Here is a 57,671-nt window from a genome sequence, read left to right as displayed (position 1 = left end):
CACATAATCTAGTATCTCTTCATCTCTTCCGGTCAAAAACGCTTCATAGCTTTCTCCTAGATCACAATTAATATCCATTCGTATCACATTTCCTCCAGTGCAAAATGTATTGTGCTAAACATACGCATTTGGGCTACTTTATGTAAATCATCTTCATGTACAGTGGCCATAATAGGATAGCCTCCTACTGTTTGAGCATCGGCCATTAAGATGATGGGATTCCCATTTTGAGGCACTTGAATTGAGCCAAACTGTGTCGCTTCAGATAGAATTTCCTTCATTTCTTTTAACTGTAAAACAGGGCCTTTTAAATAATAGCCCATTCGATTACCACCGCTAAACTGGAAAGGATTTTGCAAAAATTGTTGCTGACTCTCTCCTGTAAATAAATGAAAATGAGGACCCTTAAAAATTCTAACAGTAATCGTATTGTCAAAAGTCGGACGATACGGAGCATAAAGACCTCTATTATATTTTAATGGCGAGGCTATTTGTCCATATAAAATACTTCCTTTTGCATGGACCATACCTAGATTCCCCTGAGAGAGGTATGAGGTACTGCCAAGCTGCAATTTTGAAGTAAACCCTCCCAGCGGTGTCAAGTAAATGATAGAGCCTTGACTCACACTCTTAATCGTTAACCTATCACCCTTTGTTAAATGGAATGTTTTCCACATTTCAATGGCTGCATCATTGATCATGCATACCCCATGACCGCCTGTTAAAACATAGACCCCATCAGCCATTGCCTCAAATTCAAAACCACCCACGAACATTTCGAAAGAAGTTTGGTTATGATGATTTTGTAAAATTAGCTGGGCCGCTTGAAATGAAACATAATCCATTGGTCCAGATAACGGAATACCAAATGCCCGATAGCCAAACCTTCCTTTATCTTGTAAGCTACCATAAACCCCTTGTTTTGTTATGAGCAGAAGTGGCTTCAATCGCTACACTCCTTTGCTTTTCATTTCCCAATATTGTTGCTTAGTTATTTCATAAAACTGAACTTCATCACCAAGTTCAAATAGGAATGGCTCTTTACCATTGACATTAAAAAGCTCTAATGGCGTCCTTCCAATAATATTCCAGCCACCAGGTGAATCGACAGGATAGATCCCTGTTTGTCCACCTCCAACCCCAACAGAACTTGCAGACACCGACGCTCTCGGCTTCTCTAAACGAGGCACAAATAATTTAGAATCAAGTTCTCCAAGATACGGAAAGCCTGGCAAAAAGCCAATTAAATAAACGTAATAGCTTTTGGACATGTGTAACATTTTCATGTCCTCAAATGTTAGACCCGTATAGTCCATCACTCGTTGCCTATCTAAGGCAAATTCTTCATCATAGCAAACTGGGATTTTTAATAGTCTATTCGTTCTGTCATCAATGACTGTGGATGCTTGACTGTCCAGCCATTGCCTTCTTAAAAGGTCTACATCTATTCGTTGTTTCACATATGCTGTAACTGTATGATAGCTTGCAACACACTCGACAAGATTGTGTCGTAGTTGTTTTTTCAGAAATCGATTAAATGCTTGTACTGCAGAAAAGTTTGGGTGGGATATTTCTTCCTTAAAGGAAAAGCGAATCGTATTCTTGCTAATCCACATTGAATAAGGAAATTCAATGATTACCTGCACGTATTGTCTCCTCAATGCAAAGCTTCACAGCAGCGATTAAATCACGAATATGCCAGCCTGGAATTTTGCCATGTTGGATGGCCAATTCAAAGGAAGCAGGTATATGTATAAAGCCAGCACGTACCCCTTCATGTTGCTGCGCATACACAAGCCCCTCATACATAATGTTATTGCATAAGTAAGTACCTGCTGTATTAGAGATTTCAGCCGGATAGCCCTCTGCTTGTAAGCGATTAACCATCTGGCGAATTGGTAAATTCGTCAGATAGGCATCTGCCCCCTCCTCTTGAATGCTCTCATCAACAGGTGTGTAGCCGTTATTATCGGGCTCCCCATCTTTCACATTAATAGCAATTCGCTCAGGCGTTAGTTTATAACGACCCCCTGCGAGCCCTAAAGAAATAATGATTTGCGGTTGTATTTCCTCTATATATCGCTTTAGCTGCTCGGCAGATTGTTGAAAATCTACAGATAAAATTCTTCCTATAATATGATAGTCTTCTATCTTTTCGCCATCTAAGTTTTCTACAATTTGCATAGTTGGATTGAGCTTATAATCTAAAAATGGCTCAAATCCCGTTAATAATATGTTTGTCATGTGTTAGTCACCTAATTTCTATCGGACGTTTTTTTATGTAGCGTCCAGATTGTTTTTGTTTATTTACAGGAGTAGCTAGTGCAGCTTCTAAAATTGCCTGATTAAATAATTGATGGGCTGCCATACACGATAGTAATTCCTCACCATAAACGATTTCATCTGCAACTTCCGAAATGATATCTAAAGCGACCCACTGTGGATAACGTAAAATACTAACTGATGAATACGTAGGTGTTACTTCCATACTACGATAAAAGTTAATATTCCCCATTTCCTCAATCGGGTATTTATCTGGATCCCACGTTGTTCCATATTTATAGTATCGATCTCGCCAATACGCATTTTCTTGAGCAAACGTAGATCCATCAAACATCCTATTAACTCTTTCCGCTACTAGGTCCAGATTTTTGGCCTGAATTTCCTTCGTATCATCATCTGCATAACGACCAATCCCATAAATTTTGGCACTTGGAACCGTATAAGAAACTGGGAAAATAGGTGGGCAGGCGTAACCTGCGAACGGTTGAACCCACTCACGAGCTGGTATTCCATGGTCATCAATAACAATATCTGGAGCCCATTTTTTTAAGATAAGTGGTAATACATTTGCCTCACCGAACACACTTTTTCGGAATTTCACATGGGCAAATTCTAATCCCACCGCATTAAATCTTGCAGCATGATGCTTCCACTTCGGATGCTCCTTTGTCAAACATTCCATGATTTCATAGCCATCAGGGTTCGCTAAAGGGATAATAATGACATTCATTTTTTTTAATATTTCTGGTTGCTGACAAATAATATCTTCCATTAGCGCCAAAATCGCAGGAGTGCTAGATACTTCATTTGGATGATGGCCAGCTTCAAAAACAATCGTATGTTTTTCATCTGATTTTTTTAGCCCTGAATAATATTCACTCGTAATAGGTTCCGTCACCTCTAAAAATGGAATGACAGTACCTTTATAAGATATATCTCCATAATTCAATTTGACCTCTGAGTATTGTTTACAACGCTCTACTAATGGAATTATATTTTTCATGTTGTGTTTTAAAAAGGTTTTTGCCTTAGTGACCTTCAGTTCATTACCGATAGACATTTCTACAGTGTCAAACTGTCCTTCTTGATTAAACAAGATTCGTTTTGTAACGGGTTCCGTCATCGGTTTGTCATTCCACTGGTAAACCTTTATGGCACTTTTAATAGGCTTATACAAATCTTGTTCTATATGAATATAAGGAATAACACCACCTGGAGCTTTGTAAGGCTGATTAACTAACTGGCGACCAAGCTCATGAAAATAGTCTAAAGTATTAAAGTATAAATCCTCGTATAACGCCTCAAACGATGAGTTTGCTTCTTGCTGGACGCCTATTTCTTCTTCGATTCCAGAAGAAGTAAAGTCGATTTCAATTCGATCGAATAATGGAAATAGCTGAGCTTGATCAACGTTATGGGTATCTATTTTTAACTTTTTCACCATTCGTGGCAATAATTCCTTCATATAGTATTTATAGAAACGTTCACGATCAGAAAATATGATGTTCTCCTGCACTCGCTCTGTCTTGTTGAATAATCTATACCCAGCGGTAGTTGGATAAGCTTTTTTCTGACCATCAACATAATCCACTTCACTAATAGGTGGAGTGAGCTCAGCTATTAACTGATCATCTACAAATACTCTATACACATGTTGTTGCGTGCTGGAAAGCTCAAATTGCACATGCTCCTTAGGTATGCCATATTGCATTTCAATCATTTCATCCACAGGGTATAGCTCCATAATCCAGCGATTATGTTGCTCTAAGCCGTTTACACTTACCCCATCCTTACATACTATTTTTACATGTTCAAAGCGCCCCTCGACAGATGGAAGTACTTCCTCTAATATCCAGTATAACCCTGTTTTAAAGGCAGCGCGAACTTTAATGGTTGTCAAATTTGAAAATTTTTCATATAAATCTAGCTTAAATTGATCACGATTTTTTTTAGTGGCCGTCATATAAATTTCAGCCTCTAACGCTTTATCTTGTTCTTCTTCTAATGCTTTTATCATGTACGAAGCTTCAGATTCATCGCTCCATTTTTCGTCCATTAAAATCGCCGCTTCATTCATTTGTTTTTCGTTTAACTCCCAAACTCCAAGCAGTCCACCCTCAGACACATGCTTTGCTGTTGCAATGGAATGGATAACGGTCGGTAGGCTTTCTTTCGTACCACAGATTTGAATGGCATTTTTGGCGGTCAATTCCATATAACTTTCGTTTTCGTGCTTGAATGAAATAGTTACATGTCGCTCTTCTGATGTTATAGCTGGTAATGAAATAGATGTGGCATATAGGCCTAAACGCAATGCTAGATAGCAAGTCTCTTTTAATAGAGCATTTGTCTTTAATTCTTCTTGTATATTCATTTTCACACTTACATGTTGCTGGGGATGTGCCTCATCCTTTTCACCCGTGCCATAGGCTGACCAAAGATGACTTAAATTTTCATAATCCGTTAAAGGGCTGTCCGTTTGGGTGTCGACCATTCCTTCACTGGCTATTGCACTTAACCATGTAGAAAGTGCTAATTCACTCTCATAATAAATGATCCATGTTGAGTCATCTTGTGAAATAAATGTGCTAGTATGCTGTAAAAACTTCATTGTATAGGACTGATTGGCTGGCTGAAATAAATCAAAGTCTACTTCATTTGCTTCAAAGCCTAAACGTAAGCAAAAATCAATTAATCCTAATGGAGCTAAATCTTTAGGTAAATCTATAAATAAAGAAGGCTTTTTTTTCGTTTCATTCTTTTGAAATAAACTAGAAAAAATTATAGAGTTCATCATATCACCTAAACTTTCATATTTGGATCTAAGCGATCTCGCAACCAATCTCCCAATAAATTAAAGCCTAAAACAGTTAACATAATGGCCACCCCTGGGAAAACAGATATCCACCAAGCTGAGGTCATATAATTTCGACTATCTGCTAACATTCCTCCCCATGAAGGTACTGTAGGCTCCACACCTAACCCTAAAAATGTTAAAGAGGCCTCCAATAAAATAAACTCTGCAATACACATCGTTGCTAACACTAAAATGGAGGAGGCAACATTAGGAAGTATATGCTTAATGATTATTTTGAAATGTGTCCCACCAATTGCCTTTGCTGCTTGGATATACTCTTGTTCCTTTAAAGCCAAAATCTCTCCTCGAATTAATCTCGCAAAACTAACCCAATATGTAAGTCCTAGGATAATAATAATTTTTTCAATACCTGTTCCAAAAACACTCATGATGACGATGGCTAGTAAAATAAACGGTAGCCCCATTTGAACTTCAGCTAGCCGCATAATTAAATCATCCATCCATTTCCCAAAGTAACCTGAAACAATTCCTAGAAATGTACCAAGCACTAATGAAATGATTACGCCACAAATGCCGACTAATAGAGATATACGTGCTCCGTAAATAATTCTACTTAGCAAATCACGCCCAACCTGATCTCCTCCGAGTAAGTATTCGGATTTACCAGTATCATCTAGCCATTTGGGTAGGTCAAGCCGATGCCCTAAGCTAGCCGTCCCCGGATCATAGGGAGCAATATATGGCGCAAATATAGCACATAGTATCGTAGTGACAACCAATAATAAGCCTATGATGCCTGTTGGATTGTTCTTCATGAATTTCAGAACTGTTACTATTTTATTGGCTTTTTTTATTTCGATTGCTTCTGTTCCCATTATTTGAGTCATTATTGCTCACCTCTTCCAGTTCTAATTTTCGGGTTAATCAATGAGTAGCATAAATCAACGATTAGATTTACTAAAATCATAATCAATGCTAAAAGTATGATTCCTCCCTGGACCACAGGATAGTCTCGTTGATTAATAGAATCAACAATCAACCTTCCAATTCCTGGCCAAGAAAAGACTTGCTCGACAATAACCGCACCTCCTAAAAGCCCCCCAAACTGTAAACCAACAAATGTTACAGTTGGCAATAAGGCATTGCGGAAAGCATGTTTAATGATAACTAGCCATTCTCTTATACCTTTCGCCCGTGCAGTTGTGACGTATTGCATTTTAAGTACTTCCAGCATAGACGTACGAATTAATCGAACTAAAATACCAGATAAGATAAGCCCTAAGGCAACGGACGGCAAAACTAATGAGCTAAATCCATCAAATCCGGATACTGGTAGCCATTTTAGTTGAACAGCAAAAATTAAAATTAGCATGAACGCCAACCAAAAATTAGGGAAGGAAATACCTAACAAAGAAAAAATACGACTAAACACATCAATGGATTTTCCTTTATAAATGGCTGATAAAATACCTAGCGGAACAGCTATTAACAATGCCACTGCCATTCCACCTAAAGCAAGCGCAATTGTCGGCCACGCTCGTTCGAGTAACATCTCTAAAACAGGGCTATTGGAACGATAGGACGTACCAAAATCAAGTGTTACTAAATCCTTCATAAATATGATGTATTGCTCCCAAACAGGCTTATCTAAACCGAGTTTGGCTGTCAGTTCTTCTACTGCCTGCTGTGAAGGTTCACCAGCCCCAAACATTATACTTACGGGGTCACCTGTTAAACGAATGGAGAAAAATATAATTAATGAAACCGCAATGATCACCAGCACGGTATGCGACAAACGTCGTAGAATATAGGAAAGCATAATTCCATCCTCCTAATGTGAAGTGAAAGAGATAGTATGCTAACATACTATCTCTTAATTTTTTACTTACTCGACAGTGACACCTGCAAAATTAAAGCGGCCATCATGTGGTGGTTGGAAGCCTTTTATTCGTTTATTCACTGCGTATATTTCAACTTCAGAATATAAGTTGACTTCAGTTGCATCTTCATATAATACTTCTGTAAGCTCTTTAAAGACCTTTTGTCTTTCGTCATTATCAATAGTGGCACGCTCTGCTGCTAATAATTGTTCTACTTTGTCATTTTTATAGGATGGGTTCCAGAATTCTCCCTCGTGATACATTAAATAAGCGGTATTATCAAAGTCCAGCGTCCAGCCACCCCAACCATTTTTATACATATGGCCAGCTTTTCCTTGAGGAATTAACTCTGATTGGAATGTCGTATTTTCCACACTATTAATCGATACTTTAATTCCAACTTCCTCTAAGTAAAACGCTACTGCTTGTGCAATCTCTTTAAATGTTCCATCTGTACCTGGAATAAAGAAATCTAATGTAGTACCTTCAGGAACTTTCGCTTCAGCCAGCAATTCTTTTGCCTTTTCAGGATCATATGGATATGGCTCTAAATCGTTATTATAGCCAAATGATAAATCACTTTGGAATGAGCTTATCAGATTCCCATAGCCACCTAAAATTTCTTTTACAATCGTTTCTTTATCGATAGCATAGTTAATAGCTTGACGAACACGTACATCATCAACTGGCTTTTGCGCCGTATCAAAACGAATTGAATAAGCTGTAGGTGTAGACACTTCCATTAATTCAATAAAGTCAGTTCCTTCTGCTGTTGCAGCTTGAGAAACTTCCAAACGTGTCATAATATCAATATTGCCTGTTTGTAATTCTGCAAGTGCTGTTGCTGTTTCTGGAATTACTTTAAATGTAACTTTATCTAGTTTAATAGCATCTTTATTCCAATAATCTTCATTACGTTCAATTATCTTGTTTATCTCGTTGATAATCTGTCATTTTAAACGGACCTGTACCAACAGGTTTCATATCAAAATTCTCTGCTCCCTGTTCTTGAATATATTTAGGTGGTACGATTACGGCACCATAACCTGATAGTTTTGTAAGTAATACTGGATCTATAGAATTTAAGTGCATCGTTACTTCATATTCACCCGTTACTTCAACATGATCAATGGAAGTGTAATTTGAATATTGAGGACCTTTTTGACCTTCATCACCTAGCAGACGATCAAAAGTAAATTTAACGGCCTCCGCATTAAATGGTTCACCATTATGGAAGGTAACGCCTTGGCGTAATTGGAAGACAATTGTTTTTTCATCTTTATATTCCCAAGATTCCGCTAATCCAGGTTGAATTTCTAAATCTAAAGAACGACTAACTAATCCTTCAAATACTGATGTTGCTACGGTACTCCAAGACAGTAAAAATGTATCAATCGGGTCCCAGTTTTGAGGATCTCCTGCCACACGGACAACTAATTCATTACCCCTTGTGAGCGCAGCGTTTTCTCCAGAAGATTTGCTACTATTTTTACTATCCTCTTTTGTTGATGTACCGCCACTACATGCTGACAAAATAATCATCATGCAAACTAGTAATAGCGCTAGCCATTTTTGTTTCTTCATTATTGTTCATCCCCTTTTATGTTTGTGCTATTTATACGCCATAAGGATATGGCATCGAATAACCTAGTTCAGCCGAAATTAACGCAGCAGTTTCCCACAGTCCCTCTAAAAACATATTAATTTTTTCTTGTGGTAGTAGTGATTCTATACCAGCAATACTAATGGAGTACTCTACTTTTCGATCACTATTAAAAATTGGCACCGCTATTGATACAGTTCCTTCTTCTAGTTCTGACACGCTGTAGGCATAGCCATTTGTCTTACCAAATTCAATTAGTTCATGAATTTCTTTATCCGTATGAGGGGTTCCACTCGCATATTTTTTTCGAGGTTTATGAAGAACCTCGTTAATTTTCTCTTCACATTGAAAAGATAAAAGAATACGTGAGCAAGCGCCTGCGTAAAGAGGTGCTCTTCTTCCGACTCTTGTATATAATAGAACCGGCTTTAGACTTTCTATTTTTTCTATATAAAGGCCGTCCGTTTCATCCAATACTACTAATTGAACAGCCAAATCAAATTTCTGTTGTAACATTTTCATATATGGAATGGCTAACGAACGAATCTCTATGGAATTAGCAGCTATTGCCCCCAATTCAATTAGTTTATTCCCTAGTAAATAATGATCACTTAAAACTACCTGTCCACCACTTTGAACATATGGCCGTTTTAATACGCCTAAATCCGTAAATGTTTTTAGAAATCTATGTAAGGTCGGTTTAGGAATATCGGTTTCTATAGCTAGTTCGTCTAACCGCCAAGAAGGTTTTTCTTCCGTAAATAACGTTAAAATATTGATCCCTTTTTCCAATGTTTTGCTCATGTTAATCGCTCCATTTGTTCTTCATAAAGTAAACAAGAAACTTCATGTTGATCACTAATTTTTTTCAATTTCGGTGGTGTCACTTTACAAATCTCCATACAGCTTGGACACCGCGTATGGAAAGTGCATCCTGATGGCGGATTCGCTGGATTTGGCACATCTCCACTAAGGACAATTCGTTCTTTAACCGTTGAAGGATGAGACTTCGGTAATGCAGAAAGTAATGCTTTCGTGTAGGGATGCTTCGGATTATTAAACAATTCATGTTTGTCAGCTAATTCCACTATCTTCCCTAAGTACATCACCCCTATACGATCACAAAAATGATGCACGACACTTAAATCATGGGATATAAAAATATAGGTAAGATTCATATCCCTTTTTAAATCTTTCATTATATTTAGCACTTGAGACTGAATGGATACATCTAGTGCCGATACCGGTTCATCTGCAACAATCAATTTAGGATTTGATACAAGTGCCCTGGCAATTCCAATGCGCTGTCTTTGACCGCCTGAAAATTCATGTGGAAAACGTTCTAGTTGCTTTTCTGTAAGCCCAACTTGTTTGGCAACCTCAAAAACACGTTGTTTCCGTTCTTCCTTTGTACCGATTCCAAAATTCACTAAAGGTTCTTCAATTATTTTGAAAACCTTCATACGAGGATTAAGGGAAGAAAAAGGGTCCTGGAAAATGATTTGCATATCACGACGTTTTTGACGTACCTCTTTGGCGCTAAGTGTGGCTATATTTTCTCCATTCAGCAAAATTTCGCCCTCTGTAGGTGTTAGAAGCTGAATGAGTGTTTTGCCCATTGTGGATTTTCCACAACCTGATTCCCCTACTATTCCTAAAACCTCACCTTCGTTGACAAAAAATGAAACATCATCTACTGCTTTTAAATTTCCCGAACGTGATCCCTTCACTGGAAAATATTTTTTCAAGTGTTTAACCTCTAACAATGGACTGCTCATTTACAATTCCTCCTCCCACATCATCCTTTTCATATAACCAGCATCTAACCGTGCTACCAATGGACGTAGTAAATAACTCTGGTTTCTGTTTACATTTTTCAGTTGCAAATTCACATCGATCGAAAAATCTACAACCTGCTGGCATATCGGCTGGTGATGGCACCACACCCTCAATAGACGGAAGATACTCTTGCTCTGTCTCAATATCCGGCAATGAGTTTAGTAACCCTTTCGTATAGGGATGGAGCGGATGATCAAATAAGTCCAACACATTTGCTTCTTCAACTATTTCACCCGCATACATGACAATCACTTTCTCACAGATTTCAGCCACAACGCCAAGATCATGGGTAATTAAAATAATGGACATGTCCAGTTTTTCTTGTATGTCTTTCATTAGCTCTAGAATTTGTGCCTGAATAGTTACATCTAATGCAGTAGTAGGCTCGTCTGCGATTAATATTTCTGGTCCACAAGCCAATGCCATGGCAATCATCACCCGTTGTCTCATACCACCAGATAATTGGTGTGGATATTCATTCACCACTTTATCGGGACGAGGAATACCAACAAGGCGAAGCATATCAACCGCTCGCTCATGTGCCTCTTTTTTTGAAATTTTTTCATGACTATGAATCATTTCAATGATTTGGGAGCCTACCTTATACACTGGATTAAGGGAGCTCATCGGTTCCTGAAATATCATTGAAATTTTTTTCCCACGAATCTTTCGCCATTCCTTCTTCAATTTTTTAGGAATTTGTTTTTGATCTATGTAAATCTCTCCATTTTGCCATTCAACTCCAGAAGGCAATAACCCCATAAGAGATAAGGATGTCATACTTTTTCCACAACCAGATTCCCCTACAATCCCCAATGTTTTACCTTTTTCAAGTTGAAATGACACCCCATTCACAATGGAAATATCCTTTTTATTTTGCTGAATACCTATTTTCAAATCCTTTACTTCTAAAATATTCAATCCCATTTTTCCCCCTCCGTTCCATATTATGAAACGCGATTCCATTTTTTAAAATTTTATCAGAGGTTAACAGGTTATTTCAATAGTTTTCAGAAAAAAATAAAAATTCTATTTATTATAATTATTTCAGAAAAACAATTAATACTGTTTGTAAACCGCTAAGATATCTTTTTACCTTTCGAAAAATACAAAAAAGCATGGTCCCGAGTGCTCGGACCATGCTTCATGTTTTTTTCTTATATAATTTCTTATTTCAAATGTGCAGTCGCCTGTTTCATGACGTATTTCCCTACTCCAATATAGATGGCTACAGCTGTTCCAATCAATACGAATGTCATTGCTGACCGCTCCTTTTCATTTAATGTAGTGTTTTTCTCGTGTCTTTCAGACCAATTCATTGAATTTGAAAATCATTCTCACTAATATATTATAAATTTCCTGTTAATTCGTCAAGACATACTTTCATCTTACCCTTTTTACATGGTAAGATGTAGAAAAGTCGGAAAAAGGATGCGGTAATGATGAGTAATTCGAAGTACTTTCAAACTATTTTAAACGGGACTATTCACGCTTTAAAATCAATTCTACCTATGGATATAGAAGTAAAGTCGCCTAGTATTATTTCTGAACCCTTTCAACAGCAGCAAATGGGTGTATTAATTGGTTTAGTCGGAGATTTAAAGGGTCGTGTCATCATTGACTCCTCTCCTGAAGTGTTCAGTGGAATCGGTAGTACGATGTTCGGTATGCCGCTTGAAGGAGAAATGCTAGAATCCTTTACAGGGGAATTTGGTAACATGATTGCAGGAAATTTATGTACAGCTGTTGGGCAAGAAAGCTTAGAAATTGACATCACTCCGCCAACTGTGATGGTGGGCAATACAAAATTATATGGCTTTGAGAAGGCCTTTGCTCTCCCAGTTTCGGTCCCAAGCGTCGGTGCCCTAACAGTTCTATTAACAATTGAGGAAGAAGCGGAGTAGAAAGCTAGGTTTAAAGTCTATGCCAAATAAGACATTATATGCAAGAGCATACAGCATATATGTTTTAAATTTGCCATTCGCCTATATACATTGATCATACTTCCTTAACATCTATTGTTTTTATTAAAAAAAAGCTAAATATAACAATGAAACAAGCTATCTCGATGACTTTTGAGATAGCTTGTTTTTTTCTCCCCTACATTCTTCACACTTTCTTCACACAATTTGTCTAGAAGTGTGATTTTTTTCACATCAAATTGCATTGAATTTATATATGATGACTGTAAGAAACACCAACTATAAAAAGCGTAGGAGGAGCAAAAATGGCAAATAAAAAGAAGTCAGATGAGAATTTAAAAGGTTCACTCTATGCAGTTTTTGGAGTAGGTATCATCATTATTTTACTTTGGGTGTACTGCTTTGATTTGTTCATTGGACGGTTTTAATCTACGAGGAAGGGAAAGAAACATATGCACATACATAAGTATGAGAAGTATTGGCTTGTGTTCGGAGTTGCTACTTTAGTCGCATTCCTAATCATTCTCGGTATCGGAGCATTTCATCAAGGCTCCCATCCGAACAATGGTAAAAAAACACTAGATTACGAGAAAGTGAAAGAGACAGCACCTTTTGATAATCCAGGAGTCCATAAGGTAGAGGGCAAAGATTGGGATTATGAGGTAGTCGTAATAGCCTCTGCATTCAATTATAATCCTCCACAAATTGAGGTACCACTTGGTGCAAAGGTAAAATTCATCGCAACAAGCGAAGATGTCATGCACGGTTTTGAAGTTGCAGGTACGAATATCAACATGATGCTTGAGCCTGGTTATATTTCAGAATATGTAACAGTAGTAAACAAAGTAGGCGAGTTTTTAATCGTATGTAATGAATATTGTGGTACAGGACATACGATGATGCACTCTATGCTAAAGGTGGTGGATTCAAATGAGTCACACTAATTCAATGACAAAAGTAGATCGTCGCGATGCAAAGCTAGCAATGGCGCATATATATGTGGCATTTATCGCATTGCTATTAGGTGGTCTTGCAGGTTTATTACAAGTATTTGTACGTTCTGGTCAATTTACTTTACCAGCGGGCATTGGCTACTACCAAGTGTTAACCGTACACGGAGTATTACTCGGTCTTATTTTAACTACATTCTTTATTTACGGTTTCCAAATTGCCAGTGTCAGTCGTACTTCTGGTACATTTACTAACAGTCAACGCAGACTTGGTTGGATTGGCTTTTGGTTAATGACAATCGGTACAGCCGCTGCGGCAACAATGGTTTTATTGAATAAAGCAACTGTTCTTTATACGTTTTATGCACCGCTAAAGGCACACTGGATTTTCTATTTAGGCCTTACACTAGTCGTTGTTGGTTCTTGGGTGGGCGGCGCAGGTCAAATTTTACGCTATGCTCAATGGCGCAAAGAAAATAAAGGTAGCGGTCAGCCTAGCCCATTATTATCATTTATGGTAGTTGTAAATAATTTAATGTGGTTCGTTGCAACACTTGGTGTGGCAGCTTCAGTATTAATCCAACTGTTACCATGGTCATTAGGTTTAATTGAACGTGTCGATGTTGCCTTATCTCGTACCCTTTTCTGGTATTTCGGTCATGCACTTGTTTACTTCTGGCTATTACCTGCTTATATGGTTTGGTACGTGATTATTCCAAAGGTCATTGGCGGAAAAATTTTCTCCGATTCTTTAGCAAGACTTTCGTTTATGCTGTTCTTACTCTTCTCTATTCCTGTTGGGATTCACCATCAGTTAACAGAGCCTGGTATAGATAGTACATGGAAGTTCATTCAAGTTGTCTTAACATTTGCTGTAATCGTTCCATCTTTAATGACAGCCTTCTCGATGTTTGCCATGTTCGAATTACGTGGTCGAGAATTAGGTGGAAAAGGACTGTTCGGATGGTTCAAAAAATTACCTTGGAAAGATTCTCGTTTCTTCGTTCCATTTATCGGTATGGTGGCATTCATTCCTGGTGGTGCTGGCGGTATTGTCAATGCCTCCTATCAAATGAACCAATTAATCCATAACACTATTTGGGTGACTGGGCATTTCCATTTAACAATTGCAACCGCTGTTGTTCTAACATACTTTGGTGCGGCCTTCTGGTTAATTCCACATTTAACAGGACGTACTTTAACAAAGGCTTTAAACAATCTTAGTAATTTCGCTGGTATCTTATGGGCAGTCGGTATGACTATTATGTCTTCTGCTATGCATATTGCTGGTCTTATCGGTGCACCCCGTCGGTCAGATTACTCAGAATATGGTGGTGCTTCACAGGCATACGATTGGATTCCTTATCAAATTGCACAGGCTGTGGGAGGAACGATTCTTTTTATCGCCATCCTAATCATTATTTATATCGTCGTGAAATTAGCTTGGTTTGCTCCTAAGGGGGAAGAAGAGTTCCCTATTGGGGATGTACATGAGCTTAGTGGTCCGACACCGGCTATTTTAGAAAACTTTAAAGTGTGGCTTGTCATTTTAGTAGCCTTAATTTTATTCGCTTACACCGTGCCAATTTTCGATATTATTTCGAATTCACCGGCCGGCTCCAAAGGCTATCAATTGTGGTAAGTATTTAGAAAAAAAGCGATTTCTCATTATAGAGAAATCGCTTGTTTTTTTATGACTGATATAGCTTTGTATATTTTTCTTGTAAGTAGTTTGCAAGATACTTGGCATTTAAGCCTTCCCCTGTCGCCTCCTGTAGCAATTCAAATGGCTTTTTCAATGCTCCATATTGATGAACTTTATCTGTTAGCCACTCACGAATAGGTAGAAGCTCGCCCTTTTCTAATAACTCATCAAAATGAGGAATATCCTTATCCATCGCATGCTTCCATTGTGCTGCATAAATCATTCCTAACGCATAGGATGGGAAGTAACCGAACATGCCACCTGACCAATGCATGTCTTGTAGTACTCCCATTGCATCTGTCTCAGGGCGAATACCTAAATATTCCTCATATTTATCATTCCATACTTGTGGGAGATCCTTCGCTTGTAATTCCCCATTGAACAGATCACGTTCAATTTCATAGCGAATCATGATATGTAGTGGATACGTTAATTCATCCGCTTCAATACGAATAAAAGATGGTTCGACCATATTAATGGCACGTAAAAAATCGGCTAATGCAACATCACCAAATTGAGCTGGTGAGAAGTGTTGAATGCGCTCATAGTTATGCTCCCAGAACTTTTCATTTCTGCCAACAAAATTTTCATAAAATAATGATTGAGATTCATGAATCCCCATTGATGTACCTGTGGCTAATGGCAGACCTGCAAGTTTTTCATCAATGTTTTGCTCATACATCGCGTGACCGCATTCATGAATTGTACCAAAAATAGCTGAACGGAAGTCATTTTCATCATACTTAGTCGTAATACGAGCATCACCATAGTTTAAGCCAATCATAAATGGATGCACACTTTCATCTAAACGGCCAGCATCAAAGTCGTAACCAAGTTGAGCTAGCATCTCTAGTGATAGTTCACGCTGAGCTTCACGTGGAAAATGCTTAAATAACATGCTTGTGTCCGGTTTATTCGATGAATCAGCAATTTTTTGTACAAGTGTTATAATGGATTCTCGTAAATCACCAAATACATGGTCTAATACATCTGTCGTCATGTCTGGTTCATATAAATCGAGCAATGTATTATAGGGAGATCCATTTTTAATGCCCCAATATTGAATGAATTTTTTTTGCCATTGAATGATTTCCTCTAAAAATGGTAGGAATAGTTCAAAATTATTGCTTTCCTTTGCTTCTTCCCATGCCGTTTCCGCCTTTGATTGTAGAATTACAAATTGTTTATACTCTTCAGCAGGAATTTTTTTATTTTGATCGTAATTCTTTCTTACTTCTTCCACTAAACGAAGTGTCACATAATCAAGATCTGATTTTTGTGCCTCTAAGGCTAATAGTAGCTCACCTAATTCTTCACTCGTTTGCATATCAAATAAGGAGGCTGATAATGTACCTATTACCTCTGAACGTTGTGCTAACCCTTTTTTAGGTGCTCCCGTTCTCATATCCCAATAAATTACATTGAGTGCTTCCTCATAATGCTGCATCTTCTTAACATAGTCAGTAAATTGTTGAACAGTCATGCTTTCATCCTCCTTGTGCTATAAGTTTATCATATTTTCGAAAATTTTGTATATTGTGGGCCGTTTAGTAGTTTTACTCAGATTTTTCATTTTTCACTTTATCTATTATTTTTAAATACTGAGTATCTCCGAGCCCATATTGAGGAAAGAGGCGAAATAATTGTGTTAACAATTCCTGTGATGACTGATCAACATGTTTCATAATATAAGTAGAAATATCATTTTCTTCTTTTAAATAGTCAAAATATAATTGAATGCCCTGATACATTACTGGTAAAAGCGTTGCCTCTGGGATACGATGGCGGATCAAAACGTCTTGATAAATCTTTAAATAGTCTCCAAGCACGATCTCAATTTCATCCACATCATAGGTCGCTTCCTGTACCATATGGAAATAAACTTTGCCTTCGTATTTTTGCTGCTCCAGAAAAGCAAGTACAGTTAGCAAGTTCATTTGACAAAACATATCATCCCCAAACCATAAAACGATACATTGATAGTTTTTGGTCCACAATGACTTTAAAGGATTCACTGTTATACGCTCATAGTCCTGAACCGCTACTTGGTGTCCAGCGGCACGAATTTTGTTAAATTCTTCACCCAAAATAGGGCTTGCTGTTTGATTGGTACACATGGCTTCATTAAAAGGTACATAATCACTGTTCCCCATTAATTGCTGTTTCGAAAACTCCTCGTACATCATTTGACCATTTAAAACATTCAATATCGCTTGATCATATTGCGCATGTATTTTCTCTTGCAATGCTTCAATTTTTAGTTTTGAAGAAATATCCATTGTAAACCATCCTCTTTCATCCTTTAAATTCTTTTTTACAAATGTTTGCAAAGGTTGTGGGGACTTTCGGAATTCATGAGGGCTTAAACCAAAGACCTTTTTAAAGGCTCTAGAAAAGGATTCCTGTGTTGAAAAGCCATAATGTAAGGCAATATCGATCATTTTTTCTTCCGACTTTTTTAATGCTTCAGAGGCCAAATATACCTTGCGTAATGAAACATATTTTTTAATTGTGATCCCCGTTATTTGATGGAATTTAAACGAACAATAATACGAGGAATAGCCCATATCCTTCCCTAAATGTTCTAATGAAAAGCCTTCTAAGAGATGATCTTCAATCCAATCAATCATCTCCTGTATGATGTTATTCATCCTCATCCCTCCTCCTTTGATTATAGTAGAGGTGATAAGGTTTGTTATGATATAGGTTGTGATATTATTGCATTAATGCTGGAACAATATGTTCCTTGATAAACGACCATCTATCTGGAGCATTGACCATAAAGAGTGAAGAGATAGCAACTACTGTGTTCAGTGAAGGAATACAACAGATTATATTGCCGCCATCGCCAACTGCAGCATAAGAAAAGAAATCTTCCTCCTCTCGTAGCCACCATAAATAGCCATAATGATGTGAATTTCCCGCGATAGATTCTTGAATCCATGCTTTTGACAGGATTCTTTGGTGATTCCATAAACCCTTATTCATATATAAAGAGCCTATTCGGGCCATATCTCTTGTCGTCATTGTTAATCCCCAGCCGCCTGTAGAAAGCCCATTCGGATCATGCACCCATCCTTTCACGTTTTTTCCGAATAAATCGTCAAAACCATACCCAGTCATTGGATAATTCGGGATTTCTTTTATTCCTATCGGTTGAAATAAATATTCATTGGCAAATTCAAGGGCCGTCTTTCCTGTGCTCTGCGTCAGAATGGCAGAAAGTAAATGAGCTCCTGCTGAGGAATACTTAAAATGGCCGACTGCTCCTCCCTCCCCCATACTATTGAGGATATATTCCACCCAATCATCTTGCTGACATAAAATATCGAGTGGCTCATGCCAATCCTGAAACGGATAGGGAACTGTCATTGTTAAAAGATGTCGTATATTCATTTTTTGTTTAACGTCATCATCTGTTCGATACTCAGGAAAGAAGTCCAATACCCGTTGTTCGACACTCTTAATAAAACCTTTATCGATGGCAATGCCGATAAGTGCGGATAGTACACTCTTAGTGACCGATGCCACATGCTGTGCTTGCTCTGAGTCGTTCTTCTGAAAATAATTTTCATATGCTAGCTTGCCATTTCTGATAATTACAATACCTGTTATATTACGATACGCTTCCTTTATAAAGGATTCATTCAAGCTCAATCTATCTGATGCAGGTATATTCCAATTAACTCCCATCATTTCAACCTCCTTATTATTTTTTCTTGATTGGAAAATAAACTTCTGTTAGCCAGTCTTCCGTATGCTGCTCTTGATTGGGATCTGTTATATAAATTTCATAAGGAGAATCCACTAGCTCATAGCCCTCTTTTTTCACCCACTCTAGTAAATTGGCATAAATTGCAGATAACTCATTATAAGCGCCTTTTAACACGGATTTTGCACAAAGTCCTCCTGGAAAATCTCTTGTTCCGTTCACTGATTCTTTAATAGGAATAGCAAATTCAGTATCATTACCAAGAGGATCATATTCAGCACTATGATAAATCGTCATCGGCTTCCCAAGTAGGGTGTATTGCTCCTTAGCGATTTTCTCATAGAGTGTTTGGAAAAAATGGTGATATCCCTCTTTATAATCTTCACCAGTCAGCAACTGCCGTCTAGTCAGTATTGTCTGCTGCTTCGTCTCAACGAGTTTGATAGGTATATCATCCAGATAAGACATAATTGATACACCCTTCTTTATATGGAGTAAATCATGATTGATTTGCTTCACTGTAAAATCATAAGCCTTCATACGCTCCTGCAATTCCCTTTTCTTTTGTCTGAGGACACCATATAGTTTTTCTTCTTGCTCGTGTTCTTCCATCATTACGAGCGTTTTGATTTCCTCAAGCGATAATTGATAGGATTTTAAACGATTAATAAAGAGCATTTTTTTCAATTGTTTAATGGAATAATAGCGATAGCCGTTTTCTTCATTTATCTCCTCAGGATGAATTAAACCAATTTCACTGTAATAGCGGAGCGTTTTCGTTGATACACCACAAATTTTCGAAAATTCACCAATTGATATCACACCATCACTTCTCCCTTTCATTTATGTCTTATATCCGTTATACACTTTCCCCTTAGGGCAAAGTCAACTTCCTTTAACTTATTTGCATAAAAGCACTTTTTACAAAATAAAAAAACTGTAGCAAACGATGCGCTTGCTACAGCTCGTCCTCTCTTAATCAAAGAGAGGTATATATTTAGGAGAATTTTCACTAGCTTTCGAGTAATGTTCGGTTTCCAATCAAACATTTTTAGGAGCTGCCATTCATTTTCAATCGAAAGAAAGATGGGGATTCTTTCTATTCATCAAAGTAGAGTCTGTTTACTCTATGTTTTGGCAAATGGCAATTACTTGTTTAACAGCCTCCGCAGAATGCTGAAGCGCTGCTTGTTCTTCATTTGTTAGGTGCAATTCGATTACAGATTCGATACCATTGCCGCCTAAAATTGTTGGTACCCCTAGATACAGGTTTTGGTACCCATATTCACCTTCTAATAGGGCAATAGAAGGGACAATTTTTCGTTGATCTTTCATAATGATTTCGACCATTTGCGCGCATGCAGCAGCTGGTGCATAATACGCACTACCATTGCCTAATAAACCGACAATTTCACCGCCACCTTTACGTGTACGTTCGACGATTTGCTGGAGTCTATCCTGGGGGATGAGTTTTTCTAGCGGAATACCTCCTGCATAGGAATAACGGATTAATGGTACCATTTCATCACCATGTCCACCTAGCACAAAGCCAGAGACATCTTCAGGTGCAATTTGTAGCTCCTGTGCAACAAACGTGTTGAAGCGAGCTGTATCTAACACACCAGACTGACCAATGATACGATTTTTAGCAAAGCCTGTTTCCTTGTGACATACATACGTCATGGCATCAACCGGATTACTTAACACGAGGACAATACTATTTGGAGCATAGTGTTTTATTTGTCTTGAAACCTGTTGAATAATTTTAGCATTCGTTGTCACTAAATCATCACGGCTCATGCCTGGTTTTCGAGGGATTCCTGCTGTAATAACTACGATATCTGCACCAGCAATATCCTCATAATTACTCGTCCCTTTAATAGATACATTAAACTTTTCTATTGGGCCTGTCTGTAATAAATCCAATGCCTTCCCTTTAGTTGGGTTCTCAGCTTCGGGTATATCAACGAGCACGACATCGCCTAGTTCCTTTTGTGCTAAAAATAAACTCAATGTAGAACCAGTATGACCGGCACCAATCACAGCGATTTTATTTTTACGAAATGCCATTATGCTTCACCTCGATTATCTGTCGCTGGTGTTGCTTCGGTTGTTTTTTTAGCACGTGTTGATGTAGATGTAGAAGCCGGCTTTTTCTTCGGTGCCTCTGGTCCACTAATCATTTGGAATACCTCGTCATCAGGTCTTGGAATTACGTGAGCGCCTAATAATTCTCCAACACGCATAGCAGCCGCTTTTCCAGCTTCTACTGCTGCTTGTACAGAACCTACGTCACCTTTCACGACCACAGTCACAATGCCACCATCAACGAATTCCTGCTTGACGATTGTCACGTCAGAAGATTTAATCATCGCATCAGCCGCTTCATAAGAACCTACCAATCCTTTTGTTTCAATCATGCCAATTGCGCTACTCATTGTCCTCACCTCTCATCACTTCAGTAGAATCAATAATACCTATAACAACTGCATCGATTGGTAACGGATTTTCTTTCATAATATAGCGTGATGAACCGCCACTTGTTATTAGGACATCATCACCAATCCCTGCACCGATACGATCAGCTGCTACAATTTCAGTGCGAATCGGCTGTTGATTGGAGTCAATTGGTTGAATGATTAGTAGTTTTAAACCATTCAGCCCTTCCTCCTTACGTGTTGCCCATACACTGCCTATCACTCTTCCCATTTGCATGAACTTCACCCTCTTTATGTTACACAGATTAATTTGCTACTCAGAACGGATTGTTAACGTTTTATTTAACTCTCGCAGCTTATCATAGGCTAACGCCGTTACAATGGTTTTCTTTGGCACGACAATTTCTTGCGCATCTATTTCTAGCACTTCCAGTTGTGAAAGTAGCTTTTTGTCATAATGATAAATAGCTGGTTTTTCTACCTTTGCTACGACTGGAGACTGCTCTTTCACTGGAATCGGTTGCTCATTCACTTGATGCTGAACAATTTCTGCTACTGTTCCTTGCTGAATTAAACCTGCATTGGCTTCATCTGTATCAATATGCATCTCTAATCGATAACGCTCTGATACACGGATAACCACATTCGATAAAATAATTGGGCGAATACCTTCTACCTTGATTTGTACAGACTGTCCATCCATTACATTGAATTTCGCACTGTCTTCTGGGGACATATGAATGTGGGCTTGTGCAATAATGAGTCCTTCATTTAGCACGACACTCCCCTTTGGACCAATCAATGTAACTGGGCTAGAGCCTTGTATATCACCTGAAATTCTTAATGGTGGTTTTATCCCTAGTTTCATGGCATCTGTCCAGCTAACTTCCACTTGAGACAATGAACGAGCTGGACCCAGTATACGTACACGCTCAATCGATCCTTTTGGACCAGCAATGACTACGGTTTCCTCCGCAGCAAATTGCCCAGGTTGGGAAAGCTCAAACTTTGGTGTAAGCTGATAATTCTCACCAAAGAGCTGTTCCACTTCCGCTTGTGCAAGGTGGACATGGCGGGCGGATACACCAATTGGAATTTTACCGTCATGTGGAGGGGAAGATTGATTTTTTAAAACTTGCTGCAGAACTTCTTCAACAATTTTTTGCACTAATTTTTCTTGCATCTTGCCTCCTCCTTACGTTGTTACTTTTACTAAAGTTCCTTGTGCCTGTTGTTCAATAAAACCAGCGTTTGCTTCATCCGTATCAATGTGCATTTCCAAACTAAAATCATTGGAAACGCGTACAACTACACCACGGAATGTAACTGGGCGGTCACTGATTACTTCTACAGAAACCAATTCATTATTTTGGACTTCCAATGCTTTCGCGTCTTCCTCAGTCATATGAATATGTGCCTGTGCAATAATGACTCCTTGCTCAATGGTCAATTCATGATGTTGGCTACTAATTTTGATGCCTGCTGAATGGTCAATATCTCCTGACTGTCTCAGCGGAGGGGTTACCCCTAGTTTCATCGCATCTGTTCGGCTGACTTCCACTTGCGTAGCTGCTCTTACTGGACCAAGTACTCGGACATTATGGATAACGCCTTTCGGTCCCTCAATGGAGACACGCTCCTTTGCCGCAAATTGTCCAGGCTGTGATAAGTCAAAATCCTTTGTTAACGTTGCTTGTGGACCAAAAAGTGCTTGTAAGTCCGCTTCACTTAGATGAATATGACGAGCCGAAATGGCCACTGGAAATGTTTTTGTTGCTGTTGTCACGTTAGCCACCTCTATATTAAATGGATTGTTGTTACTTGATGACAGAAGGAGAGCTATCCTTTAGTTGGATCAGCTCTCATTGCTGATATATTAAGCTTCTGCTTTTGGTAAAATCATTTCTAATTCATGGTGTGGACGTGGGATTACATGAACTGATAAAAGTTCCCCTACACGTTGTGCTGCTGCTGCACCTGCATCTGTTGCTGCTTTTACAGCACCTACATCTCCACGAACAAGAACCGTTACGATACCGCCACCAACATGTACTTTACCTACTAAATTAACGCTTGCTGCTTTTACCATTGCGTCTCCTGCTTCGATTGCTCCTACTAAACCTTTTGTTTCTACCATTCCTAATGCTGTACTCATTTGTCATTCCTCCAAATTATTTATTTTGTAATGTGATTTGTTTTAATACTTGATCAACGATTTGTTGAACCATTGTTGTGTCTAAAGAAGGCTCCTGTGAGACAACCGACTCAACAACGGACTGTACTTCAAACTCTGGTTTTGGCACTTCTACATCCTTAATGCCATAAGCCATACGTTTAATGTTTAAAAGATGTCTTGCTGTAATGTTATCTGACGTAATATTGCCGCCAAATGTACCACAGCCTAATGTAAAGGATGGTGCTAATCCAGTTGTGCCACCTACTGCACCAATAGATGATAGTGTATTCACTACAATACGAGATACTGGTAATTCAACGGAGAATTGCTCTGCTAAAGCTGCATTTTCAGTATGAATCGAGCATGTATGTCCGCGTCCACCAATATTTAAAAGGTCAATCATCACTTGCTTAGCTTCTGTACTGTTTTCTACCGTATAGAGGGCAAAGATAGGTGATAATTTTTCAAGAGAAAACGGGATGTTTTTACCAATCATCGTTTCTAAGCCAACAAGTACTTTAGTATCCTCTGGTACAGTGATGCCTACAGAATCCGCTAAGCAGGTTGCTGATTTGCCGACGATTTGTGGATTCACCTTTCCAGGAACTGGTGAAATTAATTTTTCCATTTTAGCCTTTTCTTCAGCATTTAAAAGATAGGCACCGTTTTTCTTTAATTCTGTTTGTACCTGCTCTGCAATTGCTTTATCTACAATAATAGCTTGCTCTGTAGCGCAAATTGTGCCATTATCAAACGATTTACTGTGCACCAATTGACGTACAGACTTTTGAATATTTGCTGATTTTTCGATGTAAGCTGGGACATTCCCGGGTCCTACCCCATAAGCAGGTTTTCCTGAGCTATACGCCGCCTTCACTAATGCGCCGCCACCTGTCGCTAAAATCAAATGAATATCAGGATGCTTCATTAGCTGCTGTGTTGCCTCCATAGAAGACATTGTTAAACATTGTAGTAAACCTTCTGGTGCACCTGCTTGTTCAGCAGCTACTCGGCAAACGTCTAACGCCTCTTTTGTACATTTCACAGCATATGGGTGAGGACTTAGCACTAAGGCATTTCTCGTTTTTAAAGAAATTAATGTTTTAAAAATAGCTGTAGATGTTGGATTCGTCGTTGGCACAATTCCTGCAATAACCCCAAAAGGACTTGCAATCTCTGCCACTTTTTTCATACGATCATAGCCTACGATACCAACCGTTTTTAATTCTTTAATATCTTCATAGACATCTCGTGAAGCAACTTCGTTTTTCATTTTTTTATGATTAGGGATACCCATCCCTGTTTCTTGCACAGCCATTTTGGCTAAGCGATCCGCTTCCTTAAAGGCAGCATCCGCAACAGCTTTAACGATGCTGTCTACTTGTTGCTGTGAAAATTGCATATAGGCAGCTTGTGCTGTATTAGCATGTTTAACAGCATCTCTCATTTCTTGAATAGCTAATAAGTCTTTGTCTAATGTGGCCATAAAGCCGCCTCCTTTCTAAATCACTGGGTTTCTTGCTAAATTTTCAATGGCTTCCCTAAAAGCGTGTGCCGCAGCCTCACAGGAAGATTGGCTGCCACTTAATAAACCGCCACCAAAATTTGTTTCCGATGGAGGGCCAAAGAAAACCTTTAGCTCTACTTCTGCCGCCTTTAATGCTGCATCTAAACCAACAACTGCCTCCAATGGCGGTGCGATTAAATACGCAAGAGGTGTGCCAATCTTTACATCTGCTAGCTCGGCAAGATACGTCCCACAGCTTGCCACCGTATGGGCAAACAAAGCATGGTTGACATTGTTATTAATAGCTTCAAAGTACGTGTCAAACTCTATTTTCTGTTGAATGGCATCTAGACCACTACGGATTTCATCAGGTGAGCTTCCAGCAATAATGCCAATAACCTCCCCCGACAAGGGGCCAGATGAATGTGCCGCTCCTGCATAGAAACTTTTCGCATAGACAACATCAATATCTGCCTTCTTCGTTGCTTCATCTAATGCTACATATCCTACATCATCAATTGTGAGCGTCACGAGCCCAATACTATGATGGTGCGGCTTCAAATCTAGCTGCTCTGCTAATTCACTGTTAACTCTTGGAATAGTTTGCATCGCCAAAATTTGGGCCATTATTTTTTGAGGATTCATATTTCAGCCTCCTAACCTTCTTTTGCGACAAGCTCTACCCCACTTGCCTCGTAATGCAAGATTTTTTGTACGATTGTTCCAAGGTACGCGCCCGCCTCTAATGGTGGGATGCCTCCTTTATGGATATTAGATATGACCATACGCTCTGCTTCTACTGTGCCGATTCTAGGTTTATAGCATAAATAAGCACTCATCGATTCAGCTGATACTAGTCCAGGACGCTCACCAATTAAATAAACAATTACCTCCGCCTGTAACAACTCACCAATTTCATCCATGAGCGCCACTCGGCCTTTATCGATATAGAAGGTTGTGCCTATATCAATATTTAAATTGCTAAGACTTTGCTGAAGCGCTAAATAAACATCTTGTACATTTTCCTCAATCGCACTCGCACTTAAGCCATTCGAAATAATAATCTGTACTTTCGGCTGTTGCTTGCACTTTTGTTGAATTAATGACTTGGCTTCATCTGATAAACGACGACCTAAGTCAGGTCTTGTAATGTATTCCTCTTTATCTGTTACTTTCGTTGTCACTTGAAAGACATCAATTTTTTGTAAAAGATCTTCTGTCACTTCACCATACACAGCGTCCACTGCAGCGGCATGATCGAGACGGAACTTTAACCATGTTTTTGTTTTTGGTCTTGTGCCCGCTCTACCTACTCCAATCCGAGCTGGTGTATGTTTTTTAGCCGCCTGTATACTGTCCGTTAATGTGTCTGCCTCAAACTGAAAAGGCTTAATGGGTACAGCTACATTTAACGGTTGTTCAAAAGTTGCAGGAGCTATATGTGCCTGCTGAGGAGTTCCTTGCTGATACAGCTGAATTAATGGTTCACTTGTTGTAGACATAGGTTTTGCTAATTCTGTAGCACCTTTAGTTGCTGCTGTATCATAGAACTTAATAAGCGGCTCCTCTGTTCGTGTTGTGATTACCTCTGGAGCTTGCCCCTCAGTAGTTTTCTCCATCTTTTCCATGACAAGTTGTGTAATCATAGAGACTAATTGATCATTCACTCGACTCACCTACCTTTCAAAAATGGATAAATCGCCAGCCCTAGCTGAAAGTCGACCATTTTCATAAATGCCCATTTTCTCAAGCCACGCTAAATATTCTGGTGCTGGTTTTTTTCCAAATGTTTGTAGTAATGTAGCTACATCATGGAAGCTCATTGATTGATAGTTGAGCATGACATCATCACCCATTGGCGCCGCAATAATAAAGTTAACGCCAGCCGCTGTCAGTAACACACTTAAATCTTCCACATCATTTTGATCTGCCTTAATATGGTTTGTATAACAAATATCTACACCCATAGGGATACCATGCATTTTGCCCATGAAGTGATCCTCAAGACCCGCTCGTATTACTTGTTTATTGTTGTATAAATACTCTGGGCCGATAAAACCAACTACTGTATTAACGATATAAGGGTTGAAGTGTCGAGCAAATCCATAATTGCGAGATTCAAGTGTTACTTGGTCGATGCCCATATGAGCTTCTGCTGATAGTTCTGAACCTTGGCCTGTTTCAAAGTAGAATAGGTTCGGACCAGTACCCGTCCCCTGCTTTTTAATGAGCTCTTCTGCTTCTCGTATTAAATCTGCTGAAATCCCGAATGAACGGTTGGCAATTTCAGTGCCAGCAATACTTTGGAAAATCATATCAGCTGGTGCACCCTGTTTTATGGCCTTCATCTGTGTCGTAATATGGGCTAATACACAATTCTGCGTAGGAATTGACCAATCATTGATAAATTCTTTTGTAGCAGTTAATACCTTTTTGACACTTTCAACTGAATCATCCACAGGATTAATACCAATGACAGCGTCACCAATACCATAGGACAGACCTTCCTTTAGGGAAGCAATAATACCGTCGATATTGTCGGTTGGATGGTTTGGCTGTAAACGTGATGACAGCGTACCTTTTTGACCGATAGTAATATTACATGTCGATAAAATCTCTACTTTATTGGCTGCATGAACGAGATCTAGATTTGACATTAGCTTCGTGACAGCTGCAATAATTTCAGAGTTCATCCCTTTGCTTAAACGCTTTAACTCACGATCACCCGTATCATTCGATAAGATGTATTCGCGTAGCTGCTCAATGCTCCAGTTTTTTATTTCTCCATATATTTGCTCATTAATATCGCCCTCAATAATGCGTGAAACTTCATCATTTTCTTGCGGCACTAATGGATTTTCACGGATATCTTTCACTAGAAGCTCACTTAGTACTGCCTTCGCAGCTATACGTTGCTGAACGGTTTCAGCTGCAATTCCCGCTAGCTGATCACCTGATTTTTCTTCATTGGCCTTGGCCATGACATCTTTTAATGATTTAAAATTATATTTCTCTCCACCAAATATCACCGATAAATTCACATTCATCCTCCTTACTTTGAGTGGAAGGCAAGAGTTTTCACAACAACTGGAACAACGCCTGAAGGCAGAACCTCTCCAATGTCGATATAATCTCCCGTCTCCACTTTGATTTGATCGATGCAAATAATTGGGACTGTCGGATTAATTGCTTGTATGGTTTGTCCGATAATCTTTGCATAATCTGATTGAATGACTATGATAATTGGTATGTCCTTGGAGCATCTTGTTGCCAAATGTTGCAATAAGGCCTCACACAATGCATGTACATCCTGAAAGCTTAAATACGGCAATTCACTAAAATAGAGTGCAAATGGTGCACGATTATCCTGTATCGCAAATAAATCATCTGCTCGTTCCACCGCTGTTTTCACCGTGCTGTTATAGTCTATTGCTGTTTCATCCAGATGGCAGTTAAACACAGGAACATTTTTGAGTGGTAACACCTCGGCATCCACCTGGATGGTTGCCCCACTAATTTCCGTAGTTTGTGTACCTGCACCAGTGACGGTCGCACGAGCGGTTTCTTTAGGTTGGAACCATAAAAATGATTGCAGTTGCTCATGCTGAACGAGCATTTTCGCTAATCGTTCACCAATATCATCATATTGACGCTGAGTACATTCATTTTCATAAATACAAGAAGCTACTCCTCCAGAAAAGACGATGGCATCTACTGGTTTATGCCAGTTTGGCAAATGCCCAAGTAATAATGGATGCTTGTCATCCGTACACTGTCCCTTCAAAATTAAAGCAAGTGTACCGACCATTTCCTCTATACATTGCGTCACTCGAGCATCTTCTGCCGCATCACCGACGGATAACGGATTAGACCACTTTTCCATCAGTTCCATGAGTGGCGGAGAAATTGATTGAATCCTACCATTGTTAAATTCAATCAATCTACCACCAACATGTAAGGTACATGTCCCGATGACTTCTCCAAATTGCATAACAGCAATATTGGCAGTTCCACCACCAATATCAATATTGGCGATCACTTTTGAAGAGTTTTTTGATTGCTGTAAAGTACCTGACCCTTTGGCCGCAATAATGCCTTCTAAATCAGGACCAGCAGTAGCAACTAAAAAATGACCTGCGCCATCTGCAATGGTATGGACAACCTCTCTTGCGTTTTCCTTCGTGGCAGATTCGCCAGTTATAATAATTGCGCCCGTTGATATATCAGTTGGTACGATTTGAGCTAATTGGTACTGCTGAAAAATGAATTCTTCAATTTTTTTCATATCGATGATGTCTTTATTGATAAATGGTGTCTTGATGATGGGACTTTGATGTAACACCGTCTTTTCAATAATTTCAATCCTTGGCACATGGGTTACGCCAGCCACATTCTTTAACAAAAAACGACTAACTACCATTTTGGTCGTGCTTGTCCCAATATCAATGCCAGCACTATAAATTTTTTCAGTTTTCACCCTACACCACCCTCTCGCTACTGTGAGCAATACATGAGATATGGACTATCGCAATCCTTCACGAATTGTTGAATTTCTTCGTGTGTATGAAGCTGAATAAGTGGCGCAATCCATTCCACGCCAAGCTTTTTCCACGAAGAAGTTTTCACGATAGGGCCCTGTGTCATCACATTTTTTAATAAACCTGTCGCTCTTTCAACATCTGCATCAGGTGCATCAATTTTTGTAATGACACCGATTTGTATTTTCGGAATCCCTAAGCTAAATTGCGGAGGAAACACACTTCTTGAAGATGTGGCATCCTGCAAATAAATGACATGTGTTACTTCCAACGAAGTGGCCATAATGTTTCTGTAATACATGGGATTTTCAATATATTCACCGGGTGTATCGACAATCCAGTCTTCATAAACGAGTGCTTGTGTTTTATTGGCACTGCTTTCTTTGCCCAACAAAGTATTCATCAATGTTGACTTTCCTGCTTGCACACCGCCTATTATCATTACTCGATTTTTCATACGACACATCCTATGATTTTGTTATTCTTGATGGTGTATAGCCTAATACCTCGGATAAAAAACGATTAATTTCTAACATCGCCATTTCCACCTCTGATACACTACCGACAATAACGAGACTGCCTGTAAAACGGTCTAAAAATCCTAATCTAACATTGGCAGCTTTCGTCGCTAAATCCCCAGCGATGATAACCGTTTCACTTGGAGTACACGTCATAATACCTAGCGCACCCGATTCTTGAATACCCAGCTTTTGAAACATCTCGGGGTCAGGGTTCGCAATAAGGTGACTCAATGTTAGCTGTTTACCCGGCACAAACTCCTGAATAAATCGTTTCTTTTCTTCACTCACACATCATCACCTCACTTTTAATGGATTAAGATTTTTGATCTAAATATTCGCCTTCTTTTATAATGCCTGCTTTGCGATCTTCCATTTCTAACCTTAAGGCAGTCGGTACAGAAAGCTTATACGCTAAAATAATCGCAATCACACCCGCTAAAAACTTACCGGCAATAACAGGTAAAATAATCGTCGGCTGGAAATTAGCTGTAAATGATAAGTGATCGCCTAATAAAAATGCTGAACATACACCAAACGCAATATTAATAACTTTATCTTTTGGTGGCATATGACGAACAAGCGTGAACATCGCCAAGATATTAGCAATAGTTGCTAAAATTCCTGCACTCCCTACAGATGAAAGGCCCAATTTCTTACCAGCCGCTTCAAGTGGTTTCGATGCATATTTTCGAATTAAATAAACCATTGGGAATGCACCGGCTAGCATAATACCTATATAACCAGCTGTTTCTAATGCTCTGAATTGATCGATCTCATCAGCCATAATTGGATCGAAGCCCCATGCACCAAATATTTTTGTAAAAATACCTGTGAAAATTTCAACAATCGAGAACACTAATACCAATTTGATTCCGGCATCCATCACACGGCCGAATAACATGAAGCCTGCAATCATACCGTTTGGAATAAGCTTTAAGCCTAACGCGATTAATACAACAAAGATGAACAAAGGCAGTAAATTAATTAAAATTTGTAGAACAGAAATGGCAAATACATATGTAGGCGCCTCTGTTGTACTAATAACTTCACGCACTTCTGTGTTAAATAGCACAATCATAATCGATGAAATAAATGCACCAATCGGAATTGTTAATACGCCGGCCATAATACCAAGCGCCATATATTTATGATCACGCTTATCTAACATCGCAAGACCCATTGGAATCGAGAAGACAATAGTAGCACCTGACATAAATCCAACGACTAGAGCCATTACCCATCCCTCATATGACTCTTTTAAAGCATTGGCTAATTGGTAACCACCCATGTCCGAAGCTAAAATAGTCGTCGCTGCAATCGCAGGATCTGCACCAATTAACTCAAAAATCGGACTAATAAAATGACTAATAAACCATGTTAAGTAAGGTATAGCTGCCATGATCCCTGCTGCTGGGACGAAAATATGACCAACTGTATGGATACCATTCATAAACTCTTTACCAATTCCATACTCAGCATCTCGGATTGCTCCGATTGCCCCTAAAACAGCACAAATCATAATAATATAAACGATAATCGTTCCTATCATTGCCATCTTACTCATCACCCCTTTATGATTAATAAATTTATATAAAAAAAGGCACTTTAAAGAAGAAATCTCTTTAAAGCGCCTTTGCTTCAACTATTAACTTGTAAGTTTAAAATAATTTGCTCCGCAATATGCACCATTTCTTGCTGTGTTTGCATACTTTCATTGCGAATTTTGCGGTAAGCCTCGTCCTCGCTTATATTTTCAGCCTGCATAAGCAAGCCCTTCGCTCGTTCAATGACTTTTCTCTTATCTAATTGTGTTTGCTTATGTAAAATCTCCCCATTGAGACGGTTGAACTTATCAATTTGATGAAAAGCAACCTCTAACACAGGCAACACATTTTTTTCGGAAAACGGTTTCATAACATATCCTAATATATTATCCTGCTTCATGTATAGTAGCAATTCTTTTTCACTATATGCCGAGATGAAGAGAACAGGTATGCCAAGCTGTTGTTCAATAATTTTACTTGCCTTTAAACCATCTAGTTTAGGCATTTTTATATCCATTAAGATTAATTGTGGTTTATGCAAAAAGGCTAGCTCAATGGCGGTTTCACCATTATTAGCTTGTGCCACTACTTCGTAACCATTATCCTCTAGCATAAACTTCAAATCAATGGCAATCAATGATTCATCTTCGACAATCATAACTTTCCTAGTCATTTACGATAAATACCTCCTCACTTACAGGGAACTGAATTTGAGTATGTGTACCTTCTTCACTAGGGATAATTGAAAATGAGCCAGCTAAATCATATTCCACAAGCCTTGTGATAATTTCCATGCCAAATGATGCCTTCACTTCTTGCATTCCAACGCCGTTGTCGGAAATATGAAGTGAAATAGTTGAAGCTTCCTGCATGAAATGAATATCAATGGCTCCTTCATCACGACCAACAAAAGCATACTTTAATGCATTTTGTAGTAGCTCACAAATAATGAGTGCAAGGGATACTGCCTTTTTGGAATGGCAAAATACTTGCAAATGTTCGTGATGAAATGCTAGTTGAATAGTTGCTGTATTGGACGTGCCAATCATTTTATGTCCAATTTTTTTAGCCAATGCAATAACGTCTACTCTTTCTTCAGCGTTATCCTCATTTTCTAAAATAAGCTCATATACAGATGAGATGCTATATATTCGATTTAATGCCTCCTGAAAAGCACTTGCATTGACAGCCGACAATTCATTGCGCATTTGCAAGCGTAATAGGCTTGTCACTGTCTGAAGATTATTTTTCACACGATGGTGAATTTCTCGTATGGCAAATGTTTTCATCATCAGTTCATTTTCTTTCAGCTTTAGCTCTGTTAGATCATGAATAATGAGGAGTGTAACCTTGTCATTTTGACTACGAATTGGGATTTTCTTCACGATAAAGGATTTACGATCAATCGTAATCTCTAGGAAAAAGACATCGTCGCCTTTATCATAGACCTCCTGTAAAAACGGTAAGATTTTATCCAATGCAACATTGTCAAAGTTTTCCAATCCAGAAAGTTCTGAAATAAAATGATAGCCAGCAGGGTTACTATAGATAACTTTGTTTTCGTGATTCGTAAGAATAATTGACTCTACAAGTAAATCAGAAACAACTGGTATCGGTTGAGAATTAGGTTCTACAATATGTTCAATTAATGCAAAAGGCATATTTTGAAAATCATCTTTTGGTGTCGTTTGCATCTTCACCGTCTTTTCCTGAATCAATACAGCAATTACTTGCTGTTGTTCATTAAAGATCGGAATCACATTTTGTTCGACTGTAATGCCTTCTTGTGTAACGGCTCTGGAAATCGATGATTTTTCTTTTTGTTTAAACGCAGTAAATACGGCTGGTTCAAAACTTTCAAAAACGAATTTTCCAATAACCGATTTTTCGTATAAACCTTTTTCCTTGTTAGGGAATGCTTCTGCCACGACAATTGCATGTGATAAATTATCCATCATACAATCTATGAACATATAACAATCAGTGAGCTCAGCATAATACTTAAGCGTAGCTTCTATTTCTATTAACTTGTCAATATCCGTTGCCGAAAGATTGGTATAGTTTCTACACAATGATTGAATGTTCGACAGGTTAAAGCCCCCCATCACGGAATAATCAACAATCAGTTTGATTATTCTTAAAAATTCTTGTCATTATTATAAACCTTTTGTGAAATTATTTTCAATACAAAAAATATTATCTTTCATCAAAATTCATTGCATTACAAAGAACTATATAGCCTAAAAGAGAAATATTCAACATATTTTTGTTATTACATTATTTAACAAGGGGAAAATAGCTATTTCAATATAACAAAAAGAGAGCTTGCCGATTAAGCAAACTCTCTTAATTCTACTTTATTTCAGGTGCAACAGCTAATATATTTTCAAAGGCTGCGCGTTGTTTTTGTTCTTCTTCATTTAACAAAATATGAATATCACCATGATCGTTTGACGTCCTAATTAAGCGGCCCATTCCTTGCTGCAAGCGCAATTGCATAAATGGTAACTCCACTTCTTCAAATGGGTTTTCAGCAAACGTACGCTTCGCATCAAATAACGGATCCTGTGGAGGAAACGGTAAATCATAAATAATAACGCGTGTTAATGCTTCTTCAGGTAAATCTAAGCCTTCCCATAAATGATATGAGCATAATGTTTTAACGATTCCCTGCTGGAAATCACGAACAATGGCGGAGAGCTCTCGATCACCTTCAAAGGCAACATGCATGCGCTCCATTAATGGCAAATCGGCTTTAAATTTCAACATGGCTTGCTTGGATTTAAATAAAATTAATGTTTGCTCGCCATCACGTAGTAATTGCTGTACACGTGCGGTTTTAGCATGTTGATCAAGCTCATGTAAATAGATTTTCATTACTTCTTCATAATCAAATGGCGAAGGGACTGAAAATGATTGGGACTCTTTAATACCTAGACTATAGGCGATATACGAAAAGTCTTTATTAACGGATAAAGTAGCAGATGAAAAGACGATCGGAAGCTTTTTAGAGAATAGTTTTTCTGCTAAAACTTCTGTAATTAAACGAGGCATAATCACCAACGTTTCTTCTCCATCTGTTTCCTCCAGCCAATCCACTGCATCTCCTTGAGCTATGAAAATACGTAAGGAAGCCTCATATTGTTCTAAATATTCCTCTGCCATGTTTAACTCATATTCAGGAATCATATACATTTCAGATTCAAAAACAAATTCTTCCATCAATACTTCCACATCATGTATCAATTGTTTTCCATAAGCAAGCAATGTTTTGGATTTATTGATACGTTTACGATCCTCATCTGAAGCAACGATATCATCACGAAGCTGATCAAAAAATAACTCATGATCATCTTGCAATTTTTCCATAGCATACAAAGTTCGTTCTCGCACACCATCCACCATTAATCGCTCTAAAAGCTGAACAATCGTTGTTGCCTGTACTTTATAAGTCATTGCTTTTTGTGCAGCGTATTCCAACAGATGTCCTTCATCTAATACCATCATAGACACTTCTGGCAGTAAGGCAAGCTGTCCCTCACGTTCACGAGATTCCTTTGTAGCTAAATGCTCCATTAAGAAATCTTGCGAACAAATAACTAAATCCGTTGATTTACGGTAATGAGAACGATGCAATGTTTGCCCACAGCGATTACGTAGATCACATACAGAGCATTGCATAATCGAGTTGTAATTAACTTTTTGCCAATCCTCATCACTGACAGTTGGATAATTACTACGTTCTCCATATGGATGAATAGCAATCATTGAACCTTGGGCATACACACCATCCGGAATGGAGAAGGAAATATCATCAATCCATTCATCCGATTCAACTTTTTCTGCTTCCTCAAAGCGTTTTAAGCATAAATATTGATCCCGGGATTTGGCTAAACGAACATCAATTTCCAGACCAAGCGTTTTTTGTAGCTTATAGATGTCTCCGCCCTCTTTAACGAGCTGATCGATTAATGTTTCATCAGCACATGCAATAAGTGCCGGTTTCCCTGTATAGCGTGCATAAGAAATAGCTGGGAGTAAATAGGCGATTGTTTTCCCAGTTCCAACACCCGCTTCTGCAAAGAGTACGTTTTTTTCTTTTAGCGCTTGTTCTATTTGATAAGCCATAAAGATTTGCTCATCACGACATTCAAAGCCTTTTTCAGGCAATTCATCATAAAGGACGTCACCCATCCAGTCACCTAGTGAATCAAAAAATGATCGGTCCTTTGATAATGCAAATGGTAAAGATTTACGCAATTGATGTTCCCCCTCTTACTATCTGGTGCTATTATACGCGACGAAACGGAAGATAAGAAAAAATCTTATCTTCCGTTACTATTCGTTAATCTCTTTTAGACTTTTGTCCCCAGAACTGATAATAATTTGTTTCAATAAAACCATTAAATAATTTCCGTTTTTTCGTCGCTTGGCGTCCATATAATTCTTCAAAATTTTTCATGGAGGATAGCATATATACTGACCAAGTTGGATAGTTTTTCATAACTTGCCCTAAATCACGGATAACCTGTTCTACAACTTCAACATCACCAATACGTTCGCCGTATGGAGGGTTACCGATCATTACACCATCTGTTAACTGAGTCGTGAAATCACGTGCTTGCATTTGCTTAAACGTAATTAGCTCACCAAATCCTGCTTCTGTAGCATTTTCTTGTGCAATGCTTACCATGCGATGATCAATATCAGAACCTACAATTTCTAACGGCTGATCATAATTGGCCAAGCTTTCTGCTTCGTCTCGGACAGTGTCCCAGATTTGCGCTTTCATCCATGGCCAGTCTTCAGAAATAAACTCACGATTATAGCCTGGTGCTATATTTTGTCCAAACATGGCTGCCTCTAAAGCAATGGTTCCTGAACCACAGAATGGATCTACAAACGGACGATTTGGATTCCATTTTGAAACTTGTATAAGCGCCGCCGCTAAGGTTTCTTTTAACGGTGCCTCACCTTGTACTTGACGATAGCCACGTTTATGAAGACCTGCGCCTGATGTATCAATCGTTAGTGTCGCCACATCTTTTAAAATCGAAACCTCAATTTTGTAAGTAGCACCTGATTCATCTAAAAAGCCAAGTCGCTTATAATGCTGTTTCATTCGTTCAACAATTGCTTTTTTTGTGATAGCTTGGCAATCAGGTACACTAAATAATTTAGATTTAACCGACTTCCCTGAAACAGGAAAGGCAGCATCCACGGGTAAATATTTTTCCCACGGTAAAGCTTTTACACTTTCAAATAATTGTTCAAATGATTTTGCTGGGAATTGTCCAACGACAATTTTTACACGATCAGCTACTCTTAGCCACAAATTGGCACGTGCAATCGCTGTTTCATCACCCTGAAAATATACTTTACCATTGTCAACAGTTGTTTCATAACCAAGTGCTTTTACTTCTTGGGCTACAATTGCCTCTAAACCCATTGCTGACGTTGCTACTAATTGATAATTTGCCATAGATTATTTCCTTCCTTGATGCTCAATTTCCCAATATTCCATAAACTCCATTAGGTCGTTTAATGGTAATGGTTTGCTGTAATAATAGCCCTGAATAATATCACAGTTCATTTTACGTAGTATATCCACTTGTTGTGCCTGTTCTACACCTTCTGCCACAACTTTCATTTTTAGGCGATGGGACATTTGAATAATAGCATCTACAACTGCCTGTTTTTCATCGAGCGACCCAATATGTTGAATAAAGCTTCGATCGATTTTTAAACAATCTAGCGGAAAGCGAACTAAATAGCTCAGGGACGAATAGCCTGTCCCAAAATCATCTATGGAGATTTTAAAGCCTAATTGTTTCAAACGAACTAATTTGCTTACAGTTTCGTTAGCACTGTTCATGACTGTTCGTTCCGTCACTTCTATTTCAAAATTGTTTGCTGGCATATTATAGCGTTCTAATATTGCTTGGATCGATTCTAAAAAATTTTGCTGTTTAAAGTGAATACTTGATATATTAATGGCAACCGGTATTTTCCACCCGTATTGTTGCATTTGAATAACTGCCTCGCACGCCTTTTCCAGAATGACCTCACTTAGAGGAATGATTAATCCTGTTTCCTCAGCATAAGGGATAAACTCTCCAGGAGAGACAAAGCCTAGCCTTTCATTATTCCAACGGACCAATGCCTCTAATCCTTGAATTTGCTCATTGTCCATGTATATTTTCGGCTGGAAATGCAGCTCAAATTCACGATTGTCAATGGCTCTTCTTAACTCTGAATCTAGCAATAAGACACGCTGTGCATCTGTTTGCAGTTCATCAAAATAAAAAGAATAGCCATTCAAACCATTCTTTTTTGAATAGGTCATTGCTCTGTCAGCACAATTAATGAGTTCTTCCGTATTTTTCCCATCTACTGGATAGACACTTACGCCTATGCTTGTAGAAATAAACACTTCCTGGCCGTTTATCATCATTGGCTTTTCAATACTACTTATTATTTGTTCAGCAAATTGTGCAGCTTCTTTTACGTTTTTTACATTCGTTAATGTAATGACGAATTCATCTCCGCCATATCTTGCGATAATATCTTTGTTTTTCAGTAAATGTTTTAGTCGTTTGGCGACTTCTATTAAAATGGAATCTCCGACAGCATGACCTAAAGTATCATTAATTTGCTTAAATCTATCTAAATCTAAAAAATAGACCGCATGCTGCACTGAATGAGAAATAGCAGAAGTTGATTCTAAAAGATTATCCATTCTTTCGATATAAGCAAAACGATTGGATACTTCCGTTAGTGAATCAGTCAGTAAACGTTTTTCTAGTTCGTTTTCTACTATTTTTCTTTCAGACAAATCTGTGAAAATACCACAATAATTTGTAACCTCACCCTCATCGTTGGTTACACAAACAATTGTTAACCATTCAGGATATACGTCTCCAGTTTTACGACGATTCCATATTTCTCCTTGCCAAATTCCTTCTTGTCGTATCTGTTCCCACATTTCTAAATAGAACGGTAATTCATGTACACCTGATTGTAAAACGGCAGGTGTTTTTCCCACTACATCATCACGTTTATAACCTGTGACAAATTCAAAGGCAGGATTAACCATTACTATTTTTTTGTATTCATCAGTAATCATGATACCTTCAGATACATTTTCGAAGATTTTAAGTATTAAGGTAGTAGGATATTGAGAAATCAACTTCAATTTATCCATACTTTCCCAATTATTTACTCCGTTCATGTTCCGCCCCATCCTATCTCTCTATACTCCCCTTTAAAGGGCACTTACGTCAGGCCAACTCGTATGTAAATCAATGACACCCCATTTAGATGGTGTACAGTTTTTTTTGAGTAACTCGTAAGCTCGTCTTAAAAATCTGTGACATCCTTAGAGGTTTATACTTGATTCAGCAGTCGTCCTGTCGCCACCTGAATGGAAAGAAAATGTGCAAACTCTCACTACCTATAGAGGAGAGTCATGTGTATCTAACATTTTGCTAGGTATCCAAACTTTTGCTGAATCAAGATAATACACATTGATGCGATCACCGTTTTCAGATGTTGTGACTTAGAAGCGGTAGCGATAGAGGCTTGGCTAGCAAATAGCCGTTCTCAAACGTATCGCGCATACCAAGACTTGATTAACTAGGTTACTTTTTCCTCATAAACTCAAAAGAAAAGCTCTCCACCGAGTTGGAGAGCGCTTGTTATTTCGTAAATAAGCATCAAAAAAATTCCATAAGCCATGTTTTGTTCCTGAGTACTCAAACAGCTTGCGCCTCGTACGACCAGGTAGTAATCATCTATCTACAGAGCAAGCTCCGTCCCTCTATCCGTTCAATTCCTTCAAGAGAGTGCCCCTACCATAATTTGGGTTTCTCACTCGTGGGGTTTACCTCGTTCCACCTTGCATGTTTCCAAGCAAGCTTCGTCACTGTGGCACTTTCAGGAAGTGTCAACCATATCCAAGGACTTAGGTTTTCCTTCCGCCGTCAGCCTGAACAGCTGCCTTACCTTATTTTTTCAGTAAGCACGAACACTACGGACATCTCAGTACCGTGTGAGCATGGACTTTCCTCTACGACGTCTAGCGCCGCAGCGATTACCAGAATTTCATGATGATACGAAAGATTATACTAGAGTTTTATGTTAAATACAATATAATTGACTAAAATTATTCGTATAGCTTGCTACCAAATACATGTTTTTCTAAATTAGAAAGACGTTTTAAAATGTCAAAATTAGTTGTACCTGCTGCTGCCGCTGAAGCAACGGGTTGTCTCTTCGGTGTATTTTCAATTTCTTCTTTTAATTGTCTATTTTCTTCACGTAGTTGGGCCATCACTTTTTCAAACGTTTCATAGTCTTGAATAATTTCATCAAGGAATGAATCTACTTCTTCCACATTATAGCCTTTAAAGTTCTTTTTAAATTCCTTTTCAAGGATCATTTTTGACGTTAATTTAATGTCCATTCACATCGCCCTTCCTCACACTACATACACGAATACATTATAGCATACTTCAACACATTATATCGTCTGAAAACTCCAATTGTAAGGCTAAACTTGTCGTTTTATGCGATTACCTGGGAAATTATTTCTTATTTCCTAATCTGAGCAACCTCTTTTCCCAAGAAATTACCCATTTTTGTTTTTGTTCTGCTCTCCATTGCTCATTCTTTTGAATGAGATGTATGCCTTGTTGCGTATAATAAAGGGCCTGCTTATAATCTTTTATTTGGTGCTCATAAAGTATGGCTAGTTGCTCAAGGACATGCAACTTTGTTCTTGCTTCGACAAAATGGAGAGAGGCCACAAATGCATCGATGGCTTCACTATAGCGTTTACTCTTTTTATGCTGTAGTGCTAAATAATATTGAGCATTACCCGCTTCCAGTGCATCAAATTGTGTTGTCACCCTTTCTAACACCTTAACACTTTGTGTGCTTTCTTTTAAATCACCATACCATTTCCCAATATTGGTAAAGGTTTTTGCAGATTCTTCATATCCCTCTTCAAACAAGAGCTGAGTAGAATGACTATACAGTGTGATAAGAGACAGCAAATCCCACTCATTATGCAGCAAAACCTTCATAAGAGCATCTGGTACGCCACTTTTTACAGCATCTAAATAAATAATAGGGGCAAGATGACCAGGAATATCTCCCTTTCGAGAAAAACCAAGCTTCTCTTCCTCCACAGATTTTAATTTTAAGCGCTCCATATCATTTTTCCATAAACGCTTGGAACTATGCAATAAATCGATTTGTCGTTGTGATCTTAATTTGGGTAATGTTTTTTGATGCAGTGTCCAGCGCGTTTCAAGCTGCGGCCAATCAAAGCTTTTACCATTATAGGTGATGACTGTTGCTAATTTTTTCCACAGTTTTGATTCAAACAGAAACGCCGCCTCATGTGCAGGGTCTGCAAGAATATATTGAGTTAAACTAAAACATTCTTCGTCTACCTCTAAAAACCCAAGCAAAAAAATATGCGTGCCCACACCTTTTAAGCCTGTCGTTTCTGTATCAAAAAATAATACAGGTTCATGAAAATCCAGTGCATATGGATGATCAAACGAAGCATCCTGCCATTTTTTCAACGCATCAAAAAATGACTGTAGCTGATAATGACCATGCTGAAAAGAAAATGGATACTGTACATGGCGCTTAAACACAATACCAAAGTCATTTTCTACAACCGTAAGCCCAGCCTCTTCCCATCGCTCGGTATAGCTAGGCCTAGTTGGCTTTTGATAAGCTGGTTCCTCTACCCTTTGTGGAGTCGCCGCTGGTTTTTTACTAAGCATTTTTTTCATTTGTAGTATTTTATTTTCGTAAGACATGTATTTCACTCATTTTCTGCTTATAATATAAGACTCTCTTGCAAGATTACCATGATTGCTCGACTCATTCAAAATTTTCATCGCAGGAAATTCTTGTTTATAGAAACTCTATTTCTTGGATTGATGACCTTAAAAGTGTAAAGGACATGTGAGTATGTCTTTGCGGTTGCAATGGAAAAAGCACGCCCTGCCTGAGGAAGCGTAAAACAATTTGCAAAAAGAGCTGCAAAAAATAAAGCCCCGATTCAAACGTCTCTGGATTATTTTCGAGAAATTTCAATATTTTATTTAAAGAAACTACCCCGATATGCTTTTAGCTTAAAACTATTCATTAAACAATCCATTCTCAATAAAGATACGGCATTTCTTGATGTATGTCCCTTTTATGTCCTGGATACATAGAAAGCTCAAGCTATTGTCTATTGCCAGTGTACTATTGTAAGTATTTCCTATAAAATGAAATTACAAATAGAATGTGATAAAATTATGTTTTTTGGAGGAAATGCTTTGTTTAAAAATTTACGTGAAGAAATAAAAGAAGAATGGAAAAACACAACCGAGGATTTAGAAAAAGAAGTATTTAAAGTATGGCAATTAGACTATAAAGGCCATATTATTCGAATTGTAAATGCCGTGACTGAAGAAGTTCTTTCTATTAATAATGAAGTAGTAGATAAAAAAAGTAGAGATAGTATGTTCAAACAAATCTACCCTTATGTTACATTGACAGGTGAAATTACAGAAGCAAATGGCACAATCTCTACCGTAAAAGTAAAAATCGGTGGATTACTCAGTCTAAATATCGTCGTTAAAGTAAATGGTACTACATTACTGAACGAAAAACACAAAATATCTATTAAATAACTTTAGTTTAATAGAATACTACTGGACGTGAGTTAGAAAAACATACTATCATTAAACGTTAGATGAGCTACACACTATTAAATATGGAGGGCCTGAGGAAATAATTTAGTTATTCCTCAAGTCCTCTTTTTTCATGTTAATTAATTTGATTTAATCTTTGAAGAAGTATTATGACTCTCTTCTTGCCTTCCTGTAAACTGTCTTGGGCACCAATACATGATGGGCATCCAGATTCACAAGGACAATTTGAAACATGCTCCAACGTTTTCATTAATAGCTCCTCCCATAAGTCATAGACCTTTTCACTTAAACCAATCCCACCAGGGTATTTATCGTAAACAAAAAATGTGGGCAGCTCATTATGGGATGCTTTGACTTGTGGGACAACAGCTACATCACTGCTGTCACATTGAATAAATAAAGGGATAAAGGCATTCATGGCATAGGCTACTCCAATCATTGCCTCTGTCAATTCCGCCTCTGACCACTGTTCTGTTAGATGAAGTGCTAGCCATGATGCGCTTGTATGCATTTCATCTGGAGGTAAATGAATAGGCCCCGATCCTATATTATCATGCGTGCCAAAGCGAATTTTCTTGAAAATAGTTGCCTGTGCAACTAATCCTACATCCCCAAAGCTAATCGAACCGCCGTTATAAGTTCGGCTTCGATCTTCCTCTAATACCTTCATTTCAACGGCAAGATTAGCATCTGTATAATAATCGATGTCGACTTCACGGACATAAGCTTTCTTTTCTTCCCAGTCGAGCTTCTCTACTTGGAATTGAATCCCTTGATGTAAATAAATCGCTTCTTCATGTAATAGTGTCATGGCACTATGACGATCCATTTCTCCAATTACCTTTGTTTGGGCAGGAATAGACAGATCAATTATAACCACATTTTCCTGGGAAGCCGACCGTAAGCTAATATCATGTGCTGGGAAACGATCGCTCATCCAATGCCACTTATCGCTCGTCTTAAAGACAACGCCCTCTTCTGCTAAATAATCTAGCAATTCTTGTATATCATATTCACCATACGTATCTTCTATAGAAAAAGGTAATTCAAAAGCGGCACATTTTAAATGATCCATTAAAATTAACATATTTTCTGGATAAATACGTGCTTCCTCTGGTGCACTACCAAGTAAAAATAAAGGATGATTCACCACATACTGATCCAGTGCCGTCGATTGTGCAACATAAATAATTAAAGCCTCATCCTGTCGCCTTCCTGCACGTCCTGCTTGTTGCCAGGCACTTGCAATATTTCCTGGATAACCTGTCATAATACATGCTTGTAACTGGCCGATATCGACCCCTAATTCTAACGCATTGGTACTGACAACGGTTTGAATGGTTCCATCACGCAAGCCTTTTTCGATTACCCGACGTTCAGATGGTAAATACCCACCTCGGTAGCCACGCACGGATTCATCCAGCAGCTTATTGCGAGTGAGCTCCTTTAAATAAGTGACAATCATTTCAACCCGTACTCTGCTTTTAGCGAAAATGATTGATTGAATACCAGCTATATATAGCCGCTTTGCTAAATCACTTACCTCTAACACGGCACTTCTACGCACCCCAAAAGTTTTATGAATAATGGGCGGATTATAGAACAGAAATGTTTTCTTACCGATAGGTGCTCCAGAGTCCGCGATGAGCGCATGTGATTCATTTGTTAATAGCTCGGCCAGCTCCTTAGGATTTTTTATCGTTGCCGATGTGCAAATAAACACAGGTTTACTACCATAAAATTCACATATGCGTTTTAATCTACGAATAACATGGGCAACATGGGAACCAAATACCCCTTTATATGTATGCAATTCATCAATCACGATATACTGTAAATTTTCAAATAGCGATACCCATTTCGTATGATGTGGCAAAATTCCTGAATGAAGCATATCAGGATTTGTCATAACGATATGTCCTGCTTTGCGAACCTTCTGACGAATGCCTGGAGCCGTATCACCATCATAGGTATAACTTAAAATTTCCTCACCACTTTGTTCAATCAGTTCATTCAAGTCATTTTTTTGATCCTGCGCTAAAGCCTTTGTTGGGAATAAATAGATCGCACGTGCGTTTTTATCCTCTACTATTTTTTGCAACACCGGCAAATGATAGCAATATGATTTACCTGATGCGGTTGGTGTAACAGCCGTAAAAGATGTACCACTCTGTGCCAAATCAAAGGCCTCTCGCTGATGCGTATAAAGTTGCTCGATTCCCCTTGCCTGCAAAGCCTTCACTAAAGAAGGATGTAAATTTTCTGGGAAAGGAGCATAGCTAGCAGGTCGTCCTTCAAGTGTTTGCCAATGTAGAATACGTTCTTTTAATTCTTCATCATATCTCCACTCATGCAAAAGCTCACTAATCGTTCGTTTCTTCGATAGCATTTACTGCCTCCTCCTTTACCAGTCGTTCAAAGTTTTTCATTGTAAAGGAGGTAGAATGAATCGCATCTAAGAAGCGTTTTTTACTTGTTTCTTTATAAAAAGATTGCACAACAAATTGCTCCATCGATTCTACCGTTGAAGCAATTTGTTGTGTATGCATATATTTCGGTCGATTCTCTTGAATCCATTTATTGGCCTCTTGCTGCCATTCCTTCAACAGTTGATGAATTTTATCAGCGTGTGGTTTCACCTCTAGAAAAAAGTCAGGTGTACGGTCCTCCTCACGCATTTGCCAAAAACGTGAAACACATCGATCACATTCATCTATTAATTGGGATGTTAACTGAATAACTAACAATTTTTGCACCTCATCTCTCATCAATTACTCGTAAGCAAATATTTTTCGTAGCAAGTACATATATATGATGAGTATGTCTTGTCCATCATTTCAACTACGAAAATATGGCACCTCTTGATACCTTTACCTTCCCCTACTTGTTTTGTGGTAAATACTGTATCAATTTTAATGCTATAGAGTTAGTTCAATTGCTTATGAGATAAGTGTACCAAAGTCTATCATTTTTCACTACTAATAGGCGAACAAGCATTCTTTACTTGCCAGTTCTTTTCTGCTAAGCTTACTTTCTGGCTAACTGCTTTGAGCTGCAAAAAAAAGTGCATATTCTGAGCATTGTTCTCCAGCGACACTCTCGTGAAAAGTAATTGATTGACCAGATCTAACTGCGCAACTAATTGTTCTAACTTGTTCAAAATAACGCCCCCTTTGCTTTACTTAAAGTATTCCTCGCATGTATAGAATTACCTTCATGCGTGACAAAATAAGCGTAAGTTAGCTGAAAGAAGAAGATTTTCGATAAATTTTTATAAATGAACCTTCCAACTAAAAAAGCGTCCTGAATGAAAGGTGTAGATAATTCACCATTCTTCAACCGTTTCTATGTTTAAATTTATCAGTTATTTTGACGATTCAAGGAAGACAATTATTAGCTTTTTTTCGACGCAATTTGTTTATTCTTTGCATCCACTGTCTACTACTCTTGTAACAAAGACAACACGGATGGAGGTAGAGAAGAGCCATCAAATCATGGTAAACTAATATATAGGAAAGCAGTTTGATAAAGGGTGAGCTAAATGACAATTCGCTATCCAAATGGGAAATTGTATACCCCCCATACTTCTGTACAGAAAACAGAAAAAAAAAGTAAAAGTAAAGATTTGTCTTTTAGTAATCGTGGAAAGACACTAGAAGATGAAATTAATGAAGCAAACGACTATTATATTAAAAGGCGACTTGCTATCATTCATAAGAAACCTGTTCCTGTACAAATCGTCAAAGTAGAGTACCCTTCACGAAGCGCTGCTGTCATTCGTGAAGCATATTTTCGAACACCCTCTACAACCGACTACAATGGTGTTTGGAATGGGCATTATATTGATTTTGATGCAAAGGAAACTGCTTCCAAAACAAGTTTCCCTTTAAAAAATATTCATGAGCATCAAATGACCCATATGCAGCAAGTGACTGAACAAAATGGTGTGGCTTTTATTATCGTTCGCTTTTCAGCTTTTGAACGATATTTTATTGTGCCATATGAAGTTTTACAAAAGGCCTGGCAAGCAATGGAAAATGGCAATCGTAAATCCATACCCTTTTCAACGATTGAAGAAGAGGCGTATGAAATTCCCACTAGCTATTATCCACGGATCGATTATTTACCCATCATCCAACAACTGATCGTTGAAAAATGCTGCGGGTTTGAAAGTGAGGAGAAATAGTATGACTGAACGTCGTCGAACACGTGGAGAGCATCAAAAGGCTCTCGCTGAAAAAAATAAAAAAGGTAAGAAAACAACAACAAAGTCGTCTACACCCGCTAAAATGTGGATAAAACGTATTTTCTTAACGCTATTAGTCATCGGTGTGGTAGGCTTCATTGGAGGAGCAGGATTATTTGCTTACTATGCAAGCACAGCTCCTAAGCTTGATGAGGAATTATTGAAAGACCCTGTGTCTTCAGAATTCTACGATAAAAACGGTGAAATATTCGCAACAATCGGTGCTGAAAACCGTAAATATATAAAATATGAAGATATTCCCGAAGATATGGTGAACGCTATTCTTGCAACGGAAGATGTACGCTTTTTTAAACATCACGGCATGGACTTCTACCGTCTAGGTGGTGCTATACTTGCTAACTTCCGTGATGGCTTTGGTGCACAAGGTGCCTCTACCCTAACACAGCAAGTAGTGAAAAACTCATTCTTACAAAATGAAAAGAAATTAAAACGTAAAGCACAGGAAGCTTGGCTAGCGTTTCAATTAGAACGTAAATATTCAAAAGAAGAAATTTTTGAAATGTACTTCAATAAAATGCTAATGTCAGGCCGTATTTATGGCTTTGGTACAGCAGCCCAATATTTCTACGGAAAAGAATTAAAAGATTTAACATTAGATGAAGAAGCATTATTAGCAGGGCTCGTACAAAGACCAAATGCTTATAATCCATTGAAAAACCCTGACCTTGCCAAGCAACGTCGTAATACAGTTTTAGGATTAATGTATCAACACGGAAAAATTTCGAAAACAGAAATGGAAGAAGCTAAAAACGTTGATGTCCAAGCAGGTCTTGCTGACGATGCAACTCGTCAATCATTTGCTGGCTCTAAATACGATGCCTTCCTAGATGTCGTTATTAATGAATTAGAAAATAATGGCGATGGTTCTGCCATGGCAGAAGGGATTAAAGTTTATACAACACTTGATCCAAATGCCCAAAAAGTTGTTGAAAATGTGATGAACGATGACAGCAATTTCCCAACAGAAGATATTCAGTCAGGTGTAGCGGTCATTGATACGAAAACAGGAGCTATCCAAGCTGTTGGTGGCGGTCGACATTATGGTGCCGAACGTGGCTGGAACTATGCAGATGATTTAACAAAAAATCAACCTGGTTCTACAATGAAACCATTAGTGGACTACGGTCCAGCCATTGAATATTTAAAATGGTCTACTGGCCATACACTTGTAGATGAACCTATGAACTATTCCAATTCAAAGCAAACTATTACAAACTGGGATGGCAGATATATGGGTGCCATGACTGCTCGTAAGGCATTATATGCTTCACGAAACGTACCAGCTGTCAAAGCATTACAAGAAGTAGGTACTGAAAATGCGAAGGAATTTGTTGGACGTTTAGGGATTGAAACAGAAAACCTTTATGAATCAGACGCAATTGGTGGTGGAGCGATTACTATCTCACCTATTCAAATGGCGGCTTCCTATGCAGCATTCGGAAATAACGGCGTTTACACAGACCCACATGCTATTACAAAAATTGTTTACCGTGATGGGAAAACATCTAAAAATTATACACCTGAGCCTAATGTAGCGATGAGTGAAGCTACAGCTTATATGGTAACAGATATGCTACGTGATGTAGTTGGCAACAAACCTGACGCATCAGGTACAGCGGCTAATGTCCCTGGACTAGACATCGCAGGTAAAACAGGTACAACCAACTATTCAGCTGAAGATTTCAATAAATATAATTTACCGAACACAAGTGTGCCAGATTCATGGTTTGCTGGTTATACGACAAACTATTCCATCGCTATATGGAGTGGCTATGAAAAACACTTTGATCCAATTACAACGTGGGAAGAACGTCGTTTACCACAAAATCTATTCAAATCGATTATGCAAGACATTTCAGCAAACGTTGAAACAGAAAGCTTTAAAAAGCCAAGTACAGTTGTAGAAGCAACGATTGAAGTGGGCTCTAAGCCATTGAAATTGGCAAGTGACTTTACACCAAGCGAATTACGTCAAACAGAGCTATTCGTTCGTGGTACTGAGCCAACAGAAGTGTCGAATGTTTATGAAGCACCAGAATTGGCTACGCCATATAACGTATCTGCAAGCTTAGATTTAGGGGCACAGTCTATCAATATTTCTTGGGAACATGATGCCAGCTTGAATCCAGAAACAGATGAACCATTACCAACTTCATTTGAAGTAACTGCAACCCGTGATGACGGTAAAAAGTTTGACCTTGGTAAAACAGAGAGCAAAGGTTTATCAGTTGCCAATACGTTGGAAGATGGCAATTACACGATTTCAGTCGTAGCCATTGTGGATGGTACACGAAGCGAGCCTGGTACCACAACTTTCCAAATTACAAGTACAACTGAAGAAGAGGATGTAGAAACGGAAGAGCCGGAAGAGCCGAACATTGATTTACCAACAGATCCTGGTGAAGAAGACCAAGATAACGGTCATAATAATGGCAATGGTAACGGTAATGGCAACAACGCTGGTAATAACAATAATAATGGAAATGGGCATGGGAATAACGGCAACAACGGTGGAAACAATGGCGGTTCAGATGGAAGCCAGCAACCAACTCCTCCTACAGATCCTGTAGACCCAAATAATGAAGAACAAAGCTCAGAATAAACAAAAAGCCGAGAAGCATATAATGCTTCTCGGTTTTTTCTGTCGGCACAAGTATTTTATTCTGCCACTCTATTTTTTACTAGCTTGAATTCGTAAACGTGCTGTACGCTTTTTCGTTTCCTTAAATAATTCATCCAACTGACGGTAACAAGCATATTGCCCTGGCTTCGCTTTGATAAAGGAAAGTCTTTCAACCCCATTAATCGGCAGCACCTCATCTCCTGCCGCTTGTACAAGCTGTTCAAACAATTGGATTGCTTCTTCCATTAAGTCTTTTGCTGTACCATTTCTAGCATCATGGGCTTCGTGGATAGTTGCTTGAAGGGTTGTCCATTGGGCAAACCAAGCATCTACCTGATCTTTTGTGATCGCCTCTCTATTCATGCTTCCTTCACCAAGCCTTTCTTCAAACGCTTTTGACCTTCACGACAATCACTTAGTAAAGGACAGGTATGGCAGCCAGGATTTTGGGCCTTACAATGATAACGACCAAAGAAAATTAACTGATGATGCGTTTTTGACCACTTATCCATGGGCGTTTTTTTCATGATTGTTTCTTCCACTTCAAGTACGGAATCCTTCCATCTACATAGACCTAGACGTTTGGAAACACGCTCTACATGGGTATCAACTGCTAGCGCAGGAATATCAAAGGCTACTGATAGCACCACATTGGCTGTTTTGCGACCTACACCTGGCAATGTTACAAGTGCTTCTCGGGTTGCTGGTATTTCGCCATTATATTCATCTAGCAAACGTTGACATAAAGCCTGAATGTTCTTTGCTTTATTACGATATAAGCCAATAGAGCGAATATCCTGTTGTAATTCTTCCAACGGGACAGCCAAATAATCTTCAGGCGTTTTATATTTCTGAAATAATGTTTTGGTTACCTTATTAACAAGTACATCCGTACATTGTGCAGATAATAATGTCGCAATTGTGAGCTCAAAGGCATTGTCATGCACAAGCTCACAATGTGCATTAGGAAACATTCGATCCATTTCTTCTAGGCAATGCTCCCACTGTTTTTTTGTTAACAAACTGGATGCCCCCTATTCTCTCTCTTCTAACCAATTATAAAAAGGTACTTTGTTAGTCGGTTGCGTGTCTTGCTGAACTGTCCGTGCTGGAGTCCTGCTAAATGTTTGCTTCTCTCTGAACTGCTCACTTTGCTTTTGTGCCGCTTGAGGTGTCGTAATATTTTTCTTCTTCCACTCTAACAAAATACGATCAATATAGCGAATGCTCAGTTTCCCAGCAAAAACAGCTTCTTTCAATGCCTCTTTAATGAGTGTTGGACTATGCTTGTCCTCATCAAGCCAACACCCTATTTTTTCAAGCTCTAAAGGAGATAAAAGACGTCCCATTTCTTCTTCAAAGAGTCGGAAAATCTCTCCTTCTTCTTGTTGAAGTGTTGTAGCAGATTTTTGTTGCTCTTTCATCTCGATCATCTGCACAATTCGCTCCCAGAGTGGATAAACCGAATATTTTTCATAGAGCTTGCCACCTGTATCCACATCACGAGTAATTTCAAGGAAGCCCTTTTGCATTAATCGTTGTAAACGGGATGTTAGTTCATTTTCTGGCATTGTGAGACGATTCTTTAAATCATTTGGTGTAGGGAAGTCATAGCCTTCCATATGAAAGGCTAACAGGTGCATAACAATTAGCGCCTCTTCATCCTCTATATTTAACTCCTTATAAAACTGAAAAAAAAGCTGGGGAATGGGAATCATTCTCTGCTCAGTCCATGTACGGAGTCGATGATTATTTGCATTCATATTCCTCTAGACTCCTTCTTTAAGTAAGTAGAAAAGCCGCGTAGATATTTCACTACGCGACTTTTAAATTGATTTGCTTATGGATATAAGCGGTTCAGTAAACGTGGGAATGGAATTGTTTCACGAATATGTTCTGTGCCAGAAATCCATGCCACAGTTCGCTCTAATCCAAGTCCGAAGCCTGAATGTGGAACAGAACCATGTTTACGAAGCTCCAAATACCATGCATATGCATCTAATGATAGGTTATGTTCTTCAAGACGAGATTTTAATAAATCATAGTCATGGATACGCTCAGAACCACCAATAATTTCACCATAGCCTTCAGGTGCGATTAAATCAGCACATAATACAACGTCATCGCGATCTGGATGTGGTTGCATATAGAAAGGCTTAATGCCTACTGGGTAGCATGTAATGAATACTGGCTTGTCGAATGAATTGGCAATAGCCGTTTCATGAGGTGCACCAAAATCGTCGCCCCATTCGATATCGTCAAAACCTTGTTCATGTAAAAGCTTAATCGCGTCATCATATGAAATACGAGGGAATGGCGCTTTAATATTTTCAAGTTTCGATGTATCACGGTCAAGTCGCTCTAATTCTAATTTGCAGTTAGCCAGAACGGATTGTACAATATGCGTTACATATTGCTCCTGTACTTCTAGATTTTCTTCAAACTCTACAAAGGCCATCTCAGGCTCAATCATCCAGAACTCGATTAAGTGACGACGCGTTTTAGATTTTTCAGCACGGAAAGTTGGACCGAATGAAAATACTTTTCCTAGTGCCATAGCTGCGGCTTCCATATAAAGCTGCCCTGATTGAGAAAGGAATGCATCCTCATCAAAGTATTTCGTATGGAATAGCTCAGATGTACCTTCAGGTGAAGATCCTGTTAAAATCGGTGGGTCCATCTTTGTAAAGCCATTGTTGTTGAAAAATTCATAAGTAGCACGAATGATTTCATTACGGACCTTCATAATGGCATGTTGTTTACGAGAACGTAACCATAAATGACGGTTATCCATTAAAAATTCAGGACCGTGCTCCTTCGGTGTAATAGGGAAATCTGTTGCTGTATGTAGAACCTCAATTCCTGTTACAGCTAGCTCACAGCCAAAGCTTGAACGTTCGTCAGCTTTCACCTCTCCTGTAATATACATAGAAGTTTCTTGCGTTAGTCCTTTAGCTGTAGCAAAAATTTCTTCGCCCACTTCTTCTTTCACGACAACACCCTGAACAAAACCAGAGCCATCACGAAGTTGTAAGAAGGCGATTTTACCACTTGAACGTTTGTTAGCTAGCCAAGCGCCCATTTTGACTGTTTCACCGATATGCTGTGGCATATCTTTAATCATAATTTTTTTCATAGAAATCCTCCAAAGTCGTCTAGAGGGATTAGTCTTGCCATTTTGATTTTACAAATGTATCAATACGACGGACTGCCTCTTCTAGTAAGTCTAAAGATGTTGCATAAGATAATCGCATAGTAGTTGGTGCACCAAAGCCAGAGCCTGGAATTACAGCTACGTTTGCTTCTGTTAAAATATCCGCAGCGAATGCGTCTACTGAATCATAGCCAGTGTGAGCCATAGCTTCTGCTACATCTGGTAATAAGTAGAATGCACCCTGTGGTTTTAATACATGGAAGCCAGGAATTGCACTTACCTGTGGGTAAATTTTCTCAAGACGAGATTCGAATGCTTGGCGCATTTCCTCTACCGCGTCCTGTGGTCCATTATACGCCTCAACAGTTGCATATTGCGCAGTTGTAGTCGCATTAGATGTTGAATGTGATGCAAGGTCAGTCATTGCTTTCACTACGTCCGCATCACCCGCAGCATAACCAATACGCCAGCCTGTCATAGAGTGAGATTTTGCTACACCATTTACAACGATTGTACGTGCTTTCACTGCATCAGAAAGTTGTGCAATTGAAAAATGCTCAATACCATTGTATACAAGCTTCTCATAAATTTCATCTGACACGATTAAAATATCCTTTTCTTCTGCAACTGCAGCAAGTTCTGCAAGCTCTTCACGTGAATATATCATACCAGATGGGTTGCTAGGTGAGTTGATAATTACCGCTTTTGTTTTATCAGTCACAGCAGCTCTTAATTGATCAGCAGTAATTTTATAGTTTTGTTCACGTGTACCTTCAACATATACAGGTACTCCGCCCGCTAATTTAACTTGCTCAGGATAAGACACCCAATAAGGGATTGGAATAATAACTTCATCACCCTCGTTTAAAATAACTTGGAATAATGTGTATAAAATATGCTTTGCACCTACACCAACAATCACTTCATTTGGCTGATACGTAAGATTATTATCGCGCTGTAGTTTATCAATAATAGCTTTTTTTAGCACTGGAAGTCCGCCAGCAGGTGTATATTTTGTATACCCCTTTTCCATTGAATCAATGGCAGCATTTAAAATGTTTTGAGGTGTATTAAAGTCTGGTTCACCAGCTCCAAGGCCAATGACATCAATACCTTGCTCTTTTAATGCTTTTGCTTTCGCAGTAATAGCTAATGTTGAAGATGGTGTTAAAGTTTTTACACGTGTTGCTAATAAGTTTTTCATCCGGGATCTACTCCTCTTATAAATTCGTAATGCGCTTCCACCAGTCGCCATCCTTAAACATAATATAGACATAGTTGAGTTTGTCATGGTCGTTTAGGTATGTAATCTCCCAAACAGCGCCCGGCTCCTCATAGCCCAATTTCATGTGGAGGACCTTTTGTACATTTCCTTCATTTTTAAAAACCGATAATGCTTGCTTTTCCGTAATACCATCTTCTAATAACACTTCCTGAATGGAATCCTTGTCTAGATTCGTGGGAACAAAGACAGCCTTTTTATCACCGTATTCGTCTACCCCGAACACAGTAACATACGAATGTTTGCCATTATATGTGTAGGACTCCGATACAATTGCGAGGGCTTTGGCATCGAGTGCCAACTGTTCAGCCTGCTCTTCAATTGAACGGAACGGAGCCTCGGCTTTCCAGAGTACTAAAATGCTAATGACAAGTGACAACGAAACAATAAAGACAGAAATGAAAATTAACCAGTTTTTCATCTATTCACCTGTTGTTTCATATCGTGCCTTTTTGGCACAACACATAGCGGATGTTTGTGTGTGTTTTTAACTGCATAACAATTCATTTTGCATTCCATTTTGTCAACCTGCTTTCTTTCCTCATACCACAACATTATACAACAATTTTGTGCTGTCGTGTTTCTTAATTTCATATATTGTACGTTGCTAGAATAACGTTTTCAACTGATTGGTACAGTAATTTTCATTCCGTATCATTTTACCTCGTTCTAATTTGCGATGACGCTCCAATTTCTCTCAAGAATATTCCCTGAAACAGGAGAAAAATTCCTATTCAACACTGTAAATAGGAATCACTCAAATTATCATAGTTCATAGATGACATTGGTGGCACGGCCTTTATCTTTTGCCTCATACAAACAGCGATCAGCTTGATCAAATAAATCATTATAATGATAATTTTTTCGATCATTCATACAAGCTCCCATACTGACCTTTAATGGATAGCTTTTCTGGTCTTTTTCTAATGTTAACGTAAGCAAATGAGCGTGTGTATTTTGGACAAGTGCTTTCATGTAATCCTTTTGTGGATGGCGTATACAGATAATGAATTCATCCCCTCCATAACGGATAATTTTTACGTCTTCCTCCCGCAAAAACTCCCTCAAGCCATTAGCTAAAAGCTGTAAAACTCGATCGCCAAACAAATGTCCATGCGTATCATTAAATAATTTAAAATTATCAATATCAAGAACTGTAATACATACATAGGATTCCGCCATTTTGGCAGCATGTAACCATTCATCTAGCTCGTAATCTAGAAAGTGGCGATTCAAAACACCTGTTAATGGATCATAATGTGCTTTTCTTTCTAATCTCTCTTTTTGACGCTTAAATTCCAAATTCAACACTTGCTGTAGTAAATTATCAACGCTCATCTGTTCCGAAAGGTCAATATAATCTTTTTGGACATCAAAAATTTCATCTCGCCAATTCAATTGGTACAGGACATTTAACAATAAGCGCATCACTTTTTTCGTAATGGGCTTATCACCATAGGATTTGGCTAGATCTATTGCTTGTTGATAATATTGCACCGCTTCCTCAAGCTTGTGCTGCTTTTCATATAAAAAGCCATAGCCAAACAAAGCTGCTACTTTTTCAGGTTTATGTTGAGAAATTATGCTTGAAGTTAATGAGTCATCAAGCAATGCCTTTCCTGCTAAAAAATCCCCTTCCAAAATATACACATCTGCTAAATTATTATTGATGCGAATATCTAATAATCTTGCTAAATCTGGCTGTGTCTCATATAGCGTTTTATTATATTCTCTTGCTAACAACCCCGCTTGAAGGGCTTCCTTCGTAAAGCCCTTCTCTACCTCTATATAGCATAAATTATTATGACAACGAACAAGCATCATAAAATCTTGTAATTCTTGAGCATAAGCAATTGACTTTTTCGTCATCTCTGCTGTTTTTTCACGGATTCCTACCATATCGTATATTAACGACATAACCAAATAATAATGCATCAAATCTTTGCTAGTACCATATTTTTCACAAATAGCCTCATACTCGAAAATAAGGCTGACAATGGCTAGCGTATCGCCCAAAGAATGATGTACTAAAATTTTCTGATAGTACAAGTCCAATACATATTCATAGTTGTTTCCCTCTAAAGCTACTAAAAGACCCTGATCTGCCAGTTTCAGCGCATCTGTTAAATACCCCTTTATGCGCATTTCCATGATTGTCTTATTTAATTCCTCTAATGTTAACACCACTGTCTCACCACTTTTCCAAGCCCCTATTTAATCCTTCACTTTGTTCTGTAACAATTATAAGACATATCTATTTACTTCGGCCGACTTTTTAGCAATATACCAACTATTACCTCGATTTCAAAAAAACTTTTATAAGACAGCTATTGAATGTCCTTTTGTTTTCCCCTCCCATTAAATTTTTATACTATTACACATTTTTCTCCATTTTTGTCCCAGTCAACTGTTGTTTTTACCCATATGATGTGATAACTAGGCATGTTAAGTAATTGAAAAGGGATGTGATGTTTTGAGTTTACCAATTAACCCTTCTGATCCAGCTACCATTCCAAAATTTGTAGATGCTCTACAGAAGCCGGTGACAGCAAAACCAAAGTACTGTAGAGGACAAAAGAAACATGATTATTACGAGCTAGTCATGATGGAGGGCGAGCACCGCTTTCACAAGCATTTTCCTAATACATTAATATGGGGGTACAACGGACTTTATCCAGGACCAACTATAGAAGCGACGAAAGATAAACCGATTTACGTTAAATATAGAAATCAATTACCACTACAGCACTTTTTACCAGTGGATTTTACACTACATGCCGCCAACGATTCCCAAGAGGTAAGAACCGTCACTCACTTACATGGAGCTAATGTGGATTGGGAGAGCGACGGTCATCCAGAGGCATGGTACACAAGAGATTATCGACATACTGGTCCAAAATTTAATAAAGAAATCCATGAATATACGAACCACCAGCCTGGTACTACAATGTGGTACCATGACCATGCTATGGCTTTAACACGTTTAAATGTCTATGCAGGCTTGGCAGGTTTCTATTTACTAAGAGATGCCCTGGAGGAACGTTCCAATTTACCATGTGGAGAATACGAATATCCTATTTTAATTCAAGATAAATCATTTAATGAGGATGGCTCTTTATTTTATCCTGATGAACCACCATTCCCAGTTACTGTACATCCTTCGATTACCCCTGGCTTCGTAGGTAACACCATTGTAGTCAATGGAAAGCTTTGGCCCTTTTTAGATGTTGAGCCTCGTAAATATAGATTTCGGTTCCTGAATGGCTCCAATCGAAGAGGCTATGTCATCAGCTTGTCAAATGAGCAGACTATGATGCAAATAGGCACAGATGGCGGTTTTTTATCAGCGCCTCAAGCGATTCAATCTGTAGAGCTGCTACCTGCTGAACGCACAGATATCATCATCGATTTTTCAGCTTGCGAGGGACAGGAAATCACCTTACTCAACACAGATACAGATTTTATCGATGAGCATACGAACGTCATTATGCAATTTAAAGTATCACTTCCCTTAAAATATGAGGATACGAGTGAAATTCCCGAGAGACTGGCAGTCACAATGGATTTACATCCACATCATGCACATATCGATAGACAGTTACCTTTGACAGCAACAACAGATGAATTTGGAAGACCTATGCTGTTATTGAACAACCGAATGTACCACGACCCAGCGACAGAAAAACCTTCCTTAGATAGTATTGAAGTTTGGAGTTTTATTAATACTACGCCTTTTATACATCCTATTCATTTGCATCTCATTCAATTTAAAATTCTTGAACGTCGGCCATTTGATTTAGAACTCTATCAAAATGAAGGAATCGTATCGTTTACAGGACCACCAGAGGAGCCTCGGGACTATGAGCGTGGTTGGAAAGATACGGTCAAAGTGGATGCTGGCAAAGTTACGAAAATTATTATGCAATGGAAGGATCATGTGGGGAATTACATGTGGCATTGTCACTTCCTTGAGCACGAGGACCATGATATGATGCGACCTATTCTTGTAATGAAGGATGTCCACGCTGTTCAACAGCCGCATGCTGAAATAGAACAGCCTACCCATCATGAGGCTACTATTACTAGTACTACGACAGCCCCTACCCCTACGACAAATACTACTAGTACGACACATCATAATGAGTCACCCGCACCATTATTAAATGCTTCTCAAATTCCTTTCACGGA

General features: G+C 38.6%; 53 protein-coding genes, 1 other RNA gene and 1 pseudogene (2 of these 55 running past the window's edge). 8 read left to right on the top strand and 47 right to left on the bottom strand.

Annotation, left to right across the window (positions count from 1 at the left end; translation table 11 throughout):
* The 11 genes and pseudogenes from C9J29_RS06290 to C9J29_RS06240 all read right to left on the bottom strand — a co-directional run.
* Positions 1-78 carry the beginning of a 5-oxoprolinase subunit PxpA gene (locus C9J29_RS06290; protein WP_174804710.1) on the bottom strand. The gene continues 657 nt to the left of window position 1, outside the view, so 78 of the gene's 735 nt are visible here — the first part of the coding sequence; the start codon lies at positions 76-78; its stop codon lies off the left edge, out of view.
* A gap of 5 nt (positions 79-83) precedes the next feature.
* Entirely contained in the window at positions 84-947 is an 864-nt protein-coding gene (locus C9J29_RS06285) for a 5-oxoprolinase subunit C family protein (protein WP_090001757.1), read from the bottom strand.
* 3 nt (positions 948-950) lie between these two features.
* Positions 951-1,646, bottom strand: a complete 696-nt coding sequence (gene pxpB / locus C9J29_RS06280) for a 5-oxoprolinase subunit PxpB (RefSeq protein WP_008176392.1) — start codon at positions 1,644-1,646, stop codon at positions 951-953.
* The gene (locus tag C9J29_RS06275; RefSeq protein ID WP_008176394.1) at positions 1,630-2,244 is read right to left on the bottom strand and encodes a pyroglutamyl-peptidase I; all 615 of its coding nucleotides are present in this window, start codon (positions 2,242-2,244) and stop codon (positions 1,630-1,632) included. Before C9J29_RS06275 ends, pxpB begins: the two co-directional genes overlap by 17 nt.
* A 7-nt stretch (positions 2,245-2,251) precedes the next feature.
* Positions 2,252-5,077, bottom strand: a complete 2,826-nt coding sequence (locus C9J29_RS06270; RefSeq protein WP_107921797.1) for a M14 family metallopeptidase — start codon at positions 5,075-5,077, stop codon at positions 2,252-2,254.
* An 8-nt stretch (positions 5,078-5,085) separates the two neighbouring features.
* On the bottom strand, positions 5,086-5,988 hold the full coding sequence (locus tag C9J29_RS06265; RefSeq protein ID WP_107921796.1) for an ABC transporter permease: 903 nt from the start codon (positions 5,986-5,988) through the stop codon (positions 5,086-5,088).
* Positions 5,988-6,920 carry a nickel ABC transporter permease gene (gene nikB, locus C9J29_RS06260; RefSeq protein WP_043990131.1) on the bottom strand — a complete coding sequence of 311 codons (933 nt, stop codon included), beginning with the start codon at positions 6,918-6,920 and terminating at the stop codon, positions 5,988-5,990. The genes C9J29_RS06265 and nikB overlap by 1 nt, the downstream gene beginning before the upstream one ends.
* A gap of 66 nt (positions 6,921-6,986) precedes the next feature.
* Positions 6,987-8,565 (bottom strand): annotated as a pseudogene (locus tag C9J29_RS06255) (ABC transporter substrate-binding protein).
* A 31-nt stretch (positions 8,566-8,596) separates the two neighbouring features.
* Positions 8,597-9,388, bottom strand: a complete 792-nt coding sequence (locus C9J29_RS06250) for an IclR family transcriptional regulator (RefSeq protein WP_008176403.1) — start codon at positions 9,386-9,388, stop codon at positions 8,597-8,599.
* A complete protein-coding gene (locus tag C9J29_RS06245) occupies positions 9,385-10,362 on the bottom strand; it encodes an ABC transporter ATP-binding protein (RefSeq protein WP_043990133.1) in 978 nt (325 codons plus the stop codon). The genes C9J29_RS06250 and C9J29_RS06245 overlap by 4 nt, the downstream gene beginning before the upstream one ends.
* Positions 10,337-11,350 carry an ABC transporter ATP-binding protein gene (locus C9J29_RS06240; RefSeq protein ID WP_171365159.1) on the bottom strand — a complete coding sequence of 338 codons (1,014 nt, stop codon included), beginning with the start codon at positions 11,348-11,350 and terminating at the stop codon, positions 10,337-10,339. The genes C9J29_RS06245 and C9J29_RS06240 overlap by 26 nt, the downstream gene beginning before the upstream one ends.
* A 515-nt stretch (positions 11,351-11,865) precedes the next feature.
* Between C9J29_RS06240 and C9J29_RS06235 the strand changes: the two genes are divergently transcribed.
* The 4 genes from C9J29_RS06235 (at position 11,866) to C9J29_RS06225 (ending at position 14,937) form a co-directional block, all read left to right on the top strand.
* A complete protein-coding gene (locus tag C9J29_RS06235) occupies positions 11,866-12,327 on the top strand; it encodes a chemotaxis protein CheX (protein WP_008176411.1) in 462 nt (153 codons plus the stop codon).
* 323 nt (positions 12,328-12,650) lie between these two features.
* Positions 12,651-12,773 (top strand): hypothetical protein, encoded by a 123-nt coding sequence (locus C9J29_RS24910; protein ID WP_009370491.1) that lies wholly within the window; start codon positions 12,651-12,653, stop codon positions 12,771-12,773.
* A 24-nt stretch (positions 12,774-12,797) separates the two neighbouring features.
* Positions 12,798-13,289, top strand: a complete 492-nt coding sequence (locus tag C9J29_RS06230; protein WP_008176413.1) for a cupredoxin domain-containing protein — start codon at positions 12,798-12,800, stop codon at positions 13,287-13,289.
* On the top strand, positions 13,276-14,937 hold the full coding sequence (locus C9J29_RS06225) for a b(o/a)3-type cytochrome-c oxidase subunit 1 (RefSeq protein WP_089985098.1): 1,662 nt from the start codon (positions 13,276-13,278) through the stop codon (positions 14,935-14,937). The genes C9J29_RS06230 and C9J29_RS06225 overlap by 14 nt, the downstream gene beginning before the upstream one ends.
* A 49-nt stretch (positions 14,938-14,986) precedes the next feature.
* Here the strand turns inward: C9J29_RS06225 and C9J29_RS06220 are convergent, their stop codons facing one another.
* The 26 genes from C9J29_RS06220 to C9J29_RS06090 all read right to left on the bottom strand — a co-directional run bounded on the left by C9J29_RS06220 (position 14,987) and on the right by C9J29_RS06090 (position 41,272).
* Positions 14,987-16,483, bottom strand: coding sequence for a carboxypeptidase M32 (locus C9J29_RS06220; RefSeq protein WP_107921795.1), 1,497 nt, complete (start codon positions 16,481-16,483; stop codon positions 14,987-14,989).
* A 73-nt stretch (positions 16,484-16,556) separates the two neighbouring features.
* Complete coding sequence (locus C9J29_RS06215; protein WP_043990135.1) at positions 16,557-17,651, bottom strand: helix-turn-helix domain-containing protein; 1,095 nt, start codon at positions 17,649-17,651, stop codon at positions 16,557-16,559.
* 64 nt (positions 17,652-17,715) lie between these two features.
* Positions 17,716-18,696, bottom strand: a complete 981-nt coding sequence (locus C9J29_RS06210) for a serine hydrolase domain-containing protein (protein ID WP_107921794.1) — start codon at positions 18,694-18,696, stop codon at positions 17,716-17,718.
* 13 nt (positions 18,697-18,709) lie between these two features.
* The gene (locus C9J29_RS06205; protein WP_107922002.1) at positions 18,710-19,534 is read right to left on the bottom strand and encodes a MerR family transcriptional regulator; all 825 of its coding nucleotides are present in this window, start codon (positions 19,532-19,534) and stop codon (positions 18,710-18,712) included.
* A 300-nt stretch (positions 19,535-19,834) separates the two neighbouring features.
* Positions 19,835-20,782: a malate dehydrogenase gene (gene mdh, locus C9J29_RS06195; RefSeq protein ID WP_008176430.1), complete on the bottom strand. Its 948-nt coding sequence runs from the start codon at positions 20,780-20,782 to the stop codon at positions 19,835-19,837.
* Positions 20,782-21,150, bottom strand: coding sequence for a BMC domain-containing protein (locus tag C9J29_RS06190; protein ID WP_008176431.1), 369 nt, complete (start codon positions 21,148-21,150; stop codon positions 20,782-20,784). Before C9J29_RS06190 ends, mdh begins: the two co-directional genes overlap by 1 nt.
* Complete coding sequence (locus C9J29_RS06185; protein WP_008176433.1) at positions 21,143-21,427, bottom strand: EutN/CcmL family microcompartment protein; 285 nt, start codon at positions 21,425-21,427, stop codon at positions 21,143-21,145. The genes C9J29_RS06190 and C9J29_RS06185 overlap by 8 nt, the downstream gene beginning before the upstream one ends.
* A gap of 36 nt (positions 21,428-21,463) precedes the next feature.
* Entirely contained in the window at positions 21,464-22,333 is an 870-nt protein-coding gene (locus C9J29_RS06180; protein ID WP_008176435.1) for a phosphate propanoyltransferase, read from the bottom strand.
* 12 nt (positions 22,334-22,345) lie between these two features.
* Positions 22,346-22,936, bottom strand: coding sequence for a phosphate propanoyltransferase (locus C9J29_RS06175; protein ID WP_089985103.1), 591 nt, complete (start codon positions 22,934-22,936; stop codon positions 22,346-22,348).
* A gap of 90 nt (positions 22,937-23,026) precedes the next feature.
* Positions 23,027-23,305 (bottom strand): BMC domain-containing protein, encoded by a 279-nt coding sequence (locus tag C9J29_RS06170; RefSeq protein WP_008176438.1) that lies wholly within the window; start codon positions 23,303-23,305, stop codon positions 23,027-23,029.
* Positions 23,306-23,321: 16 nt separating this feature from the next.
* Entirely contained in the window at positions 23,322-24,812 is a 1,491-nt protein-coding gene (locus tag C9J29_RS06165; protein WP_089985105.1) for an aldehyde dehydrogenase family protein, read from the bottom strand.
* A 15-nt stretch (positions 24,813-24,827) separates the two neighbouring features.
* Positions 24,828-25,478 (bottom strand): ethanolamine utilization microcompartment protein EutL, encoded by a 651-nt coding sequence (gene eutL, locus C9J29_RS06160; protein WP_089985106.1) that lies wholly within the window; start codon positions 25,476-25,478, stop codon positions 24,828-24,830.
* Between the two features lie 11 nt (positions 25,479-25,489).
* Positions 25,490-26,500, bottom strand: coding sequence for an ethanolamine ammonia-lyase subunit EutC (eutC, locus tag C9J29_RS06155; protein WP_089985108.1), 1,011 nt, complete (start codon positions 26,498-26,500; stop codon positions 25,490-25,492).
* 9 nt (positions 26,501-26,509) lie between these two features.
* A complete protein-coding gene (locus C9J29_RS06150) occupies positions 26,510-27,880 on the bottom strand; it encodes an ethanolamine ammonia-lyase subunit EutB (RefSeq protein ID WP_008176446.1) in 1,371 nt (456 codons plus the stop codon).
* Positions 27,881-27,885: 5 nt separating this feature from the next.
* Positions 27,886-29,310, bottom strand: a complete 1,425-nt coding sequence (locus C9J29_RS06145; RefSeq protein WP_107921793.1) for an ethanolamine ammonia-lyase reactivating factor EutA — start codon at positions 29,308-29,310, stop codon at positions 27,886-27,888.
* 17 nt (positions 29,311-29,327) lie between these two features.
* Positions 29,328-29,828 carry a EutP/PduV family microcompartment system protein gene (locus C9J29_RS06140; protein ID WP_008176450.1) on the bottom strand — a complete coding sequence of 167 codons (501 nt, stop codon included), beginning with the start codon at positions 29,826-29,828 and terminating at the stop codon, positions 29,328-29,330.
* Between the two features lie 10 nt (positions 29,829-29,838).
* Positions 29,839-30,180 carry an ethanolamine utilization microcompartment protein EutS gene (eutS, locus tag C9J29_RS06135; RefSeq protein ID WP_008176451.1) on the bottom strand — a complete coding sequence of 114 codons (342 nt, stop codon included), beginning with the start codon at positions 30,178-30,180 and terminating at the stop codon, positions 29,839-29,841.
* Between the two features lie 25 nt (positions 30,181-30,205).
* Positions 30,206-31,447: an ethanolamine utilization protein EutH gene (gene eutH / locus C9J29_RS06130; RefSeq protein ID WP_008176453.1), complete on the bottom strand. Its 1,242-nt coding sequence runs from the start codon at positions 31,445-31,447 to the stop codon at positions 30,206-30,208.
* 83 nt (positions 31,448-31,530) lie between these two features.
* Positions 31,531-32,109, bottom strand: a complete 579-nt coding sequence (locus C9J29_RS06125) for an ANTAR domain-containing response regulator (RefSeq protein WP_025115126.1) — start codon at positions 32,107-32,109, stop codon at positions 31,531-31,533.
* The gene (locus C9J29_RS06120; protein WP_107921792.1) at positions 32,102-33,541 is read right to left on the bottom strand and encodes a sensor histidine kinase; all 1,440 of its coding nucleotides are present in this window, start codon (positions 33,539-33,541) and stop codon (positions 32,102-32,104) included. The genes C9J29_RS06125 and C9J29_RS06120 overlap by 8 nt, the downstream gene beginning before the upstream one ends.
* Before the next feature lie 247 nt (positions 33,542-33,788).
* Positions 33,789-35,696, bottom strand: coding sequence for an ATP-dependent DNA helicase (locus C9J29_RS06115; RefSeq protein ID WP_008176459.1), 1,908 nt, complete (start codon positions 35,694-35,696; stop codon positions 33,789-33,791).
* A gap of 85 nt (positions 35,697-35,781) precedes the next feature.
* Positions 35,782-36,918, bottom strand: a complete 1,137-nt coding sequence (locus C9J29_RS06110; protein WP_089985113.1) for a THUMP domain-containing class I SAM-dependent RNA methyltransferase — start codon at positions 36,916-36,918, stop codon at positions 35,782-35,784.
* 3 nt (positions 36,919-36,921) lie between these two features.
* Positions 36,922-38,667, bottom strand: coding sequence for a putative bifunctional diguanylate cyclase/phosphodiesterase (locus tag C9J29_RS06105; protein WP_008176463.1), 1,746 nt, complete (start codon positions 38,665-38,667; stop codon positions 36,922-36,924).
* A gap of 493 nt (positions 38,668-39,160) precedes the next feature.
* Positions 39,161-39,540: RNase P RNA component class B (rnpB, locus tag C9J29_RS06100), an RNA gene on the bottom strand.
* Positions 39,541-39,600: 60 nt separating this feature from the next.
* Positions 39,601-39,900 carry a cell division regulator GpsB gene (gene gpsB / locus C9J29_RS06095; RefSeq protein WP_036124847.1) on the bottom strand — a complete coding sequence of 100 codons (300 nt, stop codon included), beginning with the start codon at positions 39,898-39,900 and terminating at the stop codon, positions 39,601-39,603.
* A 121-nt stretch (positions 39,901-40,021) separates the two neighbouring features.
* Positions 40,022-41,272, bottom strand: a complete 1,251-nt coding sequence (locus C9J29_RS06090) for a ribonuclease H-like domain-containing protein (RefSeq protein ID WP_089985116.1) — start codon at positions 41,270-41,272, stop codon at positions 40,022-40,024.
* A gap of 507 nt (positions 41,273-41,779) precedes the next feature.
* Between C9J29_RS06090 and C9J29_RS06085 the strand changes: the two genes are divergently transcribed.
* The gene (locus C9J29_RS06085; protein WP_107921791.1) at positions 41,780-42,136 is read left to right on the top strand and encodes a hypothetical protein; all 357 of its coding nucleotides are present in this window, start codon (positions 41,780-41,782) and stop codon (positions 42,134-42,136) included.
* A 136-nt stretch (positions 42,137-42,272) separates the two neighbouring features.
* Here C9J29_RS06085 and C9J29_RS06080 read toward each other — a convergent pair whose 3' ends face one another.
* The 3 genes from C9J29_RS06080 to C9J29_RS06070 form a co-directional block, all read right to left on the bottom strand.
* The gene (locus C9J29_RS06080; protein WP_107921790.1) at positions 42,273-44,546 is read right to left on the bottom strand and encodes a DEAD/DEAH box helicase; all 2,274 of its coding nucleotides are present in this window, start codon (positions 44,544-44,546) and stop codon (positions 42,273-42,275) included.
* A complete protein-coding gene (locus C9J29_RS06075; protein ID WP_237068759.1) occupies positions 44,521-44,913 on the bottom strand; it encodes a YppE family protein in 393 nt (130 codons plus the stop codon). The genes C9J29_RS06080 and C9J29_RS06075 overlap by 26 nt, the downstream gene beginning before the upstream one ends.
* A gap of 209 nt (positions 44,914-45,122) precedes the next feature.
* Entirely contained in the window at positions 45,123-45,317 is a 195-nt protein-coding gene (locus C9J29_RS06070) for a hypothetical protein (RefSeq protein ID WP_008176489.1), read from the bottom strand.
* 381 nt (positions 45,318-45,698) lie between these two features.
* On the opposite strand from C9J29_RS06070, the gene recU reads away from it, so the two are divergent.
* Together recU and C9J29_RS06060 are read left to right on the top strand one after the other, a co-directional pair.
* On the top strand, positions 45,699-46,343 hold the full coding sequence (gene recU, locus C9J29_RS06065) for a Holliday junction resolvase RecU (protein WP_008176494.1): 645 nt from the start codon (positions 45,699-45,701) through the stop codon (positions 46,341-46,343).
* 1 nt (position 46,344) lies between these two features.
* Complete coding sequence (locus C9J29_RS06060; RefSeq protein WP_107921788.1) at positions 46,345-49,026, top strand: penicillin-binding protein 1A; 2,682 nt, start codon at positions 46,345-46,347, stop codon at positions 49,024-49,026.
* Between the two features lie 69 nt (positions 49,027-49,095).
* Here the strand turns inward: C9J29_RS06060 and C9J29_RS06055 are convergent, their stop codons facing one another.
* The 7 genes from C9J29_RS06055 to C9J29_RS06025 form a co-directional block, all read right to left on the bottom strand.
* A complete protein-coding gene (locus tag C9J29_RS06055) occupies positions 49,096-49,410 on the bottom strand; it encodes a YpoC family protein (RefSeq protein ID WP_089985120.1) in 315 nt (104 codons plus the stop codon).
* Positions 49,407-50,069 (bottom strand): endonuclease III, encoded by a 663-nt coding sequence (gene nth / locus C9J29_RS06050; protein ID WP_089985122.1) that lies wholly within the window; start codon positions 50,067-50,069, stop codon positions 49,407-49,409. The genes C9J29_RS06055 and nth overlap by 4 nt, the downstream gene beginning before the upstream one ends.
* 12 nt (positions 50,070-50,081) lie before the next feature.
* Entirely contained in the window at positions 50,082-50,810 is a 729-nt protein-coding gene (locus C9J29_RS06045; protein ID WP_008176501.1) for a DnaD domain-containing protein, read from the bottom strand.
* 77 nt (positions 50,811-50,887) lie between these two features.
* Positions 50,888-52,183 carry an asparagine--tRNA ligase gene (gene asnS, locus C9J29_RS06040; protein WP_089985123.1) on the bottom strand — a complete coding sequence of 432 codons (1,296 nt, stop codon included), beginning with the start codon at positions 52,181-52,183 and terminating at the stop codon, positions 50,888-50,890.
* A 28-nt stretch (positions 52,184-52,211) separates the two neighbouring features.
* On the bottom strand, positions 52,212-53,405 hold the full coding sequence (locus C9J29_RS06035) for a pyridoxal phosphate-dependent aminotransferase (protein ID WP_008176505.1): 1,194 nt from the start codon (positions 53,403-53,405) through the stop codon (positions 52,212-52,214).
* 16 nt (positions 53,406-53,421) lie between these two features.
* Positions 53,422-53,904: a cell wall elongation regulator TseB-like domain-containing protein gene (locus C9J29_RS06030; protein ID WP_008176506.1), complete on the bottom strand. Its 483-nt coding sequence runs from the start codon at positions 53,902-53,904 to the stop codon at positions 53,422-53,424.
* A gap of 344 nt (positions 53,905-54,248) precedes the next feature.
* A complete protein-coding gene (locus C9J29_RS06025) occupies positions 54,249-55,670 on the bottom strand; it encodes a tetratricopeptide repeat-containing diguanylate cyclase (RefSeq protein ID WP_043990148.1) in 1,422 nt (473 codons plus the stop codon).
* A gap of 286 nt (positions 55,671-55,956) precedes the next feature.
* Between C9J29_RS06025 and C9J29_RS06020 the strand changes: the two genes are divergently transcribed.
* Positions 55,957-57,671 carry the 5' portion of a multicopper oxidase family protein gene (locus C9J29_RS06020; RefSeq protein ID WP_107921787.1) on the top strand. Its footprint extends 145 nt past the window's final position, so 1,715 of the gene's 1,860 nt are visible here — the first part of the coding sequence; the start codon lies at positions 55,957-55,959; the stop codon falls past the right edge of the window.

The organism is Lysinibacillus fusiformis, assembly GCF_003049525.1.
In the GTDB taxonomy this organism is placed as follows: Bacteria; Bacillota; Bacilli; order Bacillales_A; family Planococcaceae; genus Lysinibacillus; species Lysinibacillus fusiformis.
This window is presented reverse-complemented; position numbering and strand designations above follow the sequence as displayed.

Bases quoted from the DNA above. Each gene is read 5' to 3' on its own strand.
- C9J29_RS06275 (WP_008176394.1), bottom strand. From the start codon at position 2,244: ATGACAAACATATTATTAACGGGATTTGAGCCATTTTTAGATTATAAG.
- C9J29_RS06270 (WP_107921797.1), bottom strand. From the start codon at position 5,077: ATGAACTCTATAATTTTTTCTAGTTTATTTCAAAAGAATGAAACGAAA.
- C9J29_RS06265 (WP_107921796.1), bottom strand. From the start codon at position 5,988: ATGACTCAAATAATGGGAACAGAAGCAATCGAAATAAAAAAAGCCAAT.
- nikB (WP_043990131.1), bottom strand. From the start codon at position 6,920: ATGCTTTCCTATATTCTACGACGTTTGTCGCATACCGTGCTGGTGATC.
- C9J29_RS06250 (WP_008176403.1), bottom strand. From the start codon at position 9,388: ATGAGCAAAACATTGGAAAAAGGGATCAATATTTTAACGTTATTTACG.
- C9J29_RS06245 (WP_043990133.1), bottom strand. From the start codon at position 10,362: ATGAGCAGTCCATTGTTAGAGGTTAAACACTTGAAAAAATATTTTCCA.
- C9J29_RS06240 (WP_171365159.1), bottom strand. From the start codon at position 11,350: ATGGGATTGAATATTTTAGAAGTAAAGGATTTGAAAATAGGTATTCAG.
- C9J29_RS06235 (WP_008176411.1), top strand. From the start codon at position 11,866: ATGAGTAATTCGAAGTACTTTCAAACTATTTTAAACGGGACTATTCAC.
- C9J29_RS24910 (WP_009370491.1), top strand. From the start codon at position 12,651: ATGGCAAATAAAAAGAAGTCAGATGAGAATTTAAAAGGTTCACTCTAT.
- C9J29_RS06230 (WP_008176413.1), top strand. From the start codon at position 12,798: ATGCACATACATAAGTATGAGAAGTATTGGCTTGTGTTCGGAGTTGCT.
- C9J29_RS06225 (WP_089985098.1), top strand. From the start codon at position 13,276: ATGAGTCACACTAATTCAATGACAAAAGTAGATCGTCGCGATGCAAAG.
- C9J29_RS06220 (WP_107921795.1), bottom strand. From the start codon at position 16,483: ATGACTGTTCAACAATTTACTGACTATGTTAAGAAGATGCAGCATTAT.
- C9J29_RS06215 (WP_043990135.1), bottom strand. From the start codon at position 17,651: ATGAATAACATCATACAGGAGATGATTGATTGGATTGAAGATCATCTC.
- C9J29_RS06210 (WP_107921794.1), bottom strand. From the start codon at position 18,696: ATGATGGGAGTTAATTGGAATATACCTGCATCAGATAGATTGAGCTTG.
- mdh (WP_008176430.1), bottom strand. From the start codon at position 20,782: ATGGCATTTCGTAAAAATAAAATCGCTGTGATTGGTGCCGGTCATACT.
- C9J29_RS06190 (WP_008176431.1), bottom strand. From the start codon at position 21,150: ATGAGTAGCGCAATTGGCATGATTGAAACAAAAGGATTGGTAGGTTCT.
- C9J29_RS06185 (WP_008176433.1), bottom strand. From the start codon at position 21,427: ATGCAAATGGGAAGAGTGATAGGCAGTGTATGGGCAACACGTAAGGAG.
- C9J29_RS06180 (WP_008176435.1), bottom strand. From the start codon at position 22,333: ATGCAAGAAAAATTAGTGCAAAAAATTGTTGAAGAAGTTCTGCAGCAA.
- C9J29_RS06170 (WP_008176438.1), bottom strand. From the start codon at position 23,305: ATGAGTACAGCATTAGGAATGGTAGAAACAAAAGGTTTAGTAGGAGCA.
- C9J29_RS06165 (WP_089985105.1), bottom strand. From the start codon at position 24,812: ATGGCCACATTAGACAAAGACTTATTAGCTATTCAAGAAATGAGAGAT.
- eutL (WP_089985106.1), bottom strand. From the start codon at position 25,478: ATGAATCCTCAAAAAATAATGGCCCAAATTTTGGCGATGCAAACTATT.
- C9J29_RS06150 (WP_008176446.1), bottom strand. From the start codon at position 27,880: ATGAATGTGAATTTATCGGTGATATTTGGTGGAGAGAAATATAATTTT.
- C9J29_RS06140 (WP_008176450.1), bottom strand. From the start codon at position 29,828: ATGAAAAATCGAGTAATGATAATAGGCGGTGTGCAAGCAGGAAAGTCA.
- eutH (WP_008176453.1), bottom strand. From the start codon at position 31,447: ATGGCAATGATAGGAACGATTATCGTTTATATTATTATGATTTGTGCT.
- C9J29_RS06125 (WP_025115126.1), bottom strand. From the start codon at position 32,109: ATGACTAGGAAAGTTATGATTGTCGAAGATGAATCATTGATTGCCATT.
- C9J29_RS06120 (WP_107921792.1), bottom strand. From the start codon at position 33,541: ATGGGGGGCTTTAACCTGTCGAACATTCAATCATTGTGTAGAAACTAT.
- C9J29_RS06110 (WP_089985113.1), bottom strand. From the start codon at position 36,918: ATGGCAAATTATCAATTAGTAGCAACGTCAGCAATGGGTTTAGAGGCA.
- C9J29_RS06105 (WP_008176463.1), bottom strand. From the start codon at position 38,667: ATGAACGGAGTAAATAATTGGGAAAGTATGGATAAATTGAAGTTGATT.
- gpsB (WP_036124847.1), bottom strand. From the start codon at position 39,900: ATGGACATTAAATTAACGTCAAAAATGATCCTTGAAAAGGAATTTAAA.
- C9J29_RS06090 (WP_089985116.1), bottom strand. From the start codon at position 41,272: ATGTCTTACGAAAATAAAATACTACAAATGAAAAAAATGCTTAGTAAA.
- C9J29_RS06080 (WP_107921790.1), bottom strand. From the start codon at position 44,546: ATGCTATCGAAGAAACGAACGATTAGTGAGCTTTTGCATGAGTGGAGA.
- recU (WP_008176494.1), top strand. From the start codon at position 45,699: ATGACAATTCGCTATCCAAATGGGAAATTGTATACCCCCCATACTTCT.
- C9J29_RS06060 (WP_107921788.1), top strand. From the start codon at position 46,345: ATGACTGAACGTCGTCGAACACGTGGAGAGCATCAAAAGGCTCTCGCT.
- C9J29_RS06055 (WP_089985120.1), bottom strand. From the start codon at position 49,410: ATGAATAGAGAGGCGATCACAAAAGATCAGGTAGATGCTTGGTTTGCC.
- C9J29_RS06045 (WP_008176501.1), bottom strand. From the start codon at position 50,810: ATGAATGCAAATAATCATCGACTCCGTACATGGACTGAGCAGAGAATG.
- asnS (WP_089985123.1), bottom strand. From the start codon at position 52,183: ATGAAAAAAATTATGATTAAAGATATGCCACAGCATATCGGTGAAACA.
- C9J29_RS06035 (WP_008176505.1), bottom strand. From the start codon at position 53,405: ATGAAAAACTTATTAGCAACACGTGTAAAAACTTTAACACCATCTTCA.
- C9J29_RS06030 (WP_008176506.1), bottom strand. From the start codon at position 53,904: ATGAAAAACTGGTTAATTTTCATTTCTGTCTTTATTGTTTCGTTGTCA.